The organism is Sulfurospirillum halorespirans DSM 13726 (assembly GCF_001723605.1).
GTDB classification, from domain to species: domain Bacteria; phylum Campylobacterota; class Campylobacteria; order Campylobacterales; family Sulfurospirillaceae; genus Sulfurospirillum; species Sulfurospirillum halorespirans.
The window spans coordinates 2,642,661-2,700,006 of sequence record NZ_CP017111.1; the positions used below are offsets into that span (position 1 = coordinate 2,642,661).

Here is a 57,346-nt window from a genome sequence, read left to right on the forward strand (position 1 = left end):
CATCAAAGATACAGGTTTTGGATATACGTTATCTTTAATTAGTGGTAAATACAAAATGATCATCATGTATTATTTATCGGAGCATAAAATCATGCGCCACAATGCACTCAAGCGTAGCATTGGAACGATTTCATTTAAAACGCTTAGTATGATGCTAAAAGACTTGGAAGAAAATGGACTTATTTTACGTAAAGAATATCCTCAAATTCCACCTAAAGTTGAATATTCGTTAACGCCAAGAGGACTTTCATTAATTCCAATATTAGACGCAATGTGTCAATGGGGAAATGCCAATAAAGAACCTAACTAGAAAATAAACTATGTTTTTGAAAGAGAGAAAGGGATTCTCCCTCTTTAGAGTTCTTACAAAACTCTTGACACGCTTTTAAAGCAAAGCTTTAAAAACTACGTTAACACTAGGTTTTCTTCGGCAGAAAGCCCACGCACTTTTGGTGCTTTTACTTCTTGCAAAACCAGTTTTGCAAGAAGTCTTTTCAATTAAAAAAGGTAAAGCTCAAATCGTGTTTAAAAATGCAATATATTCTTGCGCATTTTTTTCGACTACTGCTGCGGGTGTCTCATCTTCTGCCCCATAAAAAGCAAAAAATGATTTATAATCTGCATTAATATAAAAAAATGTAACTTCAAAAGGCGATAGCAACTGTTTTAGCGTTATGTGATATTTACCGTTATCCGTATAATCGTCTTCTTTGATTCCAGCAGTAACTGCCAAAGCCACTTTTTTATTTTTTAATTTATCGCCACTTTTTCCATAGGCCCATCCATAGGTCAATACATCATCCAACCATTTTTTTAACAATGGCGGGCAATTAAACCAATACAATGGAAATTGGAAAACAAGATTTTCATGAGACTCGACTAATGTTTGCTCCTTCGCAACATCAATAGTGCCATCTGGATAAACCAAATGTAAATTATGAATGGTAAAACGTTCTGGATATTTTTCCAACTCTTCAACCCAACGTTTATTGATGACAGACTTTTCAATATCTGGATGTGTGAGTATCACCAGTGTCTTTTTCATATATATCCTCCTATTTTTTTATAAAACTTACATTTCGGAGTATATGAAAATTGCTATTTTTAATCAAGTATTATCATTTATGTATCATACTTACCTAAAAGATAGTGTAACTATGAAAAAGTCTCATTGGCTTAGTTTTAGCCATTTTCCTGCTTCTCCGCCCCGCTTCGGATGATATCTGCGCCGTATTTATCGCGTAGTTTGGTGAGCTTTTCAGATAAGCGTTTTGACTTTTCATCCGCCTGTGCATACAAAAGCGAAAAGGTTTTGGTTTGTGTGGGCGTGATGAAGTTTGAAAGCGCAAGCCCTAGATGAAGCACGCCATAATGCGGATGGGTGTCGAGCGATGAGAGCATCTGCACAACCCATTCGCGGTACATTCCCTCACTAAACGAGCGATCAAGCGTTTGAGAGCTTTTCGATGAAATGCCATTTTCATAGCGCAAATACAAATAATAGGTCGTTGGATGCAGATCAAGTTTAGCAATCGTATAGGAGAGATGACGCGAGAGGATGATCGCACGGCGCAACACCTCTTCTCGGTTATGAATCACATGAAAATTGCGCGAAATGCCGATGGAGCGACGATCTCTCTTGGTCACGACAGGTTCGTTATCGACTCCGCTAATGCGCGCAATAAGATCTTTGCCGATGGTTCCCCATGTTAAGACGAGTTTAGCGTGCTCCAACACCTCGCCCAAGGTTGCGATGCCGTAACTTTCAAACTTCTTTTGAAGCACACGCCCGATGCCAGGAAACGTGGCAATGGGCATCAAAGAGACAAACGAAGCGATCTCGTTTTTAGGAACCAACGTCAAACCGTAGGGTTTTCTAAAATCCGTCGCAAGCTTTGCGATCCACTTAGAACTCGACGCGCCAATCGAGATGGGCAGATTAAATTTCTCTAAAATCTCTTGCTGCAACGATGCCATAAAGGCGTGTGTCTCCTCCTCTTTGACCCAACCTTTGAGATCACCCCAAAACTCATCGATGCTGTACTGCTCCAAAATGGGAATTTTTGTCTCTAAAAAAGCGCGAAGCTTCGTGGAGAGCAGTTGGTAAAAGAGATGATCGCTGGGGATGATGAGGAGCTTCGGGCACATGGCAAGGGCGTCATGAAGCGATGTGCCTGTTTTGATACCGTATTTTTTCGCCTCGTAACTTTTGGCAATCACGATACCATGCACCCTGCCTTTTTCATCCAAAAACTCGCTTTTCCATGCGTTTTTATCAAATCCATTGAACGCTTTTTTGTGCTGCATCAGCCCATTAAAACCGCCCACCGATTCGGTCATGACGCTTTCGCTGTCTTGCGTGCTGAAGATTTTGGTATCGCCGCTTTTGCACACCACGACGGGTTTTCCCTTTAGTTCTGGCGTTCTCGTGCGCTCAGCAGAGACAAAAAAACAGTCCAAATCCAGATGAATAATCACACAAAACCCTTTTACATGTAAAGATAAAAAGAGTATAGCGCCATTTCAAAAAAAGGGTTCAAAGTATTGCATTATGAAATTATTTTGCCATTGTTTTTCTATTTACTTTAGGTTAACACCGCGTTTAATCTATTCGCCTATACTTTCTTTACCAAGACAATTACCTCCTTTTTGTGTATCACTCAATCACTTTAAAAGATGCACTCAGATTGCCCGGTCTGAGTGCAATTCTTTGCCCTTCCCCCTTTTTTTCAACGCTTCAACCTTTGTAATCAAAAAAAGTCTTACTTTTAAGTAGAATACGATACTTTAAATCAACGAAACGGCACTTATGGAAGAATTTTTACTATCAAGCATGCGAGAGTATGGGTACATCATCCTTTTTTTCTGGAGTATTTTAGAGGGCGAAAGCGGTTTGGTGATGGCAGGACTTTTAAGCCACACAGGCGATATGAACCTCTTTTTAGCGATTTTTATTGCAGGATTGGGTGGTTTTGCGGGCGATCAGCTCTATTTTTACATCGGACGGTTTAACAAAAGTTATGTGCATCGCACACTTAAACAGCAACGACGCAAATTTGCCTTAGCGCATCTGTTGCTGAAAAAACATGGCTGGCCCATCATTTTTGTGCAGCGTTACCTCTACGGACTTCGCACCATCATTCCCATCGCCATCGGACTTACAGGCTATAGCGCTCAAAAATATGCCTTCATTAACCTTATCGCAGCGTGGTGTTGGGCAGCGTTGATCATCCTTCCTGTGTGGTTTTTTGGCGATGTCATTTTGGGTGCCATTACGTGGGCGAAAACGCACTGGTACTTTGCACTTCCTTTTGTTTTTATCGTTGTTGGAATACTTTTTTTCTACTTTAAAAACATCTCACACAAAACGCTTCGGGCTTAAACCACTTTTTTCAAAAAGGCACTTCCACATTTTGGGCAGTTGCCATCCCACTCAAGCAGATGCGCACTATGGCACTTGTGACAGGAAGGTTTTTGCAACATTTTGGGCAAAAGAGCAGAGGCGTTGTGTTTACGTCCTTTTGAGACAAAATGCTTTACATGTAACCATAACACTTTAACCGTTTGAAAAAAAAGGCGTTTGGGGTGAGGCTTCTCTTGGAGATGACGACAGTCAAGACAGACCATCCATTTTTTTTGTAGTCGCATGTGACGGGATATTCGAGCCAGAGAGATGTGTTCTGTTTCATAACTGCAAAGCGGGCATAAGAGATAATATTTTGCTTCCATAAAGTCTCCTTCACAAGCCATCCCTGCTTCTACTAAGAAGTGTAGCACAAAAAGGTTAAAGGATTTTAAATTTTCAAAGAGGGCATTGACTCAAGATGAGGCACCCATATAAGGTACCTCATCTCTTTACATGTAACGCTTAAAACGTGTAGCGAAGGTTCGCATAGAGGTAACGACCTGGCTCATTGATCAGCATAACCGTATCATCCGAACCAGAATAGCTCAGAAGCGTCAGATCTTTATAGGTATTGGATGTGGCATAGGTTTTATCGAAGAGATTGTCAACGCCTAGGGTGACATCAAAGTGTTTGGTCACTTTGTAGTTGTATTTGACATTAAAGACAGCGTAACCGCTTAGGGCTTGCTCGCCGTTTTCGCTATCAACATCGCTCCAACGTTTCGCCGCTACCATCTCTGTTTTTAAAGCATGATCCCCCGTATGATAGGTCACAGACGTAACCGCGCGAAGCGGTACAATATCGGCTAAATCTTTGTCACTTTGTCCCGCCAAAGGCTCATCTTTTTGACCTTTGAGGTAACTCATTCCATAATTAAGCGTTAACGTATCGCTTATATCATAGTACGCATCAAGTTCTGCACCGTAAATGGTCGCATCAATATTGACATATTTTTTCGCATCTGCATTATAGTAGATGTAATCCTCCAAAGAGGAGTAGAACACTTTTCCTTTCACGCCAAAACCATCATAATGCGTTTTAAACCCAAGATCCGCTTCATAGTTTGTGACTTGATCTAAAATAGCGGTTGAATTTGCAGGATGGTACAGCTCTCTCGCATCTGGCACACGAGACGCTTTACCAAGTCCGATGAAATAATCCACATTATCGGTCGCTTTGTAGGTCAAAATGGCATTGGCAGAGAGCGCATCATAGTCGTTTTCATAGCGTTGAACCAGCGATTGCCCTGCACGATGTGCTTTGATGGTCGTGTCATCGTAACGCGTACCCATCTGAATATTGAAACGGTCAATATTTTTCTCATAATGGGCAAAAAAGGCTTTATTGGTTGTATCAACATCGGGAATAGTGTTGGAAAGTGTTGGCGTTGTACTAGCTCCTGTTGCAACAGTGGTCATGTAACTTTCGCCATCCCAATTTCGCTTACTTACATCAATACCGTATGTAAGTTCACCGCCACCTAAATTGACAACATTTTTAAGTTTTGCACCTTCCATCTCCGTGTCCATTTTAGCCGTCATGTACATCATCGCACCCGCAACTCGGTTTTTTGTAGACATTGGATGTTCAACTTTGGATTTGTACGTTTCAAGACTCAGCTCTTTAGAGTAAGTGCCTAAATCATAAAAACTATAGCCCAATGTATAAATATCGCTATCATCACGATCTGCATCCATCGTACGCGAAGGATAGAGCACATTATCGCTACGATTGAGTGTGTAGCCTAGGCGAATCTCTTGATTCTCAACAGGATTGATAAAGATTTTGCCCATAAAAGTTTTTTTCTCATACGCCTCTAGATCACTTTTGCTGTAACGGTTCCCAGCAACACCCATGCCCTGCGCAATTGCATTGTTGATCTGGTCGGAGAAATTATCGCCATTGCCATCTTTGTACTGATCACTCTCTTCGGTAGAAGCGCTAAAAAGGGCGCGAATGTACTCGTTGCCACCGCTTGCACTCGCACTGGCTTTTTTATAGCCATAACTGCCAATGCCTAGATTGACTTCGCCACTGGGCTCTTTGGAAGGTGTTTTGGTCTCAGCCACCACTAAACCGCTCAATGTTCCAAAATGTTCAACATCGTAAGGACCTTCAACGATTTTCACGTTTTCAATGTTATCGGCGTTGATGTGCGTAATGGCAGGATCCATCCTGTTCGGACAACCACCATACACTTTAGATTCATCGATTAAGATGTTGATATTATCTCTTTTTTGCCCACGCAAAATAATATCATTGGCAATGCCACTGCCTCGAATCAATGTAATCGATGAACTTTGACGCGAAAGCGCTTCTGCAAGATCGGCCGATTTTAACTCTTCACCGCTAATGTCTTTCACCTCTTTTGAGAAGGTTTCACCTTCAACGGTAATGGTTTCTAAAATACCCGTTTCTGCCATTAAAAACGTCGATACGACCAACGAAATACCCAAAGCTCTTTTCATATTACCTCCCGTGATTTTACGAATTTTGGAGTATAAAAAGTCTTTGTTAAATCACTGTTAAATTAGTGTCAAATTTGTGTTAAAAATTATTTTAGGCGGTAAACAATTGGCACTTTAATCGTCACATTTTCCAAAGGAATCGGAAAATAACCTTTGGCTTTGTGCACACTCTCGATGGCAGCGCTGCTTAAAAGCTGACTTTGAGAGGTAGCTTCCACTTCTTCGACTTCGCCCGTGGGTTTGATGGTAAAACTCACTTCCACCACACCTTCAATGGAGCGTCTTCGCGCAAGTTCGGGGTAGGATTTGGCACGTTGAAGCGCTTGGGCAATTTCATTTTTATGCAGGTCTAAATACGTTGGTGTCTCTATGGAAGATGCGCTTATTTGCGGTGTTGTAGGTGGAAGCGGTGAGGCGTCCGCTACAGGCGATGAGGCGTTATTTTCGAGAACCGTGCTTGCCATGTGATGTGAAACGGGCTTTATGGGTTTCTCTTTTTGAGGAAGTTTTTTTAAAGATGCTGATTCGTGCGGTGGCAGTGTCTCTTCTTGCGGACTTACCTCGTGTTTTGGTGCTTCACTTTGTGATATGACCGTACTGATTCGCAAGGAAACAGGCGCACTTTGAGCGAAAGTTTTTGGCTTTTCAAACGTAAATATCGTTAAGAACAGAAGCAATGCAAGATGCAAACCCAAAGAGAGCAGTAAGGCAAAACTCAGGCGTCTCATTTTTCAATTACAATATCAATCGATTTAAAATGATGCGCATTGAGCATATCCAAAAGAGCTACAAAAAACTCAAACGGAGCTTGTTTAGCACAGTTGATCGAAAAGCGTGTTTCGCTGGCGAGCGTTTCAAGATGGCTTTGGAGTGCTTCATGAGAAATAGGAGATTTTTCTAAAAAGAGCGCACCCTGCTCATCGATGCTTAAAACCACACTGGAAGGCTCTAGCGTCTGGGTTGAAGCCGATTTTGGCACATCGATGGGCAAAATCCCTTTGGCGATAAACGTCGATGTCATCAGCACAATTGTCAATAAAACGAGCAAAATATCGACAAAAGGAATGACGTTGATGCTATCAAATTTCTTCATCGAACACTGCTAAAAATCGCTCAGAGTAACGCACTAAAATGTTATTAAACACCATCGATAAAATGGCGACAACAAGCCCAACCGCCGTCGTTTTAAGCGCTAAAGCAAGAGAGCTCATAATTTTGGAAGTCTCAATGCTCTGTTCTGACATATTCGTAAAAGTGAGCATAATCGCAAGAACCGTGCCTAAAAGCCCGATGTAAGGCGCATTGGAGGTAATGGTGGCGATGGTGGTGAGGTGATTGCTCAGCGCAATTTCAAGTGATTTTTTAGTTTTATACGACGTTACATTCAAGGCTTTATAGAAAACAATACGCTCGACAAAAAGCCCACACGAGATGATACTCATCGCAAAAAGCAGTCCCATAACGCCATAATCAATCGCAAATTTAAGATACTCCACACGTGCTCCTCACCCCTATTTTCCTAAGGGGTGAGTTTATAAAGCAAGTGTTAAATTAGTGTTAAATTGTTTACATGTAAAGCAGTGTTTTTTCGCCAAGAGGCAGAATTTCTGCAATAATCGAACTATACGTTAGCCCTTCATCAAGCAAATGTTTCAAGAGTTTAGGCGCATCATCTTGCGATACCGCGATCAAAAGTCCGCCCGAAGTTTGGGCATCATACAAGATGATCTCATCTTTGTGAGGCACTTTGGCATGTACTTTGGAGCTTAAATAACTTTTGTTATTGTACGCACCTGCGGGAATAATGCCCATATCGGCTAGTGCTCTGGCTTCGTCTAAAATGGGAATATTTCGCATCTCAAACGCGATGGTCACTTGATTGAAACTCATCTCTGAAGCATGTCCAAAAAGTCCAAAACCCGTCACATCGGTACATGCACTTACATCGTACTTTCTCATTATTTGTGAGGCTTTGTGATTCAGAGTTGCCAAGATAGCCGCTACTTTTTCAATCACAGAATTTTCCAGCATATCTGCTTTAATCGCCGTCGTTAAAATGCCCATTCCAAGAGGCTTGGTCAAAATCAGCACATCACCAATACGCGGTGTGTTGTTGCGGTAAATTTTCTTAGGATGCACAAAGCCTGTCACACTCATGCCATAGGTCATCTCAGGGGCTTCGATGGTATGCCCACCGATGATGATGCCACCGCACTCTACAACCTTGCTTTGTCCACCGGCTAGGATCTCTCTGAGAACAAAGCGCGGTTGATGACAACCATCAAATCCTACGATGTTCATAGCCGTAGCGACTTCGCCACCCATCGCAAACACATCGCTGAGCGAGTTCGCCGCCGCAATCTGTCCGTACACAAACGGGTCATCCACCACAGGCGTGATGATGTCTACCGTTTGCACGAGGGCGCGTTCTTCATCCAGATAATAAACACTCGCGTCATCACTCGTATCCATGCCGACCAAAACATTTTCATGTGCGCAAGAGAGCCCTCCCAATGCTTCTGTGAGGTCTCCCGGACCCAGCTTGGCAGCGCAACCCGCAGCTTTGACGTATTTGGTCAATTTTGCTTCGTTGTTCATTGTGTTCCTATAGACTAATTGTACCCTCTCCACCAAAAAGCATTTCAATTGTGCCAAAAGCGTTGCCGATTTTACCCACTTTGAGCTTGTCGCTCACGCCAAAAAACTCTAAGCAAACACCGCATGAGTAGATCTCAACACCTTTGGCTTCAAGCGCTTTAAGCACTTCCATAATAGGCGCACTTTCATCTGCTGTAGTCAGTAAAACGGCTTGATTGACACACACAATACGACGAGGTAATTTTGGAAGCTCTAACGTGGATTTCAAAAAGCCGACGATCAGCTTGGCACCGAGTTCGCCCTCGCCTACTTTGTCGCTTTTGAGAAACAAGGTTTTGTCTAAAAACTCATCTTTGGCATCGATAACGGTTTTACATGTAAAGCCTTTGACGATGGTGATGAGGCTTTTGCCTTCCTCTAAATCTTGTGCACGCGCGTCAAATCCACCATTTTGTGCAAAACGCATCACATTTTCTCTGGATGCCAATGAACTAACGGTTACTTCAAGAACAGAGTCATTGGGGAGTTCTTCTAACGCTTTTTTGGTTTGTAAAACGGGCTCGGGGCATGCCAAACCACTGCAATCTAATTTCATGATTTTTTCTCCGTATGGTAAATGTGTTGTGTCTACGCCGTAGACCTAAAAAGGGGAAGAGAGGATTGCTCCTCGTCTTATTTTTGGTTCATGGTTTTTTCAACCCACGCACTTGCTTTTTCAACGCTATCAAACTTATGGCTTTTTGCCACTTGATTTTGTCCTTCGTAAAAACGCACGCGAATCCCATCTTGCACTTCATCAATCTTGATACGTGTAATACGGTCTGCATTGAGGTAAACTCTATCATTTAACTTAACAAACATTGTAAACTCCTTTCGCTTTGTTGGCTTTATTCTAGCACGATTTAAGTAAATTATGAATTTAGAGAATCATTTTGTGTTATACTACGAATCCTAATATTTGCGTTTATGAAAGGTTTTCGCACATGGCACATCTCCTTTTAATCGTTACGATGCTCACCACCTTGAGCGTTTCCCTATCTGCTGATGTGCTCTCTTCTATCTTGGAAACTCGAAAAATTCGCGTCTGCATCTGGCCTGAATATTATGGTATTTCGTATGTCAATCCTAGGACGCAAGAGCTTGTGGGCATCGATGTGGATCTTGCCAAAGAGTTTGCCAAGGAACTGGGCGTAACCCTTGCCTTTAAAGAGAGCTCCTTTGCGACGCTGATTCAAGACATTACGACTCAAAAATGCGATATTGCGATGTTTGCCATCGGACACACATCCGAACGCAAAGAGCATCTTTATCTTACCTCCCCACATCTTGCAAGCGATGTTTACGCCGTCACATCCAAAAGCAACAAACGCATTCAAACATGGAATGACATCGACCAAGAAGGCGTCGTGGTTGCCGTGGCAAAAGGAACGTACCATGTAGCGCTGATGCAAAAAAATCTGCAAAAAGCCCAACTGCTCATTGTGGATTCTCTGCATGCAAGAGAACAAGAGGTCGAAGCGGGACGGGCGGATGTGTTTATGACCGATTATCCTTTTGGGATTCGTATGGTCGAAGAGCGTGAGTGGGCAAAACTGATTACACCAACGCAAGCATTTCATGTGGTTCCGTATGGTTGGGCAATGGCTCAAAATGAACCTGCATTGAAAGAAAAAGTTGAAGCATTTATCGTGGCAATCAAACACGATGGAAGGCTTTTAGAAGCGGCTAAACGTCACCATTTAGAGCCGATTGTTCTTTCCAAGTAGGAGAACCTTATGCAGACGTTCCTAAGAAGAGAGAAAAAAATCGTACGCTATTTGATAGCAGGGTTTATCATCGTTGCTCTTCTGATCGGACTCATTTTTATAGCGCTTTCCAACTTACGACAAGAGGCGATTCAAACCCACCGCCACATTGCCAATCTTCATGCCTATACGCTTGAAGAGCACTTTTCACAAACGCTTCAACACATCAGCCTCACGATGGATCGTCTAGCCCCTCTTAGCCATGAAGAACCTTCGCAAGAGGGGCTCTCTTCCATTTTTAGCGAGCTTTTGCATAATGCACCTTATCTCAGATCACTTTCACTTTTAGATGAAAAAGGGGTGATTATCGCTAGTTCTCACGAGCCAAATATCGGGGGGAAAATTTCTTTAGAGCATTTTTTACCCATTCCTTTTGGAGAGACACCGCTACTGCGCATTGGTCTGCCGTGGGAAGGAAGGGATTTTGATGCGGCGCGTGAGAGTAGCATCCAAAACCCCGTTCGAGCAGATGCCATTAGCTTTTTGCCTTGACTGAAAAAAGTCTCTTTTGAAAAACGCCCTTATTTTGTCATCGCCAACCTCAACATGGATTACCTCAGTAACCGCTACACCTATACCCTTCCTCTTGAGCAAGGCTCCCTCACGTTATGGCGCATTGATGGGATTTTACTTTTCAGCAGTGACCCAAACACCCTGCTTGGAAGTTCGCATTACAGCAAAGAGCATCCCAAAGATAATGACGATTTTTTCACCCATATAGGCATGTACGAGCAACCAGCGCTCAATGTTTTTCGTTTGGCAAAGTTTCTCCCTTTCGTGGTTGAGATACACACCAATGAAGCCAATGCACTGGATTACTGGGATAAAGAGCGCCAAAAAGTGCTTGGGATCACCACGCTACTGATCGTCTTCTCAGGTGCTCTTGCGCTGGCATTGATTGTGCGCTACTACAAAGAGAACGAGCGCCAAAGAGCTCAACTCTCGTATGAAAAACAGTTCCGTGTGGCGATGGAAGCAACCCAAACAGGACTTTGGACATGGGATTTTAAAATCAATCGTATCGCGTGGGATCCACAATGCTTTCTTCTTCTAGGATTAGAACCGGGCGTATTTGAGCCTTCATGGGATAAAATTGTTGCCCTAACGCATCCTGAAGATGCCCTCAACATGCGTTCCTCCATCCAAGAGCAGATCAGGGCGCACTCAAGTTTTTTGATTGAGCGGCGCATGAAGACAGCGAATGAACTGTGGGTATGGATTCAGGTGCGCGGTAAAGTCATCGAATGGTCAAAAGAGCATGAACCTTCGCTTTTTACAGGTGTTTACATCAATATCGATGCACAAAAAAGAGCCGAGCAGCTTCACCTCTCCGCCGTTGCATTTGAGACCCAAGAGGCGATTTTGATCACCGATGCTAAAGAGAGAGTCGTGAAAGTCAATGAAGCGTTTACGCGCATTACGGGCTACCGTGAACAGGAGATGATTGGCAAAACGCCACGCATTCTCAAATCAGATAAACACGACAACACTTTTTACGAGTCGATGTGGAAAGGGCTGTTGGAACATGGTTATTGGCAAGGGGAACTGTGGAATAAGCGCAAAAATGGCGAAATCTACGCTGAATCCATCACAATCACCGCGATTCGCGATGCGAAAGGCAAAACAACGCATTATATCGCCAATTTTAACGACATAACAACCCACAAAGCAGCGCAACAACAGATACAAGCGCTCGCCTACTACGATCCGCTCACCCATCTTGCCAACCGACGCTTACTCGATGAAACCCTTGAGCAGACCATTCGCCACAGCATTGAAGAGAGACATTTTGGAGCACTTCTGTTTATCGATTTGGATCATTTTAAAGAGCTCAACGACACCTACGGACATGACGCTGGCGATATGCTCTTGGTTCAAACCGCTTCAAGACTCAAAGAGAGTATTCGCGAAAGCGATATGGTCGCACGCCTTGGAGGCGATGAGTTTATCGTTTTACTTAAAAATTTGGGCACGCAAAAAGGCATTGCGGAGCATCTCACCCAAAGCATTGCCAAAAAGATTCTAGCCCTCTTATACGAACCCTACGCCCTCGCCCACGGTAATTATCTCCTTGGTGCTAGCATCGGCTGTACCATTTTTGGAACGCATGCAAACATCGATGGTGCAATGCTCATCAAAGAAGCCGACATCGCGATGTACCAAGTCAAAGAGAGTGGACGCGGCCAAGTCTATTTTTACGATCAAAAGAATCCAATGGAGTAATTTTTGCTTTTTTTTGACGTAATGACTCTCACTACGTACACTTTACATGTAAACGAAATACTTGCTTAAATCAATAAACAGACTACTTCAATCTTTTTAAATCTCTATAAGCTTGTATACGCAATAATTGCATATGCAAATATTTGGAGTTCTCATGAAAGAAGCGGTTCACAACAGTGTCGGTTTTCGAATAGCTCGCACCGCCAATCGAATCAATCAAGCCATTACTACCCTTCTCAATGAAGAAGGCATTGCCCCCGAACAGCGCATTTTGCTTGAAATCTTAAGCTCTTGCGAAAAAGCGAACCAAACCACACTCGCTGCCATGCTCAACAAAAGTCCAACAACAGTCAGTCGCACGCTTGATTCATTGGAAAAAAAGGCGTTGATCATCAAAAAAGAGGTTTTAGGCGATAAACGTGCCAACCTCATCGAAGTCACAGCTGAGGGAAAAGCGATGTTAGAGCGCACCGAAGCCATCGTCAATGCTTTTCGCCAAAACTTATCAAACCTTTTTACCCCCGAAGAGAAACAAACCCTCTTTGCTCTTTTAGAAAAAATATCCTAAGGTCTCCCATGTTTTCACAGCACAAAAATGCGCTCGCGCAAAAGATAACCGCTTTTGCAACCTTTCTCGCGTTTATGGGAATGGGCGTCGTTGACCCCATTTTGCCTGATATTGCCAAACAACTCGGTGCTACGAATTGGCAAGTTGAACTTCTCTTTACCGCCTACATCATGATGATGGCGGTGATTATGATTCCTGCTGGTATGTTAGCCAGTCGTTTTGGCGATAAAAACGTTATGGCATTTGGACTCTTGGTTGTGGCGATTTCTGCCATGTTATGCTCCACGTCTGAGACTATTACTTCTTTAGCGCTCTTTCGCGCCGCATGGGGATACGGCAATGCGCACTTTTTTGCTACCGCACTCATTTTGCTGATTGCACTCTCGCCTGATTACCACAAAGCCATTGGTCTGTTTGAAGGCGCGATCGGATTTGGCATCGCTTCAGGGCCACTTTTAGGCGGATTTGTCGGGCAATTTTCATGGCGTTATCCTTTCTTAATCACAGGTTTTTTAAGCATTTTTGCTTTTGTATTAGTCCTCTTTTTTGTCAAAGAGCCTGCGGAGAAAAAAGCACATACACCAGCAGGTCTGGGTGCACTCAAAGCCCTCTTTTGCGATGCTAAATTTTTAAAAATCGCCATTGGAGCGATGTTTTACTACTACGCTTTTTTCGTTGTTTTAGCCTATTCGCCACTTGTGGTGCATATGACTCCGATTGAAATTGGACTGCTTTTTTTTGGGTGGGGATTGGCACTGGCATTGGGTTCCATTGTGCTCAGTACCCGTTTGGAGCGCCATTGGCGTGCGCAGAAAATTATTCCTGTCGTGCTTTTGTGTTTCAGTGCTGTTTTGATAGGACTTATGAGCGTTCATGCCCTCTGGATGATGGTTGTTCTCATCGTGCTGAGTGGTCTGCTCTCAGGCATCAATAACTCCTTGTTTACGACCTACGTGATGCAAAGTCGTTTTGAGCGAAACATTGTCTCGGGTGGATACAACTTTCTGCGTTGGGGAGGAGCGGCGATTGCGCCTATTGCTTCGGGATTGATTGGGGAGCATTTGGGAATGAGCGTACCTTATCTCGTTGCCGCACTGTGTACGCTCATTGCTTGTGCGCTCATTACCCATACAGGGGGAAAATACGTCTAATTGTGGATTGAAAATTGCTTAGCTTTAAAATAAAACGTGAATGGAACACACCATTGTCCGTTTTGCAGTGTCAATCAACCAAAGTCTCCACATCTTTACATGTAAGGAAAATAGATGCGTATTTATGGGATTTTAGTCATGTTTTTTGCTCTGTATTTGAACGCTGATATGAGCTATTTTGAGCGCGATGTCAATACCACACAACTGGAACAATGCAAAGCCTTTTTCACGCAAAAAAATGATCTCACGATCGTTCACCTTCAGAACGGGCAAACCCTAGCGCTTCAAGACGAATACGTGAACAGCGATCCCAAATTCAAAACGCTCCTCTACACACTCAAAGGCTGTTTTGCGAAAGAAAAATACCTTATTTACAGTGATTTTATGCCTGACATGGAGTCTTATTATGCGATTGATTTACGCGATGGCAAAGAGACACCGCTGAGTGGCATGCCCTATCTCTCTCCTTCGCGAACCTTCTTTGTCACCGAAGCCGAAGCCTCCCATCGCATCAGCGTTTATACGTTTGGCGATGAGCGAATTCTCAAAGTTTTTTCACACCGCTACCCCGATCAATGCGTGACACAAAACACGGTGTGGCTGGATGATCAAACCATCCGTTTTGAGCTGGAATGCGACGAAATGTTCGACACCGACACCAATACCACTAAAGCAGGTGCCAAAGAGAGTCTCAAGCTGATTTACAAAGACGGAAAATGGGAGATAACACAGCCTTAAGGCTTAAATTCTAAAACCAAGCTGTAACGTTCATAAAGAAGAGTATAATGGATACGAAAGGCTCTTAAATGAATGATCAGCAGCTTCTCACCCTTTTTATAGGGATTATCATGGTGTGCATGGTTATTATCGTCGCCGCTATTGTTTTTCTTACACTTAAACATATCACTGCCATGCACAAAGCAACCGCGTTTATCGCTCTAGGTCAAAATGAATTAAGCGGACTTTGCCAAAAAGCCACATTCATGCTAGACGATGTCAGCGACCTCACAGCGACGCTCGAAGAAAAAAGTCGTTTTTTAGCACAGAAAGCATCGGGAAGTATCGCTCAATTTTCCCATGTCACAACTGCCATCACACTCTTTTCACAGCTGTTTAGCAAAAATAAAAACTCAAAAGAGGACACAATGAATCAAAATCACTTACTCAGTTTCGCACTCGGTGCGACCATTACAGGAATTAGCGCGTATTATGTTTATAAAAACAAAGATGAGATCAGCAGTAAACTCAGTGATCTCGAAGAGACATTAGCGGATGATTACGAAATCTTGGTCGAGAAAGCAAAAGCAAAATTTGAAGCACTCAGCCAAGCCTTTAAAGAGACAACCCAAAACGTTATTAACACCGATATGGACGATGTCATGAAAGGGAGCGAAATCAAACACCTGATGAAAAAACTTGAAAAACTTCAAAAAGAGATCCAAGTACTCACCAAAAACTAAGCTTTTAATGCAGTCCTACGCATGACCAAGATGTGAGCGGTTGGCTTTGCGTAAGGCTCTTAGCGTCGTAATGGCGAGTGCGATAATCGCAGGTCCTAAGATAAATCCCCAAAATCCAAATGTAGCAAGTCCACCCACAATCGCAAAAAAAATGATAAATTCATTGACCCGTTTTTTACCGTTACTGAGTGTTTTATTCACAAAATTAAGCAGCACCAGTTTGACAATATTGTCAATAAAAAATGCCAACATCGCCCACGAATACGCCGCTATAATGATGGCATTGATCGTATTGCCTTGAAAGTATTCATTCGCCGCAATCGGTATCCACACCAGCGCTGTTCCTGCAATCGGAATAATCGACGCAATCCCTGCAAGAAACCCTAACAACAGAGCATTGTAGCCATCAAAAAAGGCAATAAAAACACCAAAAGCAATCCCTTGCGCAACCATCACGCCCGTAAGAGAGTAAAACACCACCGCCATCGTCGTTGTCATCTCCTCTAAAAAATCGCGCTTGGTAGAGCGACCCAAGGGAATAATCGGAAAGAGAAACAGAATGATTTTGCGCCCGTAGAGGGTAAGAAAAAAGAAAAATACAATGACTATCGCCATATCCACCAGCATCGCCATAAACGTTTTCAGTCCATTACCCAGCCAACTGGCTAACGTAGCGGTAATCTCGTCTTTGTGCAGTTTCGACATCTCGATCAGACTCTCGATGGGGGAGACAATCCATGTCAAATAACTCGGCAGATGCTTACTTTGCGCCTCAATTTGATCGCCAATGGAGCGAATCATATCGAGCGTATCGGAAGGGTGACTGAGCAGGTTGAATAAAAAAAGTGTGATCGGCACAAAAATAATCAACGAAAACGCCAAAGTCACAATGCTCGCCGAAAGTATCGGCGCACTCTTTTGAAGCAGAGGTTGTTTGATAAGAAAACGCTGCAAAAAATGATGCAAAGGCGAAACGGCCAATGCCATCAAAAGTGCGACAAAAAAACTTTTCAAAAACGGAAAAAAAAGCCAAATAATCAGTGCTAAAATGCCAAGCCCAAGCCAGCGTAAAAAAGAGTTTTGTATCATGGAATCTACCTTTGAAGTACTGAATAACATCCGTTAGGTCACAGTATACCCAAATACCCTCTCCTTCAAGATTTGACTTTTAAGCAGACGTTTTCACGCCTCTTTCGAAGGCACTTTTATCGCTGATTTGGCAAAGCTTACATACACATTTTGCGATGGATAGAAGTGGTAGCGCTCGAAATATTCAAAGCTTTCGATGCACTCTAGGACGTGATTGCCGATGACGATTTTAAGGGAAATCTCATTGGTTTTGGTTACATGTAAAACGTCGCGAATGATACCTGTTAGACAGACAGTATCGTCTTTACATGTAAACGGTTCGATGGCGATAGAGATGTCGCGTGGGTTGATCGCCACGCCTCGTTTTTCGCCGATGCGATAGCTTTTTGGAAGCGACATGCTTTGGGTTTCATCGAAGTCGAAAAAGCGCTCATCCCCACTTTCGCGCCATTTGCCGACGATGAGATTGGTCGTTGAGAAGTCCATCAAACGTCCAAAGTGAAGCCCGACTTTGCGCGTGGCTATTTCACTCAGCCATAAAAGATCATGACTGGCGATGACGATGGTCGTTCCCCATTCACGGTTGGCGTGTAAAATGGCGTCGGTAAATTGCGGAACACCGCTGTAATCAAGGCTGTTCGTTGGCTCATCAAGTAGAAGCATTTTAGGGCGAAGCACGAGTCTGGACGCCAGAGCCACGCGTTGGGTTTCGCCACTGGAGAGCTCATGCCACGCGCGGTGCAGAAACTTTTTGGGCAACAGACCGACCAATTCTAACGCTTCGTTCATGCGACTTTGGGCATCTTCGAGCGTGCCCCGAATCTTCAGTCCAAAGAGAAGATTTTCCCGCACGGTACGTTTGAGCAAGTACGGCTCAGGCAATAAAATGCCAATTTCACGCCTTACATGTAAAGGGATGGAGTCTGCATCAAACCCACGGTACTTTAGCGTTCCGCTTTGTGCTGCTTCTAAAAATGCAAGGTGACGCAAAAGGGTACTTTTACCACTGCCATTGGAGCCCACAAGTCCTAAGATTTCGCCCTCTTCAACGTTGAGGGAAGCAATGTCTAACACAGGTTTTTCGCCATACAAGGTGCGTATGCGGTTAAGTTCATACATCATACGATGATTCTCGCGCGTTTTTTGAGGAAAAAGAGTAGAAAATTGAGTAAAAAAGCGATGCTAATGAGCACCAATCCCAGCGAAATGCCCATCGCAAATTCGCCTTTGTTGGTCTCCAACGAGATCGCCGTGGTAATGGTGCGCGTAAACCACTTAATGTTTCCACCAATCATCATCGCGATGCCCACTTCCGCCACCACCCGACCATACGCTGCAACGCCCACCGCAATGAGCGCATGACGAAGCTCCCACACCACACTTTGAATCATCTGCAAAGATGTGAGACCAAAGGAAGCGAGCGTGAGGTAAAGCTTCTTCTCCATCCCCTCAACTGCCGTGGCCGTTAAAGAGACGATAATGGGCAATGCCAAAAGCGTTTGCCCAATCACAATACCTGATAATGTGTAGAGTAATTCATAACTTCCAAAAGGTCCGCGGTTGGAGATAAACGCGTAAACAATGAGTCCGACGACCACAGTGGGAATCGCTAAAAGCGTGTCGGAAAGAAGTTTTAAAAATTTTCGTCCAGGGAATTGAAAAAAGCCCAAGCAAAAGCCTAAAGGAAGCCCGATAATTATGCTAAAAATTATCGATAATGTCGAGCTTTTTAACGTTATATTGACCGCTGACATCGTCTCAGGGTCAAGGTTGATCAGCAACCAAATCGCCTCTTTTAAACCCGATAAAATAAAATCCAAAAATCATTCCCTCTTTTACATGTAATTTAAAAAAGATACGCTAAACTACAAACATGCTAAATCAACATATTTGGAGGATTATTCAATGTTTTCAGTAAAGAACCGCTTAAAAGGTAAAGTACTCTTTTCCCTTCTTGCCCTCAGTTCACTGCTTTGCGCGGCTGATCTTAAAATGGCAACCACCACCAGTACTGGCGATACAGGTCTTTTAGATGTCCTTGTACCCAAATACAAAGCCGATACAGGCGTTGATCTTAAATGGGTCGCCGTTGGTACGGGCAATGCCCTAAAACTCGGCGAAAACTGCGATGTCAGTGTCCTTTTTGTTCACTCTCCATCGTCTGAGAAAACCTACATGGAAAAAGGCTTTGGCGTTGAGCGAACCCCTGTTATGTTCAATGACTTTGTCGTTGTCGGAACACCCGACATGAAAGCTAAATTTGCGGGTAAAAGCATCTCAGAAGTTTTCAAAATCATCGAAACAGAGCAAATTAAATTCGTCAGCCGTGGCGACAAATCAGGTACCCATGACAAAGAAAAAGGGGTATGGAATGCTGCTTTAGGGCATGTGCCTGAAAAACAACCATGGTACCTCGAAGCGGGACAAGGCATGATCGCGACGATTAACATCGCAGCAGAGCAAAAAGGTGTTACCTTGACGGATCGTGGAACCTACATCAAATACGAAGCGAACCACAAAGGTAACCCGCCACTCGTGATTGTCTATGAAGGTGCAGACGCGCTTAAAAACTTCTACTCTGTCATCGCGGTCAACCCACAAAGATGTGCAAACACCAACTATAAAGGTGCTTTACAATTCATCGAATGGATCACCACCGATAAAATCCAAACTGAAATCGCTAACTTCAAACTCTTGGATAAACAACTCTTCTATCCAGACTTTAAAACACGCGCTAGAAACTAATAATAGCAAGGTTGCCCTTTTCAGGGCAACCTCTATGAACTGAAAAGAACGCTAAGACTTAAATCTTAATACATAAGACATCTTACATAATTTTCATAGCACCAAAATAGCCTACCGCACTTTAGTCTTCAAACTCTTTTTTATTTCGTGGTTTTAGAAACAACTCTTTAAAGCGCTCATTGGCATAATTCTCGATGTCGGCTTGCAGTTTACGGTAATGGTCCATAAATTCACGCGCTACTGGGGTGAGTGTTGTACCCGCATCTTCCCCACCACCTTGTTTGGTTTGCACCATCGTGTCGTTGATGTTTCGTTGCAAAATCTTGATGTGCGTCCATGCTTTTTTATAGTTCATGCCGATTTTTTCAGACGCCTTAGAGATAGATCCCTCTTGCTCAATCAGCTCCAATATCTCGGTTTTCCCTTTTCCAAAAAGAAGCTCACCTTCAGCATTTTCAATCCACGTTTTCGTCTTAACATACAGACGTGGGCGTAGTTTTTCTTTAAAACAGCCTAGTTCACAAAAGGTTACATCGTAGTTTTTCTCTTTGAGTGTACCACGAATCTTTTTAAGTCCAATTCCTGCAGCTTGGGCACGAGCCGCTTTACATGTAACGCGGTTTTTTTCATCTAAAAGAGGTTTGAGACGGTTTTCGGCTTCTATGTCGTAGATGCCACCCTCAAGTTTGCCAAACTGTCCTAGTTCACACGAGTCGATGCGTATATCCATCGCTTTAGCACAGGCACCTACTTCGAGCGTTGAGCACTTAAGTTTTGCTGCGATTTTAAAGCCATCGGAACAATCTAGTTTGCCTTTTTCATTCAAATATTTTTTAATCAGTTCTTCCATCTCAGACATGGATTCTCCTTGGATGGCGGTAAACATTCATCGTATCACCTCGTACAAAACCGATCAGTGTAAGTCCAAATTTCTCAGCGATCATCAAACCCAAACAGGTTGATGCCGTGCGTGAAGCAAGGATGGGAATCTGGTGCATCACCGCTTTAGCAACCATTTCTGAAGAGAGACGACCGCTCACCATCAAAAAAGCACTTCGCACATCAATACCTGCCATCTGCGCTTTTCCAACGACTTTATCAATCGTATTGTGTTGGGCAATGTCTTCACCAATGAAGTAAGTGTTTTCATCGGTAAACAGTTTTGCCGTATGAACACACCCTGTTTGTTCATACAAAGGACACTCAGTGTAAAACTGGCTCATTGCAGTACTAAGGCGCTCCGCACTAATGCTAAAATCACTCTTGATGACTTTCGCCTCAATCGCTTCAGGGTCGATGTTTGCCGTCATACTTTTACCACAACCGCTAATCACAACACCCTCGGCATTCAATTTTTTAATATTATCTTCGTTCACTTTGGCTTCGATTTCAACACGCATGCCATCATTGAGGAGTTTGAGAGAAGTGACATCACTAAATTTTTCGATGATATTTTCACTCATTAAGTAACCAATCGCCAGTGCTTCTTGATCCACAGGTGTTGCCATAACAGCACCCACTTTAGCGCCATTGACGTAGAGTTCTAACTTGATCTCACGAACAAGTGTATCTTCTCGCTCAAACTTCTCTTTGCCTTTAATCTTGGTGATCGTTGTTTTAAAAACTGCTTCCATACCTTCCCCTTAAACGTGCTTATTACGCATATTGTACCACTAAAAAATAAAGAAAGAGCAAGAGATTTTACGCCCTTGCTCTTTACATGTAAAAGAATTCTGCTTTGATCGAGTCAAACTTTAATGACCTCTTTCATAGCTTCTCAATCTTACATGTAAAAACATTCTGCCTCGCAAGAGGCAAGCTTCAGTGCGAAGTCGCAACGTAGCTTTTCAAGCTTGGCTTGGAAAGCGTGTAAAAATCAAAACTTCCCCTGATCCTTAAGCTTTTTATACCACGTACTGTGAAGGATCTTGACTTCTTCTTCTTCAACATACCCTGTGATAATACTATGAACCGCTCCTTTAATAGCAAACATGGACATATAGACATGGGTAATGAAAAGAGCTAAGACTACAAAGCCCATCACATTATGAAGAATCGCTGCAGCTCTTAGCAGGTCTATTTGACTCATGCCTGTTAAGTTATGCAACATCTCCATTTTAAAGTCTAGGAAGTACATAAAGGCACCACTTAAGATCATCGTGATTCCGCCGAGTATTGCTACCCAGTACCACATCTTTTGACCGCAGTTAAACTTCCCTGCTAAGATGGGTTTTTTCTCTTTGGAGAGGTATCCACCTACGATCATCAACCATTTCACATCATCCCAGTTAAAGATCGCTTCTTTAAGCCACATGAGTGCCATAGGAATGACCACAATGGTGAAGGGAATGGTAAAGATGCCATGAAGGTTTTTTGCCATTCTTACAAAGGTTCCACCACCAAAGAAGTCACCAAAGACGATGATAAATCCTGTGGGTATAATCACCAAGAAGCTGACCGCTGCTATTTGGTGGATAATACGGTTATAGAGATTAAAGGCGTAGTATTTCTTTTCACTGTGTGGAAACACTTTAGGCCCTATAATCTTATAATGGATAAAGAAGGCTGCTGATACTCCGATTAACACTCCTAGGAAGATCCATGCGAAGTATTTATGCTGAAGCATGGTGAACAAGGGTCCTAATTTCCATGACTCTTCTTGTCCGTATCCTAGGATATTTTGGATGCGCATCTCACCCCAGATTTGGCTATCAGCGGCGTACGCCACTGATGCCAAGCCAAGGAGTGCAATGAACAGGATAATAGACTTTTTCATTGCTGCTCCTTTCATTGGTTTTTATATGCCTTATCCCATCCATAAGGAGAGTTTGCGCCTTTTCCACCACGAGCCATCACGCGTGCTCTGTAAACGTTTGATACCGATTCTGCGTCACCAACAAGAAGTGCTTTGGTTGAACACATCGCTGCACATACAGGTACTTTTCCCTCAGCGATACGGTTTTGACCATAGAGATGTCGCTCTTTTTCTGAGTTCGTCTCTAATGGACCTCCTGCACACATCGTACATTTATCCATTGCTCCCTTAGCGCCGAATGCGCCATCTCTTGGGAACTGTGGAGCTCCAAACGGACATGCGTACAAGCAGTAACCACAACCGATACATTTATCTTTATCATGAAGAACGATGCCGTCCTCTCTGATGTAAAAACAATCCACTGGGCATACTTGCTCACACGGAGCGTCGGTACAATGCATACATGCTATAGACGTACTCATCTCCTTACCTGGAATGCCCTCATTGATCGTCACAACTTTTCGTCTGCTGATACCTGTTGGAAGTTCATGCGCCTCAGCACATGCTATCGAACAGCCATCGCACTCTATACACCTGCTCTCATCGCAGTAAAATTTCATTCTTGCGTAATCCATCTGCTCCCCCTACGCTTTTTCGATGCGACACAAGCCGCCCTTAGTTTCAGGAATCTGAGTAATGATGTCATACCCGTAGTTCGTGACGGTGTTGACACTCTCGCCGCTTGCATACGGTTTCGTTCCTGCTGGGAAATTACCCGTTCTATCTGTTCCTTGAAAATATCCTGCAAAGTGGAATGGCATAAAGACCATATCGGGAAGGACACTACGAGAATACTTCGCTTTCACTTTGATTTTGGTACCTTCTGGTGAGTGTACCCACATCATCGCACCGTTTTTAATATCATGTTTAAGCGCTAAATCGGGGTGAATATCACAAAACATCTCAGGTGTTAAGGCTGCAATGTACTTCGACGCTCTATTTTCGATACCCGCACCGTTCATCGTGACCAAACGACCTGTCACCATGTTGATTGGGAAATCTTTCGCATAATCTTGCGCACTTTGAACAGAAATATACTTCGTCATAACACGGAAGTGATTTGCTTTATCCGGATACGCTGGGTATTTGAGCGTCAAATCCGTTCGTGGTGAGTGGAGTGGTTCACGGTGCATTGGGATATGGTCTGGGAAGTTCCAAACAATCGCTCTTGCTTTCGCGTTACCATAAGGACAAACGCCCGCTTCCATACACTTTTGAACTAAAATGTTGCTGTTATCAACTTTCCAGTTTGCGCCACATGCCGCTTTTTCTGCATCCGTTAATGTAATCCCAAGCACTTTTTCGATGTTCTCTTTGCTGATCTCAGGGTAACCCGTCTCAATTTTTGAGCCTTTAGGGAAAGAGCCTTGTTCTGCCAAGAGGTTCACACCGTCTTTTTCCAAACCGAAGTTATTTCTAAAGCCCATACCGCCTGCACTAACAGGAATGCTGGTATCGTAAAGGTTTGGTGAACCACCGTGCGTTTTCGTCCAACACGGCCATGGAAGTCCATAATATTCGCCCTTCATTGGTCCCATTCCCGCACCCGTTACTTCATCAAACATATGCCAGTTGTCAGTATGTTTTTTAACGCGCTCAGCCGTCCAACCGGTTAATCCGATGGTTTTGATGATACGCGCAATTTCATTGGTCGCATCTTCTGGCCATTGGAATGCTTTTTTCTCAGGAATCATCTCTAACTTACCGTCTGCTGTCTCTTGCATCAACATACCTTTGGTATATTGCTCATAGAAACCTAAACGCTTTGCAAGTTCAAACATGATGTCTTGATCCGCTTTACTCTCATACAATGGTTCAACGACTTTGTAACGCCACTGCGCACTTCTATTGGTTGCAACCACAAGACCACTGGTCTCAAATTGCGTAGCCGCTGGAAGGATAAAGACGTTGTCTTTTTTATCGGTCAAGATCGCCGCTTCGTTGACGAATGGATCAGCCAAAACGATCATCTCTAAATTATCAAGACCCTCTTTGATTTTTGCTTGTTGAGCAACAGAGGTGATACCATTTCCCATAACAATGAGGGCTTTTAGGGTTGTGCCTGCATTTTCGATTTTATCATCACTTTTAACACCGGCAACACCTGCCCACCAACGTGCCAAAGTAAAGCCATTTTTTTCCATCCATGAAGGATCTTTAAACTGAGAAGCGATGTAGTCATACTCTACGCCCCACTGTTTTGCAAAGTATTTCCATGAACCCGCTGCTAGACCATAGTAACCTGGAAGTGAGTCTGCAAGACATCCCATATCAGTCGCACCTTGAACGTTGTCGTGACCTCTTAGAATGTTTGTACCGCCACCCGCTTTACCCATGTTTCCAAGTGCAAGCTGAAGAATCGGAGCCATACGTGTATTACTCGTACCAATAGTGTGTTGTGTTAGACCCATAGCCCAGATTAATGTACCAGGGCGATTTTTTGCATAAATCGTTGTAATTTGAATGAGTTTATCTGCTGCAATTCCAGTGACATCCGCAACAAGTTCTGGTGTCCACTTGGCAGCTTCTTCTCTAATTTTTTCCATACCAAAAACTCGGTCATGAATATACTCTTTATCTTCCCAACCATTTTTGAAGATGATATTAAGCATTCCATACATAAATGGAATGTCAGTACCAGGGCGAATTTGCGCAAAAATATCTGCTTTAGCCGCTGTTTTGGTAAAACGTGGATCAATAACGATTAATTGAGAGTTATTTCTCTCTTTTGCTTTTAAGAAATGTTGGAAACCAACAGGGTGGTTTACCGCTGGATTTGCGCCAAAAATAATAATTGCTTTAGACTTCTGAATATCTCCAAGGGAGTTTGTCATAGCACCATATCCAAATGTGTTCGCCACACCGGCGACTGTGGAAGAGTGTCAGATTCTTGCTTGATGATCTGTGTTATTGGTTCCGTAAAATGCAGCGAATTTTCTAAAATAATACGCTTGCTCATTACCCATTTTTGCGGAGCCTAAAAATTGAACAGAATCTGCTCCATCTTTTTTCTTAAGATCTGCCAATTTGGTTGCAATGCGGTTAAGTGCATCATCCCAACTGAGACGTTTCCATTGACCATTTTCTTTAACCATTGGGTATTTGAGGCGTACTTCTGATCTGACCATATCGATCATATCAGCACCTTTACAGCAGTGTCCGCCAAGGCTGATTGGGTGGTCTTGAGCAACTTCTTGACGAACCCATACGCCGTTTTGAACTTCTGCGATCACACCACATCCAACGGAGCATGATGTACAGATAGTTTTAACTTTCTTAGATCCTGGGAATGGGTTTTTAACCTCTTCCTCTGTTGCGGCGCGTGTCACATTCTCACCAGCAAAACCCGAAGTTGCGCCAAAGACGCTCGCAACGGCTGCCATTTTGAGGAATGATCTACGACCGACAGTCGTACTTAAAGCACGTTCTGTTGTTTTTTCCATAACGTTATGCCTCCTCGTTTATAGGGCAGATTTGTAATAATCTTCCCATGCTTGTGTTTTCTTGTACGTAATCTCTTTTTTATTCGATTTACCTACAACAACGCCATTTGAACCTTTTGTTCCAGAAGAACTTGCTTGTGCACCAACGACGCCAACGGCAGCGACAGCACCGACAAGAGCCGCTTTTGCAACAAAGCCACGTCTACTTTCGTTCATATTAGCCTCCTAAAAGGGTTAAATCTCTTTTACAAGAGATTGCTCAAAAAAACCAAAATTTTCTTGAGCAACCTCTTAAGTTGCTAGCGAATGGCACGCTCCACTTTTGCTTCAAGCCCTGCCATCTTTTTAGCTTTATTTTCCGCACGTCTTTTTGCCTCTGCCCCTGAGATAACTTCCACAGGTTTTTGAACTCTAATTTTTTCTTTGAAAGGTGGTTTTGCCTCCTCAAAGTACATGCGCTCAAACGCCATAAACGCGTTTAAAACAATTGCGACAGACTGATACGCTTTAGACATCGGGTGTTCGTAAACGTTGATGACAAACTCATCCATGAACGGATTAATCACTTCGACAAAAAGGCAATGTTGGATAGTTTCATACTCTTTCCCTCCTTGCATAATGAGCTCGATCAGTTCGTGCATAAAGGTAAAGATAAATCCAACGCTGTCTTCATTCTCTTTGAAATTCGCTTCATCGCGTCTGATTTTGGTTTTGGCTAAGAAATTTTTAACAGCCAGTCGTTGGTGACCGCTCTCAACGCCTTCGTCATAGTACGAAGCGGTATTGCGAACGACTTTGTAGGCAGGGTTGTGGAAGATGTCATCGTACTCTTGAATCAAGGCAGTTTGCCCACAGGTGTTTAAAAAAGCTTGAATTTCTTTGAGCGCTTCGCCTGAATTTTCATCAATAGGATTTTGGATCATCACACGAAGTGCTTCATTAATTCCTAAATAGCGATCCGCATGTGTTGTAAAAACAAACATTTTGCTCAAAAAGCCATAGTAGAGTGAGCGAGCTTTATTAACCGATTCTTTATTTATCATTTCTTTGTTCCTCATTTCTTAAAGTCAACTAAACTAGACCAAAAGAGTCTTGTTCAGCATAAATGACTTAAAAAGCTTGAAAACAAGGGATAAACACGGGATCTTGGTGGAAACATTGCCCTTTTTTTACGCTTCGTTGTCTCATATCAGTAAACAGTTGTTGACCGATTTTTAGAAAATTTACCACAGATTTGCTTAGGTGAGAATGGGTTAAAAAGAGTAGTGTAAAAACTTAAAAGTAACTTAAATATGCAAATTAAGCATATTACTCGGAGAGTTAAAGCGGATGTCAAAGTATAGTTCAGAGAACATTAAAGCTCTCTGAACTGCTTTACATGTAAAGCGTTTTAGAAGCTATAACGCACATTCGCGTAATAGTTTCGACCCTCTTGAACATAGCCATTATTGTAGTAATATAGCTCATCAAAGAGATTTTTAATACCAACAGCAAGCTCAAGTGCTTTTACAGGCCTATACGCAACTCGTATGTCTGCCACTGTATAGGAGCTGCTCTTTTCACTCCCTGTTACATTAGAATAACGCTCACCTTCATGTCGAAGGATAGGGGTAATATCAATCGAATGAATCGGCGAATAGGTCATACTTGCATAATAGCTGTGTTTGGGTGTATCGGTCGTGTACTGTGCATTTGCCGTTTTACTGTCTTCAATTTCTGCGTCAATATAGGTGTAAGAGAGTGTACTTTTAAGCTGACTGCTCCACAGCGAATCAAAGGTAACTTCAACACCTTTATGCTCTTCTTGATCGAAATTTTGCATCTGTTTACAGTTTGTACCGGTACAACCCAGTGTTGCATCCGTATTGGTTAAACCACTCACTGAAGCAATATAATCTTTTGTTTTCGTGTAAAAAAGCGCTACTTTAGCATGATGATCGTCCACAAATGCCCAGTCAGTGCCGACTTCATACGTCGTAGAACGTTCTGCATCCAAGCTAGGATTGAGAATATAATCTCCAAATTTTGAGGAGTAACGATCTTTCAGTGTTGGCATATTGCTCTTTTGAGAGACACTTCCATAAAACATCAGATCTGTCGTCGCATGAAACGTCAGAATGGTTTGAGGATTGAACGCATCGGAGTCATATTTGGGGAACTCTCCAGCGATGAGTGTTCCTGCACTGTTACGATACTCCGCTTTGGTAATCTCATTTTTATCGTAACTACCACCTAATGTCCACGTCAATGCGTCAGTGAGTTGCCATGAATATTCAGCGCCTAACGACAACGTTTTACTCTCATCTTTAAGATCTGCATTAGGAGATTTTGAGCTGATGTCTTTATGGTTATCATATTTTTGGGAAACAGAAAGTTTTAAAAGATGGTTATCAGCGATTTTAATATCCCCTTCGACAATGCCACCAAAGGTATTATCATCGTATTCTGAAATCTCGCTCACAACATCTTGCGCCCCAGATTGTGGTGTTCCTTTAAAAAGAATTTTGTTGTAAAACTCATCGTAATACAAACGCGTTTTAAGATAATGTTCCCCAATAGCCGTTTTGGTAATCAAATAATAACTTGTCTTATCCCAGTCTTTCCAATCCCAGTTGCGATTATAGGCAGTGTTATTCGTAGTACCTTGCGCCATCGCAAACCACGGTTGCTCTTTTTCACCACGTTGAGCGATATAATTGAGTGAATATTCATCTGTCAAATTGGGCGTATAGCCGACTTTGATGTTTATTTTTTTATCGCCGTACTCTGAATTGGAACGTTTGCGCCCTTCTTGATGCCCCGCTGAATCGTAATCGCTTGGAAGTTTATAATAGTCTCTTTGCATATTTGAAACGGAGAGTAAGCCGTAGTAAAGCTCTTGCTTTGTTCCGATGGTTGCATACTCTTCATAGCCATTGCCACTAAATACGCCAGCTCCAACTTCGCCCTCAAGCTCTTTGGTCGGTTTTTTAGTAATAAGGTTAATTGCCCCACCCATTGTATTCGCCCCGTACATCGGAGAAACATACCCTTTGGAAACGTCTATTTCGCCAATATCATAGGTTTTGAACCGCGCCAAATCGATATTGTGATCATACGGAACGTAAATGGGAATACCGTCGATATAAATAGGCACGCGTGTACTCGAAAAGCCACGCACACGCACTTTTGACTCACCTCGAGCCCCTGTATAATCCGCATAAACACTCGGTACACTTTGAAGCGCTTCAACAACGGTTTTTGCTTCGCTCTCTTTAATTGTTTCCGTTGACACCACCTCAACGCTCGGATTTTGACTGATATCTTTCTCCGACGTTACCTCGATTTTTCCTAATTCATACGTCTCACCCATCAACACGGATGCTGTGATCAACGAGAGCGCCACGCCAATTTTAAATTTCATTTTTTCTCCTTTTGTATGTTTACCAAGACATAATATTTTATTTTATACAACGCTATCTCTAACTTTTCAAAAAATCCGACCGACCTCCTACACTTTAGTGGAATGAACAAAAGAAGGAATGCAGACAGGATAGCCGCAAACCGTCTGTTTAAGCTCGATGTTTGTGTGGTAAAGCTCGTTAATAAGCTCCTGCGTAATCGTTTTACATGTAAGCCCATGAGCCAAGATATGCCCGTTTTTCAGCGCATAAGTGTAACCGCCTAGCATCAGCGCATGTTCAGGAAAATGGGTTGATTTTAAAAAGGTGTAGCCCTCTTTGGAGAGCTTCATAATTGTCTCCAAAAGGCGCAGTTGATTGCCATAATCGAGCCCCGAAACGGGCTCATCCATGACCAAGATTTTTGCCCCTTGCGCCAAGGAACGAGCGATTAAAACCAGCTGTTTTTCACCGCCACTCAGCGTTTGAAAAGTGCGCTTTTCCAGATGCCCAATGCCCAGTCGCTCCATCGCCACACGCGCTAAATCCCTGTCTGTTTTACTTGGTTTTTGAAACCATGACTCAAAAGCGATGCGCCCCATAACGACAATGTCGAGTGCGCAAAACGCAAACGCAACTTGCGTACTTTGCGGAACATAGCTTACATGTAAAGCGCGTTCTTTAATGGAATAGCTCTGTAATGTTTTGCCTTTTAAAAACACTTCGCCACTTTTGGGGCTTAAAAGTCCTAAAAAAAGCTTCATCAGCGTACTTTTTCCCGTGCCATTGGGTCCTAGAAGTGAGACGATGGAACCCTCATCAATGTGAAGATCCACCCCTTGCAAAATCGGCGTGCTGTTGTAGGAAAAATAAAGATTTTCAGCGCTGTAAAAACTCATGCAAACCCTTTTTTCGCATTTTTCAACGCAAAAACAAAGATAGGAATACCAATAAGCGAAGTCGCAATACCGATGGGAATCTCCACGCTCATCGACGTACGGCACAAGGTATCGACGATGATGAGAAAGGTCGCTCCCAAAAGTGCGCACATCGGAAGCAGAACGCGGTTATCTGCTCCCACTAAAAAGCGCGCAATATGCGGTATGATAAGCCCCACCCAGCCGATCATTCCAGCAACGACAACGGTGAGCGTACTCAGCAAAGTAGCGAGTAAAATTGCACTGTTGCGCACCCACACCACACGCACTCCCAGCGCCTTCGCATCTTCATCGCCCAGACTTAAAACATTGAGGTATTTGCCCATTAAAGAGAGCGCAATGGTGCTAAAAATCAGAGGAATGGCAACGCCAGAGAGTGTTTTCATATCGACCGCGCTGAAAGAGCCCATCAACCAATAAACAATCGTCGGAAGTTTGTTGTACGGGTCGGCGACATACTTCACCGTTGAAAGCAGTGCAGAGAAAAGCGAGCTGGAGATGACGCCACCAAGGACTAAAAGAATCGTCTGCGAGCCGCTTCTGCCATAAATCTTCGCCACACCAAGGGCGACTAAAACGGCTACAAACCCAAAAGCAAAGGAAAAAAGTTGCACCCCAAACCAACTCTCAGAGATCATAATGCCAAGTGCTGCGCCAAACGAAGCACCGGCAAGCACGCCCAAAATACCAGGCGAAACTAGAGGGTTGACAAACATCGCTTGAAACGCACCACCCGAAACCGAGAGTGCTGCGCCGACTAAAATGACCGCTAAAATGCGTGGTAAGCGAATGTCAAAGACAATGTTGGAAAGCAGCATTACCTCATTGGGAGCCGTGCCAATGTTCAGCAGTTTCCATAACAGCAGTTGCGTAAGCGTGCTAAGGTCGATCTCATAGCGACCAAGGGCTAGGGAAATGAGCAAACTTAACCCAAGCAATACAGCCATCATGCCAAAAAGAAACGAGTTTTTCATAGCACGCCCGAGATGTGATGGATATGCTCATCGGTTAGATCAATGTTCAAAAAGAGTTTGTAAAACTCACGCATCTCTTGCGCAAATTGCTCCGAATTGGGCGTATTGTAAAAGATATGCGTCAGCCATCGCACGCCCAAAAGCCGCATAAACGAAGGCGGTCGATCGATCCAGTTAAACGGCACTTTAGGTACGAGAAAGATTTTGCCCTCATGAACCGCTTTGATGGAATTCCACCTCGCATCGCTTTTGACTTTCTCAAAAAATTCTCTCTCTTGCGCGATGATGACATCGGGATTGTATAAAATAACTTGTTCTAAAGAGACCTTTTCAAGCCCAAGTCCGCTTTTGGTCGGGCAGAGATGCGGATTAATCCCCCCTGTAAATTTGATCGCTTCGTAGTGAAATGACTGGTCACACTCGGTTGCAAGCCCATCTGCACCCTCAGCATAATAGACAACAGGGCGTTTTGTCGCGTTTTGTTGCACAACCCTTTTGGTTTTTTCCAGTACGGCACTGGCATAGTCTGAAAGCACTTTCGCACGAGCTTGCCTGTTTAAAACTTCGCCAAAGAAAAGGTAGGCTTTGGACAGACTCTCAACACTCTCTAAATCCACATTTATACTAGGTATCTTGCTGCTCTCAAACAGGTACTGCGCTAACTGACTCGAAGCATCGTTATTCCATAAAAAGACCACATCGGGATGCAACGAGAGCAAGGTTTCCCTGTTCATACTGTTCCCTCCTCCTTGAAGACCTCCCACAACGGGAAGTGCCATAAAACGAGGATCGAGCATATTGGAGGATTCGTTATTGCCACGCGCATGGTTAAAGTTCAGCCCTACGATCAAAGAAGCATCAATCGTATAGATCATATACGTTGATGGTGGTGAAGTCCCAAATACTTTGGTGATGACATCAGGGATTTCAACTTTTTTACCGCCCATATCGACGATCTCACGAGCACTCAAACTTACGAGTAACCCCAAAAGTACTAAAATGATTTTTTTCATACCAATTCCTTTGTTACTTCGCAATACGGTCGCACTTTTTCATTAAAGGTTCGCAATAAACTCACATTTTCAAGCAGATCAACCCCAAGCGGTTTGAGCGTTATCGTGACGTGGCTCAAACGTGCTTGAATGGCTTTGATTTTTTCAATACACGTTTTAGCATCGCCAATGATGCCACAGTCAAAAAACTTCTGCCCATCAAAAAAGGTGTTGCGCTCCACGATCAGTTTTTCATAATGGGTTTTATTGAAATGAGGTGATTTGTGAAACGAAGAAGCGGCACGCATCGACTTGGCAAAATGGTCAATCGCAGGACGTGCTTTATACACTGCCTCTTCGATGCTAGGGGCAACATAAAACGTACGTAACAGCACGATCTGTGGCTTAAACCCAGCGATCGTTTCGTACGCGTGGCTCACCCGTTCGCACTCGTCTAAATCAACCCCTTGCGAGAGCATCAGTCCAAACCCTTTTTGGGCAGCAAACGCAATGGTTTCATCCGAGGCAAAGGTTGCGATGTACGTTGGTATAGCGGTTTGAAATGGTTTGGGCTCGATATCTACTTCTGCAAAATTGATGTATTCACCCTTAAAACCCACGGGATTTTCGTTTACATGTAAAAGCTGCGTTACCGCGTCCACACACTCAAACATCATTGGACGAAGATTTTCAACAGTGACATTGAAATGCTTAGAATCGGGCGCAAACGCGCCTTTGGCAAAGCCTAAATTCATCCGTCCTTTGGTGAGATGATCCAGCGTCGCAACCTCTTCTGCTAAACGAATTGCATCGTAAAAAGGGGCTAAAAACCCTGCACAGCCAAGCCTTGCGTACTTTGTTCTTGCCGCGACATACGCTAAGAGTAACGTGGGTGATGGGCAGATGCTAAAGTCGTTAAAGTGATGTTCACCCACCCAGATTTCATCAAAACGCATCGCATCGGCAAGCTCGATCAACTTGAGCTGATTTTCAATCGCTTGGTTGGCATTGACATTAAAGCGCTCAAAAAGGCAAAAAATTCCCCATTTCATAGAATGCCAAACTCCTCTTTCATGTCTTCATACAAAAAACGTTTCATCGGTACGCTTGTGCTTCGGCGGTTGACCATTCGCATCGAAAAAGGCTCGATCCAGTTCCAAAACTCCCCGATCAACTCTTTGGGAAAATCAAGATCGTGCAGGGTCTGTTTATACGCCATCAACCACACAACCCTTGCCTCATCATCGATGGCAAAAGGGGCATGCGTGCGACACAAAGAAGGTGGACCGTAACTAAACGTATAGGTTTTTTCACCACCCAACGCTTGAATAAGAAAATGGCTCGCTTTGGTCACGCCTTCCATAAAATGAGCCTCATCACTCGGGTACATCTGCGCAACAGCGCTTTTTTGAAGCAAGCGGTGATGATGCAACACAATTTTATGAATCGTTTCTGCACCTATTTTTGCTAAAAAGTCAGGTTTTGGCAAAATAATCGAAGGCAGCGGCGCTTTTAAGTTGATAGGGCTCCATTGAAGGCTTTCGCTCTTTTTAGCGACTGAAGGTTTATGAAGAAAATGATGACCATTGCACATGAAATTTCCTTAAGATTTGAGCTTAAAAACAACGGGAATTGCGATCTCTAACGCCTCTTTGGGTGGAAACTCAAACGGAGTCGCATCCAAAACGGCATCGATGGCATTACGATCTAAAACCACTTTGCCACTGGACTTTGCAATCTTAATAGACGAGGCATCAACCGTTCCATTGGCATGAATCAAAAATTGTACGACCGCCTCGCCCTCCACGCCCATCTTTTTAGCCATGGAAGGGTAACGAAGACTCTCTTGGATTTTTTGCCTCACTTTGGCAAGATAGATGGAGAGCAGATCGTCGCTTTGGCGCGCAGCAGGTGCGCTAATCGCTTGTTCTTGTGCTTTTGCAGGTGCTACTGCTTCGACACGTTGTTCGACAAAAGGCTCAGGCGAAGGAGTAGATGTGACAACCTGTTTTGGCGTTGGCACGGTTTTAACGATCTCTTTTGGTACTTTTTTTTCAGGCTTTTTCGCTACGATTGGCTCTGGTGGTGGCGTTACATCGTGTTTGATTTCTTCCGTTACAGGCATAGGTTTTGGCTCATCCAAAAAACTCACTTGCGTGACGATAAACTCGCGCATAGCAGGCTTTGGTATCATCATACTTCCCATAAAAAGCGCATACGCAATCATTACATGTAAAAAGAGTGTTCCAAATGAAGCGGCGAAAAAATGCGATGCTTTCACGCGCCACCCTTTGTTGTCTGAATCGCAAAGGTGCTGATGCGGTGTTTTTTGCACAGATCGATCACTTTGACCACATATTCAAACGGTGTTTTCGCGTCACTTCGCAGTAAAATATGAGGCTCAGACGCACTGATCTGGGCGATTTTGGCATCCAAATCTTCGAGCGAAACCGCTACATCATCATAATAAAGCTCACCTGATTCGCTCAATGAAAGTGTAATCGGTTTTTGCTCATCTTTGCGGTTTTCAGCATTGGAGGCTTGGGGAAGAGTGAGCGGAATTTTACCTTGGGTCACAAAGGTAGCCGTGACCATAAAAATGACCAAGATGACCAGTACAATGTCCACAAAAGGGGTCATATTGATCTCGGCAATATCGCTCTCATACACAAATTTACGCTTCATCGAGCTGCGCTTCTTTGTATGTTAAAATGACTTTGACCCGTCTGATGAAATAGTTGTACGCGATAACGCAAGGAATCGCGACAAAAAGCCCCGTCGCAGTGGCGATCAACGCTTCAGAGATACCTTGCATAATAGGTTGCACATCAAACGCATTAGAAGCACCAATCGTATGAAACGCTTGGATAATGCCCAAAACGGTTCCAAAAAGTCCTATAAAAGGGGCATTATTGCCAAAGGTAGCTAAAATGCCCAAACGCGCCTCAAGGCTAAGACGCAACGTATAATAATCCATATTTTGATACTTTTTTTCAATCACACTAAACGCTAAAAGACGCTCTATCATCACCCCAACCGCTATCACACTCATGGTGACCAACACCCACAGTACAGGGTCGATCCCTAACAGGGCAAACGATAAAAGTTTTTCACTCAACATCTCTTCTCCTTAAAATAGCCATTTCCAAAACCCTTTAGGCTCAACCGATATGTACTGCACATAAATAACGGTTGAGCGAAAAAGAGCTGACAACAAGAAACGAGACCATTATAACGTAATATATATGACAATACAACGGTAAAGTATACACCCACCACCTACTTAAGTGTTTAAAAAATAAGCAATCCCTTTTCTAAAAGGCTTTCCAAAAGCGCTTCACACGACTTTTGTGCTATACTTATTTTTAAATTACTCCTTCCTAGGATACAGAGGACACCCATGTTAGAAGCACGACTTTGGATGAAAAAAAGCGATAAAAATTTTCTTGGCAAAGGGCGCATTGAGCTTTTAGAGAACATTCGAGAGTTTGGCTCAATCCACGCAGCCGCCAAAGCCATGAAGATGAGTTACAAAGCCGCATGGGATTCGGTAGATGCCATGAACAATCTCTCAGAGATTCCTTTGGTGCTAAAAACAAGTGGCGGCAAAGGTGGTGGTGGGACGATTATCACCCCAAAAGGCGAAGAGGTTATCGCGGCATTTCATAACTTGCAAGCTAAACATCAGCAATTTTTAGATCTTTTTGCCAACAGTGACGACCTGCTTACCATCGTTCAAACCCTAAGCCGACTCTCATTGAAACTGAGTGCGCGCAACCAACTTATCGGAACTATCAGCGCGATTAGCGAAGATGCCGTCAATGTTGCGATTGAGCTGACTATCAAAGCTGCTGATAAAATTTATTCCAGTATTACCAAAAACAGTTACCAAGAGCTTGGTCTTCATCTTGGAGAGAGTGCCATTGCGATCATCAAAGCAAGCTCTGTGCTTCTTTCAAAAACAAAACCGACTATTGCGTGTGAAAACCTCCTCAAAGGCACAATCATCCAAATCCTCAGTGACACATCCAACACCGAAGTGACGCTGGAATTGGAGAGTAAAAGCACCATCACAGCGACCATTACCAACGATGCATTTGAGCCACTTAATCTCAAAATAAACGAAGAAGCGTATGCTTTTTTCAAAGCTTCCAATGTTATTTTAGGCGTTTGATACTATCTTGAACGCCTTTCCCCTCTCTTTTAAAATGCTTAAATAGTAACCATTTTGGTGCATATAAAATAACACCTCAGCTATTTTTACTCTTGCCATACACTTTTTTTCCTGCTACCATTATATTTTAATTTATATAACGTATTAGCGTAAAAATTATTACGTATTCTAATGCACTAAGGAGACACTATGCCTGTCATGATCGATGGAATTAAAGTTCAGTTATTCAGTGAGTGCGATACAAACGCCCCTTTCCCCACTGCCGATGAGACGCCAAGGCGTGCACACCCCAAGATCGATATGATCTTCCCCGAAGTCTTTTTCCCTTCCAATAGAACCTATTTAGCTCTTGGTGAAGCCAAAATTCGTGAAGTGGTCAAAGTCCACCATGAGCTTGTGCGTCACAGTAAGATCGGGCATCTCTATCCGCAAGAGGAAGCTGATTTTATCGCAGCTACAAGTAAAATCGAAGACTTTTTTGTGCAGATGCTAGGCGGCAAAGACCTCTACACGAGCGTGCAAGGGCATCCCAAACTTCGCGATCGCCATTTTCCCTTTGAAGTGACCGAAACAGGGCGCGATATTTGGCTGATGAGTTTTCGAAAAGCCCTCAAACAATGCGCCGTTCCTAAAGAATTTTTGCCTGAAATTTGGAATTGGGTTGAGTCCATCTCGATTCGTATGATTAACAGGCGGACGAGTATGGAGATGGTCAAGCGCTACCCATATGAGAGTATCCGCTCCTATTTTGATGCTGAATAATCTTTACATGTAAACCAAAATCTCAAGGAAATTAGAATGAAGAAAACCTCGCTTTCATGGATCGTTGCTATGAGTTTGTGTTCTGCGTGTGCGGCACAAAGTGTTACCTTAGAGCCCGTTGCTGTTGAAGGAGAACAAGAGGCTTCCACACCCATTCGTTTAAGTGACGCAAAGACCGCTCTTCTTTTAGAAGATCAAACTTCTCAGCCGTCCACGCTTAATGAAGCACTGAGCGATACCTTTTTTGTCAACTACAAAAAAGCGGGTGAATACAACTCGGAGCCTTACATCAGAGGGCGTTCGGTTGCAGGTGTTCCCATTTATATCGAAGGAATGCGTCTTAATGCAGCCCATAATGACGCCACCAATCTCTTTAATATGAGTGATGTGGCAGAAGTGGACGTTTACAGAGGTGCGAATGGTGCGACGCTTGGTATGGGCGCTATGAGCGGTGGCGTGGTCGTGAAATTTAAAGAACCACAGTTTAGCACGAGTGATGAATTTCAAACATCAAGTTTTATCAATGCCAAAACCTCTCTGTTCTCAACCACAGGCTATGCGACAACGCTTGGTACGACGCTGTATAATCAATGGCTCAATGTCTCCTTTAGCGGCGGGGTGAATGAGTATAATGCTTACGAAAATGGCAGTGGCGATGAAGTGCCTCATTCGGACTCGGAAGCCTCACATTACAACCTTTCCGCAGCCATTAAAACGGGTGATGACAGCTATATTTACGGTCGTTTTATGAAAGATAAAAGCAGCTCTGCCGATCCACTTTCACGCTACCAACAAAGTGGCATTTGGTACTATACCGATCATCCCGATGACGATGCCAAAACCTACTTTTTTGGCTTTAAAAAAGGCGAATGGAATGGGTTCAGTGACATTGACCTCCAATTCTTTGGCAATGACCTTCACTATGATGTCAATACCAAAAAAGAGTCTTCGGTGCCTTACGCCACAGAACTTTTCAGGGAGAGTGAGACCAGAGGTGTTAAACTCTCTGCTAAAAAAGAGCTAGACGCACACCAAACACTTTCATTGGCGATGACTTATTCTAAGATGGAGATCACCAATGGTGTGAGACAATGGAGCACCAGTACGAATTCATGGGGTGATTGGAGCAGTGCCTTTGGAATTAAAGGAGGCGATATTACTACGATGGGGGTTCAAATTGCCGATGATATTAAATTCGATAAGGCATTTTACACGCTTGCGCTTGGCTATGAAAACGTCAAACGCAACGTCACTTCCAATGTCAATACAACCAAACTAGACTCCCTAATCCCCGAAGCGCTTGATACACTGATTCAAAAAACCAACACCGATGAACGCGACAATCTTCTCTCCATGAGTGCCAAAGCAGGCTATGAATTTTCACCCGCTTTTGTACCCTATATCAAACTCTCTAATGCAGAGCGAACCCCTTATTTTAACGAAGCGTATGGCAATAATCCAAGTAATGGAAGTCAAATTCCCAATCAAACGCTTGAAAATGAAAAAGTATGGGACATCGATGTAGGCATGGATGGTAAATACGAGCGTTTTTACTACACCTCAGCGCTTTACTACCAACGCTACTCGGATTACATCGAGCTTGTTAAAACAGGCTACCTGACCACGGGTGGACTTCCTATCAAACGTTACATCAACCTAGATGAAGCGATCATTTACGGTGCTGAAGCGATGGCAGGCTATGGACTAGGGAATGATCTTTTTGTGGAAGCGGCGTATCTGTACACACACGGTCAAAATGAAGATGATGACACACCTTTAGCCTTTATCGCCCCTCAAAAACTCACTCTCTCTTTGGCACAAAAACGCTCAAAAGGGCTCAGTTGGAAACTCGAAGAAGTCTTTGTTGACAATCAAGACCGTATCTCCAGCGTCAATGGCGAAATCGCAACACCGGGGTATTCTTTGACAAACGCTTCGATGAGTTATGGATTTTCAAAACTAGGCATTCTTAAAAATGCTGTGGTCAGTTTTGAACTCAATAATATCTTTGATAAATCGTATCGTGAACACCTCGATAAAATCTCTTCAACAGCATGGTATTTACCTGACAACGCTGGTATCAACGGTGTTTTATCGCTTAAAGCGGCATTTTAAAAGGAGTTCTGATGCGTTTTACTCTTGCTTTTTTACTGATGTTTGTTTCGCTTTTTGCCAATGAAGCGCGCACCTTTGTCGATATTTCAGGCAAATCGATCACGTTGCCTGAACCTATCACGCGTATTTATGGCTCGGCGCCACCGATTAGTTTTATGATTTACGTCATTGATGATGCACCTCTCATTGGTGTGAATTTTCCACAAACCAACCAAGATAACGCCAATGGCGACACATTTTTGTCCAAACATTTTATGAGCCTTCCGATTTTAGGCGGTTGGCATGGCAATAACACACCCAACCTTGAAGCCATTATCGCCGCAAAACCCGACGTGATCATCACATGGGATACGCCGCTTCTGAATGAAAAAACGGCGAAAGATATAGCGCGCATCAACATTCCTGCACTGAAAGTGAACATCGATGATTCGCGTAACTATCCTGAAGTGTTTCGCTATCTTGGTAAAGTCATGCACAAAGAGGAGCGCGCCAATGCGCTTGCATCCATGGCTCAAACCTATTTGGATGAGCTGAAAACCTTTGTGGCAAGCGTTCCTCTAAGTGAGCGTACCAAAGTCTATTATGCCGAAGGTTCTTTTGGCTTGCAAACCGAGTGCGATGTCTCGTTTCACTCCGAACCTTTGATGCTTGCAGGGGGAAATTTAGTCCATAAATGCGTTCAAAACAGCGTCATCGGCATGCAAGAGGTTAGTTTTGAGCAGGTTTTGAGTTATGAGCCTGAGGTGATTATCGTTCAAAGTCCTGCCTTTTACAAAACAATCTTTGAAGATAAGAAATGGGCGTTGCTTAAAGCGGTACAAGCCAAACATGTTTATCTTATTCCAAAATCGCCTTTCAACTGGACAGATCGTCCGCCTTCTTTTATGCGCATCATTGGCGCACACTGGATCGCAAGCAAGCTCTATCCTACCCGTTATCCGTACAAAATTCAAGAAAAAGTCAGAGCGTTTTACCAACTCTTTTTTGGTGTCTCGCTCAGTGATAAAGAGCTTAAAACCTATTTTGATCTTTAACAGCGATTGCTTCCTAAAGAAGCTTTTTAAGAGAAGGAAATGCCTTATGATTTGCCCAATTTGCGAACGAAGATGCCGTGTGGAAGACAACGGCATAGGTGCATGTGGACGTTACCAATGCCAAAATGAGACGATGATAGAACGCTTTGCTAATTCGTATCTTGTCGTAGCACCCATCTCTGCTGAGACGATGCCCGTGCTTCATTTTCATCCCCGTGCCAAATTTTTGCAAATTAGCACCACAGGGTGTAATTTTGACTGTTTGGGGTGCATCTCAACCGTTGTTGCCAAAGAGATGAATGTACAAAGCCCAGCGCTTAAACAGTTATCGCCGATGCAAATTATCAACAAAGCATTAGAGCAAAAATGCGATGGAATCGCCTTTTTAATGAATGATCCCCTCGCCTCGTTTTACACGTTTCTTGAAATTTGCACCCTTGCCAAAGAGTATGGTCTGTTGACAGGGTGTTCCACCAATGGCTATTTCACACCCGAATCTCTTGATCTACTCGCCCCTCATTTAGATTTTGTCAACATTGGGCTTAAAGGTTTGTGCAATGACGTCTACAAAAGTTGTGGCGCAAACAGCTACAAACCCGTTTTGCGCAATATTGAACTTTTTTACCGAAAAGGCGTTCATGTCGAAGTAGCATATATTCATAAAAAAGATAACGAAGAAGAGGTCTTAGCGATAGCGGAGACTTTATCACACATCTCTAAAGAGATTCCCCTTCAAATCATGCGGTTTATCCCTATTGATGATGCGAGCATTAGCCTTGAGCCTTCCATATTAGCCTCTGAGATGCTTTATAAAAAACTCATATCACATCTTGATTATGTCTATCTTTTCAACTCCCCAGGATCGGAATGCCTCAATACCTACTGTCCTGAATGTGGTGCACTGATTTTTGAGAGAGATTTTTACGGTCCAATGGGTTCAAAATTAAGAACGATTAGCCTTAACTATCAGAATAACACCTGCGCACACTGCCATCATCTTCTTCCCATCATAGGAGAACCGTGTCAAAAAGTATTTGATGAAGATGGTTTTGAAGGCGGCTATCCACTCACCAGAGCCTTAGAAATTGTCGAAGGAACACTCGTAACTTTGGGTGTTACAGAGCAAAAAGATGTCACAACGTGTTGGGAAGAACTTTTACGAGGTGACGGGCTGAAACGTTTACATGTAAACATTCAAAACTTTGACGATTATGCCAAAACGATTGAATATCTTGCCACACTGACCCATAGAGAAGATACTGCCAAAAAGCTTTTAACCTATATGCGAGAGAAGATTGCTGTCATTGCGCAAGAACTCCCCAACATACAAACCAAACCACGCGTCTATTACGTGATGGGGAAGCCCCTGTTTGCACTTGAAGAGGAGCGTCTTGAAAATCAATTGGTAGAGATGGCAGGAGGTATTAGTGTCAACAAAACGCTCAGTTTAAAAGGAAGACCCGGACGAAAAATATCAGCTCAAAAACTCAACGAGCTCAATCCTGATGTTATTTTTATTTCGTCATTTTTGGATTGTCCGCTAGATGAGTTTTACGCGTATTGTGAAAAACAAGGCATTGTTGTCAATGCAACGAAACACAAACGCATCTATACGCACCTTGCCCCTTGCTTTGATTTTGGTAGTCCTCGTTGGATTTTAGGCTTGATGCACATTGCCAATATGCTGCATCCCGAACGGTATCATTTCGATGTTTTAAAAGAAGCAACCCTCTTTTATCGGGAGTTTTACGAAAGTGACTTTACGATTGCTTCGGTTAATCGCTCCTTTGCAAAACCAAGCAAATACCACACAATGATGCAAATTTAAGCACTGCCCTCTTGTACTTAGAGGTAAATTTCGTTATAGTTGCATGTATATAACGTTGCAAAGGACAGAGCATGGAACCCAATTTCAATTTTTGGGATAATATGGCAAAGCGCTACCCGCGTTTTAATGATATTTCAATGAGTAAAGATGTCAATCACATCATCAACTGGTGTCAAAACAGAAATGTCTCATTTGAAGGTGCTTCTATTTTAGATATTGGTGCAGGTACGGGAACCATTGCCATTCCTTTAGCCCAAAAAGGTGCACACGTCACGGCTATGGACATTTCTGAGGGTATGTTAGCCGCACTCAATGAAGATGCCAAAGAGCAAGGCGTTAGCTTACAAATGCACACGCACCAAAGCGATTGGGATTCGTTTCCTCTGAGTCAACAGTACGACATCGTGATCGCGTCCATGACACCTGCGATTAGCGATCTTCAAAAAATTGACAAAATGCTAGGTGCGACCAAAGGACTTGGCATTTACGTAGGCTGGGGAAAATATCGCATCAATAAACTGGTCGAAGCCTTGGTCAAGGCGCATATCATCGAAGAAGAGGAAGATTGCGCATCGGCAGGTTGCATTAAAGCGGCGCAATTTATTGACATCTTAGATGAGCGAAACATTCCTTATGAGAGCAGTTTTTTTGAAACCTCTTGGAGTGAAACGTATAGTTTTGAAGAGGCAAAAGAGTACGCCTACGATCAACTCAAACGCAAAGAAATCGTACCCAACGAAGCAATCGTTGAATCCATTTTGTCCGAAAATCTTGATGGCGATAAAGTCCAAGTAACCACGGAAGCTGAAAAAGGGATTATTTTATGGAGAGTTGCGTAAGAAGATGAAGATGCCAAAAGGCATCTTCTCGTAATTTTATTCTTTAATCAATAAAACGCTAACTGCTTTAACCACGACTTTAACTTTGTCACCCTCTTTAAGACCCATCTCTTCAATCGATTCCATCGTCATCACTGAGCTCATTTTATTGGCAATAATGTCGCCTACATCGACTTGGCACATCACTTCGCCTTTTTTAATCTTTGTAACCGTTGCAGTGATCTCATTTCTAGCGCCGTATTTCATCTCAGACTCCTTGGGTTAATGTAGGAAAATCCTACTCCAAAGCCTTATAACCTGTCAATTCCAAACGCTTTACATGTAAAGATGTTTAGAGCCATTCCAAGCGCTTATTTTCAAGAGGCAAAGCTCCTTTATGTTATACTTGCATCAAATTCTACTAAAGGTTTTGGGGATGTTCTACACCGTTTTGGCTATTTTCTCAGGTGCTGGTTTTGGTGCACTTTTACGCTGGTTTTTAGGTACTAAACTCAACAGCTACACCCCTTCTATTCCCTTAGGAACACTCAGTGCCAATTTAATTGGCGGATATTTGATTGGATTATTTATCGCTTTCTTCGCCTCCAACACAGCCATTGCACCCGAATGGCGGCTTTTCATCATTACAGGATTTTTAGGTGGACTCACCACCTTTAGCACCTTTAGCGCCGAGATCGTCGCCCTCATTCAAGAAGGACGTTTTAGTATGAGCGTTGTCGCAGTTTTTTTACATGTCATGGGTTCAATTACGATGACGCTGCTGGGCATTGCCAGTTACACCCTACTTCACAAAGGAAGCTTATGAAAGGTTTTCAACTCGTTTTTTTAACCCTACAAAGTCGCAAACACCCCAATGGTGAGCACATCAGCCAGTGGCTTATGGATGTTTCTGAAAAAATTGGCATCAAAGGCGTAACGATTTTAAAGGCATCCCAAGGTATTGGAAGAGATGGAAAACTGCACTCTTCAAACTTTTTTGAACTGGCGGATGAGCCCCTTGAGATTATGATGAATGTGAATGAAGCAGAGTGTGAAAAACTCTTTACACTTCTAAGTGAAGAGAAGCTGGGACTTTTTTACACCAAAACTGCGATCGAATTTGGGACAATTTAGTTCAGGAGCGTTCGTGCCCAGTCAGTTTTAAGAACGCTCATCTTTTTTTTCAAAAACTCCACTCTCTTGCACCTTTTTTTATGACACAACGATACATGACTCTAAAAATAAGTCACGCAAAAATAGACGAATTAATTTTACAAAATTTAATGATATTTGTATACAACTTTACTAAGGTATCAAAATTTATTTTATTTTTAAAATTTTATCACATATCACTTATCAAATAATCATCATTTATGAGTCTAATTCTCAAAAGTACATTTTTTATTGAAAAACACCATAAAAAGGCATCAAAGTGAATCTTTATGCCACAAAAAAGACACTTTTACTACATAATAGGGCTTAAAAGTACTATCATTTCTCCTAAAAATCCATTTATATACAACTGATCTATCTGATATACTTCATAAAAATATGGAAGTATTAAGGTTAATCTTTCTTCCCACTCATGAAAAGATGACGAAAAAATAATAACCATTTCTTTATAAAGGAGGAAATGATGACACTACCTCATTATAGTATTACAGAAGAGCATTTTAGAATCGATAAAATCGAATATCTAACGCCTGTTCCTCGGCATAAACATGATTGCTATGAGCTTTTTTTTATTCTTGAAGGCGAAGGAACATTTTACGTGGATTGTCAGAGTTATGAAATTCACAAACACTCCTTTTTTCTCGTCTCTCCCAATCAAATCCATGGCTGGGAACACACGCGCAATCTTCATGGGTATCTTTTGAAATTCGATGCCTCTTTCTTCTCTGAGCGATCGTTCATCGAATACATCTCTCTTTTTCATTTTGATACGGTGAATGTCAGCGAGTCTGAATTTTTATCCTTTGAGTCTGTTCTGAAAAGCTTACATGTAGAATACCGCACATCCAAATCATTTAAAGATTGCACGATTACCAATCTACTTCAAATTTTGCTCATTTATGTCAAACGTGCGTTACCTGCAAAACCTGCATCGTTTATGACCAATGCGCTTTTTACAAAACTCAATGATCTTATGCATGAGAACAACTACCAAATCACACCTGTCACCTACTACGCTAAAAAATTAAAAACCAGTGTCAAGCTTCTCAATCAAGCTATTAAAGAGAGTTCAGGCTTTAACTGCGGTGAATTTATTCGCACGAAGACGATGCAAGAAGCCAAAAGACTTCTCAAATACGACACCATGTCTTGCAATGAAATTGCTGATCGTTTAGGCTTTATAGACCCCTCGTACTTCAGTCGATTCTTTAAACGTGAAGTGGGTGTTTCTCCCAAAAATTTTCGTAACGCATTGGAACAAAAGTACAATTTTTAATAATGAAAATCCATTTTAAAAAGAAAAGTTAATCGTTATAATTTATCTGAAATTTAACTTTCGGAGGAATTACAATGAAAAAAATCGCTATCGTACTTTTAAGTACTGTTGTCTGTGGCACTTTGGCGAGTGCTAAGATTGTTCAACAATTTGAACCAGAAAAAGATACTTCTGCTTTCAGTGGAAAACCAGAAGTCAGTTTTGCCGTTGACTTGTCTTTTTACTATCAAGGATTAAGTCAAGACTGGCAAGGTACTACGACAAATGGCACAACCTATACCACCAACAGTGGTATTGAAGAAGCGCTTATTTTGCCAACGGCAAACTTTGATATTTACGGAAAAATCATGAGTGGTTTTAATGTTAAGTTACAAACCATGCTAGCAAGTCACCACCACAATGAAACCTATGTTAAAGGTGGTTATGCAACCATCGATAACTTGGATTTTATAGCGCCTGGTTTTCTCTCAAACATTATGCACGATACAACGATTAAAATCGGTGTCAATGACATTAACTATGGTGATGATCAGTACAGAAGAACGGATAACGCGAATGTGATGCGAAACCCCTTTATCAATAACTTAGCCGTTGATGGTTACACACAAGGTACGCATATTGAAGTGCTTTACCGTATTCCGGCTATCAGTTCATTTGCGATGGTGGGTATCACGAACGGTCAAGCTAACCCTCAAGATACAACCATTGTTGAGACATCAAGTACAAGCAGTAACCGTTATGCGCTTTATGGTAAACTTGGATTCGATCACGAATTCAGTGATGATTTACGCTTTAGAATTAGCGAATCTGTCTATTATATCGAAGGTGTCAACAGAGTTGATTTATACAATGGCGATAAAGCAGGTAATGTTATTCGAAACGTTTATGGTACAGCAAATACCGATGTTTTCTCTTCAGGATGGCAACCAACATCGGTTTACACTTCTGTGGGTACAGCGACCATAACACCGGATGTTCTTGCCGCTAAAACAAACCTTTTCTTAAAATACAAAGATACCGAATTTTACGCTATGTATGAAGTCATCAATGCAGAAGACATTAACGGTAAATCTGCCGATACAAAACACTACGCAGTCGATCTTGTCCAACGTTTTTACAATGACAAATTCTGGCTAGCAGCACGCTATGAAAATGCTGTTCAAGAATATCAAGATGCCTTCAATGACTTTGGTGATGCAGAATTAACCCAATGGCAATTAGCAGCAGGTTGGTTCCTCTCTAAAAATGCTGTTGCAAAAATCGAATACATCGATCAAGAGCGTGAGAAATTTTCTATCTATAGAAACGGCAACGCAAGCTTCAACGGCTTTATGGTCAACGCAGCGCTTAGCTTCTAATTTTACAAGGATTTAACGTGAAAAAATTGATTTGCAGCCTTTTACTTTTATCTGGTTTGGTTTACGCTGAGAACATTGAGATTCATGGAACATCGACACTCCATGATTGGAAAATGGTCTCAAACAAAACCGATGTTGCTTTTGAAAACGATGGTTCTAAAATCACAAAACTGAACGTTTCCGTTCAAATTAAAACACTGAAAAGTGGTGATGAAGGACTCGATGAGAAAGCTTATGAGACACTCAAAATTGATCGCAACAATGTGATTACCTTTAAGCTTCTTGAAGCTGATTTAGCAGCAGGCACGGTTAAAGGTGTTTTCAAAGTGCTTGATAAAGAGCGAACCGAAACACTGAAGCCTGAAGTTTTAACGCTCGATCATGTTGCGGGTAACTTTAAAGTCAAAATGACAGAGTTTGGTCTTGAAATCCCATCTGTTATGTTTGGTGCAATTAAATCAGGTGATGAAGTAACCGTTAAATACGACATCAAGAAATAAGATCCTTAAACCCATATTCTAAGAAGAGAGGTCATGACCGCCAAGCTTCCTCTCTTCTAAAACTCCTTAAATAGTCTCTTTGCTACAGCTTTTTTATAAGAGCTGTAGCAAAAATTGTGTCCTATTTTAGAGGTGAGTCAGTCCATTAAATTAAGTATTTCATGTTAGAGTACACGCGTATGAACATTGCTATACTTATTGAAGTGTATCGTTTCATTTCACAGCCTCGTTTACATGTAACGATGCGAATACCATACAAATTTTAGCAGGAAATCTAATGCACACGGAAGTCAAGCTTTTTTACGATATTGACCCAAACAGCCCCAATGAGGAGCGAAATTTTTTTATCGGACAAGCTAAGCATGCACCTTTGCCAGAAGGAACGCCTCCTCCACTCCCGCACCGTCACCCTTTTTATGAAATTATTTTTGTTGAAAAAGGCAATGGCATTATGCGCATTGACTTTACCGATAGACCGATGCAAAAAGGCTCTTTGTACCTGATGCTCCCTTCTCAAATCCATTTACCTCTTTACACGGGAGAATTTCAAGGCTTTTTGCTCCGTTTTGACATCTCCATTTTTGCAGACAAGACATTTTTGGAAAATCTCTCTATCTTTAATTTTGATTATCTGCTGGTTGAAGAGCCCGCTTACAGTGCCTTAGAGGGGTTGTTACTCAGTTTACATGAAGAGTTTAAAAGCGAAAAAGCACTGAAACAGTGTACGATCAACAACTTACTCAAACTCTTTTTGATTCAAGTACAAAGGCTTCTGCCCAATGTCGTCAATGAAAACACCCAAACGACTATTTTTGGCTCACTCAACACTCTTTTAGAGAGCAATAATTATAAAATTCAAACGCCCGCTTTTTATGCCAAAAAACTCAAAATTTCACTCAAAGTGCTCAATCAAGCCGTCAAAGAGTACACAAGCATTCCTTGTGGTGAATACATTCGCTCCAAAACGGTCATAGAGGCCAAACGACTGCTCTGTTATACAGGAATGAATTCCAATGAAATTGCTGCGATGCTAGGCTTTGAAGATGCGGCCTATTTTAGCCGCTTTTTTAAACGAGAGACGGGATTTACCCCATTGGTATTTCGAAAGCAATCACTTTAAAAAAAGCCCCATTTCTGGGGCTTTTATCTTTACATGTAAGCCTACATGTAAAACAATTTTTCTGCCTCACAAGAGGCAAGCTTCAGTGACTCCTACGTAGTTTTTCAAGCTTGGCTTGGAAAGCGTGTAAAGTTAAAACTTGCCTTTTTCTTTCAGCTTCTTATACCACGCATTGTGAAGGATCTTCACTTCCTCTTCTTCGACGTAGCCTGTGATAATGCTATGCACAGCGCCTTTAATCGCAAACATAGACATATACACATGGGTAATGAAGAGTGCAACGACGGCAAATCCCATAACGTTATGCAAAATCGCTGCAACGCGCAGTAAATCAATCTGGCTAAGACCTGTGATATTATGTAACATTTCCATCTTGAAGTCCAAGAAAAACATAAAAGCACCACTTAAAATCATCGTGATGCCACCAAGGATTGCGACCCAGTACCACATCTTTTGACCGGCGTTAAATTGGGTTGCATTAATGATCTGTTTCTCTTTAGAAAGGTAGCCTCCGAGAATCATAAACCACTTCACATCTTCCAGATTAAACAGTGCCTCTTTAAGCCACATCAACGCCATTGGAATGACCACAATCGCAAAAGGAATGGTAAAGAGTCCATGAAGGTTCTTTGCCATTCTCACGAGCGTTCCACCCCCAAAGAAGTCACCAAACACGATGATGAATCCTGTGGGAAGCAGCACCAAAAAGCTAACCGCCGCAATTTGATGGACGGTTCGATGAAACAGATTAAAGGCATAATGTTTGTTATGACTGTGTGGGAATACTTTAGGCCCTACGATTTTATAGTGTAAGAAAAACACCAAAGGAACGCCTAACAAGACGCCTAGGAAGATCCATGCAAAGTATTTGCTTTGCAACAGGGTAAACAAGGGTCCTAATTTCCATGACTCTTCTTGTCCGTATCCTAGAATATTTTGGATGCGCATCTCACCCCAGATTTGGCTATCAGTGGCGTATGCCACTGATGCCAAACACAGAGCTGCAATGAACAGTGTCATATACTTTCTCATTGCTGCTCCTTTATGCACCTTTACCTCGACCCGCTACCCTTTTGCGGTAAATGGTTGAGACACTCTCCGCATCGCCAACAAGAAGCGCATTGGTAGAACACACCGCCGCACACATCGGTACACGTCCCTCAGCGATACGGTTTTGACCGTAAAGATGTCGCTCTTTTTCAGAGTTCGTCTCAAGTGGTCCTCCTGCACACATCGTACATTTATCCATCGCTCCCTTAGCACCAAAAGCACCATCTCGTGGGAATTGTGGAGCACCAAACGGACATGCGTACAAGCAGTAACCACAACCGATACACTTCTCTTTATCATGAAGGACGATGCCGTCTTCACGAATGTAGAAACAATCCACTGGGCAAACTTGCTCGCATGGTGCGTCTGTACAGTGCATACATGCAATCGATGTTGAGACTTCTTTACCTTCAATACCATCAAACAGCGTAATGACTTTACGACGACTAATACCCGTTGGAAGTTCATGCGCCTCAGCACATGCGACTGAACACGCAAAACACTCGATACATCTGTTATCATCACAGTAAAATTTCATTCTTGACATTTCATTACTCATTGTCCACCCCCCTATGCTTTCTCGACACGGCATAGACCCGCGTTGAATTCTGAAATTTGTGTGATTACGTCAAAACCATAGTTTGTGATGGTGTTTGAGCTCTCACCGATAGCATACGGTTTCGTACCTTCTGGGTAATTCGCACTCAAATCGATCCCTTGGAAAACACCTGCAAAGTTGTATGGCATACAGATACGGTCCGCGGTAACACTGTGATTATGGTACGCTTTAACCTTGATCTTTGTGCCATGCGGCGCATGAATCCACATCATGTCACGATCTTTAATGCCATGTTTAAGCGCCAAGTCTGGGTGAATGTTACAGAACATCTCTGGCGTAATCGCTGAGAGGTATTTGCTCGTTCGCTCTAACATACCAGCACCTGAAAGGTTAACAACCCTCATGCTGACCAACATGGTTGGGAACTCTTTTGACCAATCTTGCTTTTGTTGCTCAGACTTAAATTTCGTCTCAACACGGAAGTTTTTAGGCTGATCTTCATAGGTTGGGTATTTCGCAACCAAATCCCATCTTGGTGAGTGAATAGGCTCTCTATGCAATGGCACTGGATCTGGGAATTCCCAAACAATCGTACGTGCTCTTGCGTTTCCATAAACACAAACCCCTGCTTCGCGTGCTTTTTGCTGAATGAGTCCACTAAAGTCCATCGCCCAGCTTCCGCCCATTTGCGCTTTTTCTTCCTCGGTCAATGTAATGCCAAGCACTTTTTCGATGTTCTCTTTCGTGAGTTGTGGGTAACCACCCTCGATTTTTGAGCCTTTAACCGTAACAGATTTATCGGCGAGTTGGCTTACACCATTGTGCTCTAAACCAAAACGATTTCTAAAGCCCATACCGCCTTCAGCCACTGGAACATCACGACGATAAAGAATAGGAGAACCCGGATGTTTATCATCCCAACATGGCCATGGAAGCCCATAGTACTGACCTTTCATTGGTCCTTTTCCCTCTAGGGTTACAGGATCAAACATATGCCAGTTCTCTTGATGGCTGCGAAGTCTCTCAGGAGTCCATCCGCTTAAGCCAATGGATTTGATAGTTCTTGCAATTTCCGTGACTGCGTCATCTGGCCATTTGAAGTCATTTTTCACTTGAACGACTTTGCCATCTTTAACGCCCATCTTCATACCCTGAACAAACTGATCGTAGAAGCCAAATTTCTTCGCAAAAAGGAACATAACCTCTTCGTCTGTTTTGCTCTCATAAAGAGGCTCAACGACTTTACTTCTCCACTGATTTGATCTATTGGTAGCCGTTACCGTTCCTTCACACTCAAACTGAGTTGCAACAGGTAAGATATAAATGCCATCTTTGCGACTCGTTAGAACAGCTGCTTCGTTGACAAATGGCTCTGCAATAACCACAAGGTCGAGCTTGTCCAATGCTTCTTTTATTTTCGCTTGTTGAGACATGGAAGTAATACCCGTTCCTTGAATCCAAACGGCACGAACCGGTGCTGAAGAGTATGTTTTCACCTCTTGAAGAACACCTTGCCACCATTGAGAAAGTGAGTAACCTTTTTCATTCATCCATTTTTTCTCAAAGAATCTGCCTTTGAGCCATTCATAATCCACACCCCAAGACTGCGCGAAGTATTTCCAAGCACCATCTTCAAGACCATAATAGCCTGAAAGTGAGTCTGCAAGGTTACCCATATCGGTTGCACCTTGAACGTTGTCATGTCCACGAATGATGTAAAGTCCACCACCTTTTTTACCCATGTTGCCAAGAGCAATTTGAAGGACTGGAAGGATTCTGGTGTTAGATGAGCCCACACTGTGCTGTGTAATACCCAGTGACCATGCAATAGCGCTTGGTGTATTTTTAGCAAAAAGTGTTGTTGCTTGAATGATTTGATCGACTGGGATGCCTGTAACATCAGAAGTGAGTTCTGGTGTCCACTTCGCAGCCTCCGCACGGATTTGATCCATCGCGTAAGAACGTGTGTCGATAAATTCTTTATCTTCCCAACCATTTTTGAAGATGATGTGAAGCATTCCGTAGACAAATGCAATGTCTGTACCTGAACGAATACGTAGGTAAAGATCTGCTTTTGCCGCACTTCTGGTGTAAATTGGATCAACAACGATCAATTTTGTACCATTACGGTCTTTTGCTTGTAAGAAGTGTTTAAATCCAATAGGGTTTGCAACGGCTGAGTTTGCACCAATCATCATAATGACTTTTGCATTAACAGCATCGCCGAATTGTTGTGTCATAGCACCGTATCCAAATGTATTCGCAGCACCTGCGACGGAAGCACTATGTCAGATTCTAGCTACGTGGTCAATATTGTTTGTTCCCCACATTGCAGCAAATTTTCTAAAATAGAAAGATTGTTGCAAGCTGAATTTTGCTGAACCTAAAAACTCGACAATGTCTGGGCCATTTTCGGCACGCATTTTAAGCATTTTCTCTGAAATCTCGTTAACAGCTTGATCCCAACTGATTCGTTGCCATTTTCCGTCTACTTTTTTCAGAGGATATTTAATACGTTGTGTACTCTTCACCAAATCAATCTGGTCAATACCTTTACAACAATGGCTGCCTTCACTGATTGGGTGATCTTGAGCCACATCTTGGCGTACCCACACACCGTTTTGAACTTCAGCAATGATTCCGCAACCCGCAGAACAAATGCTACAAATCGTTTTAACTCTCTTGCTACCTGGGAATGGATTTTTCACTTCTTCTTCAGTGGCTGGTCTGATTGAGTCACTGGATGCAAAGGCTGAACCTGCTCCAAAACTCGCTCCGATCGCTGCCATTTTAAGAAATGATCGTCTTCCCATGTGCAAAGAGGCGTCTTTTAACATCTCTTTACTCATCTAATCTCCTTAGACTGCCGCGTGATAATACGCGTCCCAATTAGCTGTTTTTGTGTAGAGAATCTCTTTTTTCTTCGATTTTCCCTTAACAACGCCGTTACTGTTACTCCCTGCTGTTTTTGCACCTGTGTCGCTCGCAATGGCTCCGACACTCACGGTTGCAGCGACTGCACCCACACTCAGAGTTTTCTTAAGAAAACTCCTTCTTTGATCTTGCATGGTCATTTTCTCCTTGCAGAATTTCTCTTTGACTTCAAAGAGAGAGTTAAAAAAAACAGTGGTTTTTTTAGCTCTCTCTTTTTCATTTTTATCTTTAACACGCCTTTAGAGCAAAGCTCTAAAAGCTACGCTAACGCTGAGTTTGATCACGCAGAGTGCCCACGCACCCTTGGTGCTTTTACTCATATTATCTTTACATGTAAAGCGTTTACACTATGCAAAATTAGCATATTAAAATGCCTTAAAATAGTGTAGATATTTAGAGCACGAACTCTTCAAAATTCTTCTTTGGTCTTGGTGTTAATGGTTTACGTGGTTTCTTATGCTCTTTGGTGTAGACTTTTGGCGCTTGATCTTCTTTTTCGCTAACAGGTTTTTTCACATCCAAATAGAGTCGCTCTAATGCTACAAAAGAGTGCATAATCACAGCTAATTCTTGGTAAAAATGGCTGTCTTCGTGAATGTAAAGGGCACCAATAAAATCATCCACAAACGGATTGAGAATGTTGACAAACACTTCGCGTGAAAGCTGAGCACTTTTCTCATTACCCGCAAGCTCTTCTTCGATCATTTTTTGCATAAACAGCATAATAAACCCAACATGATCTTCCATCTCTTTAAACTTTTCCGTATCGCGTCTGAAGTTAGAACTTAGAACATAATTGACCATCTCTAAACGCTTTTTACCATCATCGCGGTTCTCAAGAAAATATGACGCCGTGACAGGAATAAAGGCAGAATAAGGGCTAAAAAAGACCGTATCACTCTCCTCTTTTAACAGAGTATAGCCTCCGCTAATAAGCAAATTTTGCATATTACTAAACGCGAGTTTACTCTCATCATCGAGAGGGTTTTGCGCTAAAATATCGATCGTTTTTTGAATCACCTCAAGATCATTCTTGTTTTCAAAAAACATTAAAAGTGAAGCAAAGAGTCCGTAATAAACGGCTCTTGCTTTATTGATTGCCTCTTTATTCATAGATTGAGTCCTTTGTTTTCATTGTCCATGTGCGCTTGAAACATCACTTTGGGTTTACAGGCGGCACAACAGTAGAGTGTTCTAAGCTTCACAGCATCATTGCCAAAAAGCGGCGTCATAATCGCTGCGATTTTCTCAACCGCTTTAACGGTGGCAAAAGGCGTCCCACACTCAATACAGGTAAAAAGCTCATCTTTCGCCATAATGCGTTGCGAAAACCAACTTGGTTTTAAGCGCATCTCATCTTTAATGACGCTCAGACAATCCTTCTCAGGACAGGTCACTTCACAATAGCCACAATTCGTACAAATCGATGCGTTAAAACGAAGGGAATTATCTTCAGGATGCGCAGTCAAGGCGCGTACATTACAGGCTCCCACACAACTCAAACACAGCGTACATTTACTCTCATCGATAATGATGTCGCCATAATGCACATGTTCCCCAGTCTTCACCACACCCAAATCTTCACCATCCACTAAATGCGAAAGGCGTGCTGAGAAGATCTCGCGTTTGCGAAGACCGTCTTCATTGATACCGTACATACACTCAGGAAAGCTTTCCATACTTTCAAAAATACGCGCCAAATCAGCGCTATCTTCACAAACGTAAATCGCTTTTTTATGGTACTTTTTCTCAAAAATTTCGTTGATGATGCGAATCACATCCCCCGTACCTTTGGAGATAAAATCGGTGTAGAAGATGATCGGATTGCCACTGGTTTGAAGCAGATTTAACAAATGCGCCTCATGCAAATACTTCTCACCCTCAATCATCAAAGGTAAAACACCCTCACGTAAGGGAATATCAATCAAACCTAAATCCATTTTATTCGGAATAATCAGTGCCGTTGCACCTTTAAAAGACTCACTCAAATGGGCAAAAGCAATACGTGGCATCTGCGTATAATCAAGTGCTCCACTCGGACATACGCTCACACAACCACCACAGCCATGACAGTCAATGTGTGAAAAGGCTAAGTGCTTGGTTTCATCCTCTTTCAAAATCGCAACCGTTGGGCAGACCTCAGCACATTTACCGCAAATCTCTGTGCGTCTTTCATGGTACTGACAGATGGATGGATCGTAGTTGATAAAATTTTTATAGTGGTACTCACCTTTATTGTCACGAAGCTTTTTAAGCGCGCCTTCCAGTCCAAGAAGGGCTGGATCATACACGCCACTTTGCTTCATCGCAAAAAGGGGAGCATTCCACCAGATGATCTGATCGCACTCTAATTCGAGGAGTTCATCCTCTTTTTTGAGCGTTACATGTAAAGAACCAATGTGACCGTTCACATCTAAAATCGTTGAGGGAGAAAGAAGCATCACGGTAAAATCTTCATCTCTTAGTTCTGCTTTAAGGGCTTCAAGACTTTCATCGTCGGTAACGATAAGCACTTTGTTGCCGACCTCTTGCGCGTAGTCCATATCTTGCGCAAAATCAAAGCCAAGGGCACGTATGGCATAGAGTTTAGTGATCGTGGAAATTTTATTTGCAATGCTATCGCGTGAGTGTTGGAGGTAAAAATTGATCTCTGGTGCGTAAATAATTGCCTCTGCCTCAGGGTCGTTCGAGACTAAAAAATCACCATGACAAGGGCTTTTAACCAGTTCTATCGCTTCGTCAAGAGGGAAATCAATACCAACGGTATCGTAGAAAACGTACTCTTTTTGCATTTTACATCCATTAAGTGGTAAATAAGAATTTACCGAATTGTAAAATGAATTGGATTAAATCGTTCTTAACAAGAGTATATTTATCCGCTTAGTAAGCATTATATATTTAATTATATAACGTAGTAGTGGTGTTTTTTCACTATTATCTTGCGTTAATCTTCTTCCGTTATAATAATAGGTATGAAATGACAAAGGTGTTACAATTTTGGTAAACAAAAACTTTCTAATCACAAGCTTTTTAGCCTTAATCGTGCTGGTACTCCTCTTTTCTTTCGCCACTTCGTATAAAAGTGTGGAAAAAAACACCATTGTCCTAGGTGCCTCGCTACCGCTCACTGGCATTAACAGCCATTTGGGTCGCGATGTCGTTGTGGGGGCAAATGCCTACTTCAGCCACACCAATGCCAGAGGTGGCGTGCAAGGTAAAAAGATTGAATTTATCCAATATGACGACAAATACGAACCTGAAAACACCTACAGCAATACCATCAAACTCATCACCAAAGATGACGTTTTTGCCCTTTTTGGCTTTGTAGGAACACCTACGGTCAAACGTGTGTTACCGCTCATCACGGAAAGCCAGATCCCTTTTATCGCTCCTTACACTGGCGCTTCGTTTCTTCGCACCAAAGAGACACCGAACATCATCAACTTTCGAAGTGCTTACACCGAAGAGCTTGATGCGTTAGTAGAGTACCTCACGAAGCAAAAAAACATTACGCGCTTTGCAATTTTCTACCAAAACGATGACTACGGCGAAGAGGGGTATATCGCGCTCTCAACCGCCCTTGGTAAACGCAACCTGCAACTAATGGCAGAGGGAACCTATAAACGCAACACGCTCTCCATTCGCCATGCGATTCATGAGATTGAGGCGGCAAAACCTGAAGCCATCATCTTGGTGGGCTCGTATAAACCTACGGCTCGTTTTATCGAAAAAGTGAAAGAGTGTTGCCCACAACAGATCATCTTTTGTCCCATCTCTTTTGTCAATGCAGACGCCCTTATGGGGGAACTGCACGGTAACGGTGAGAACATTCTCTTTTCTCAAACCGTTCCCTCTTACGATGATTTTTACTCCAAAGAGGCGGTGGAGTACATCAAAAATCTTGCCTTTTACTACCCAGAGGAGAAACCCTCATTGGTCTCTTACGAATCGTATTTGGCAGCCAAAGCTGTGGTCACGGCGCTTAAGGCGATCAATGGAGCGATCACACCGGGTAAGTTTTTGGATCACCTCAAACATGTTCCCACCCAAACGCTTGATAACATTCCTTTAAAATACCACAATGCCCAACTGCTCAATCAAGTCTACCTCTCAAACTATGCTAACGGCAAATTTGAGATTATTCAAAAGTACGAGTACTAAGATGACGTTTGTAGAGTTTATTAACCAAAAACTAGAGACCATCAAGTTTTCCAATAAAACCAAAATTCTCATTTTTATCATCTTAAGTGGAACGATGACCATTGGTTTTTTGATGTTTGTCTCCATTTTTGCGCTTAAATACGACTACGAAACTCTGTTTCAAAAGCACACCCAACCCCAAGTCGATCTTGAAGAGATCAAAGACAATTACCGTGTCAATATCGCCGAAACGCTTCGAGACATCAAAGAGCGTCAAATCAGCAATGACGACGCCATCGAAGTGATCTATCTAGCACAACAGATCATCCACAAACAGTGGAACAGCTACCAATTTGCAACCAACCGCCAAATCGGAGGACTTCCTTATCTTGCGAGTCGTTGGTTGAGCCTCTTTTTAGTCATGCCTGACATTCCTGAAAAGACCATTT

The 57,346-nt window shown here is 42.7% G+C and carries 60 protein-coding genes (2 of these 60 only partly in view); 24 read left to right on the forward strand and 36 right to left on the reverse strand.

Going from position 1 to position 57,346, the window contains the following annotated elements; translation table 11 throughout:
- Positions 1 to 310: the 3' portion of a winged helix-turn-helix transcriptional regulator gene (locus tag SHALO_RS13185; protein ID WP_069478926.1), read on the forward strand. 41 nt of this gene lie to the left of the window's left edge; 310 of the gene's 351 nt are visible here — the last part of the coding sequence; its start codon lies beyond the left edge, outside the window; the stop codon is at positions 308 to 310.
- A gap of 204 nt (positions 311 to 514) precedes the next feature.
- Here SHALO_RS13185 and SHALO_RS13190 read toward each other — a convergent pair whose 3' ends face one another.
- Complete coding sequence (locus tag SHALO_RS13190) at positions 515 to 1,045, reverse strand: NAD(P)H-dependent oxidoreductase (RefSeq protein WP_069478927.1); 531 nt, start codon at positions 1,043 to 1,045, stop codon at positions 515 to 517.
- A 137-nt stretch (positions 1,046 to 1,182) separates the two neighbouring features.
- On the reverse strand, positions 1,183 to 2,478 hold the full coding sequence (locus tag SHALO_RS13195; protein ID WP_069478928.1) for a DNA polymerase Y family protein: 1,296 nt from the start codon (positions 2,476 to 2,478) through the stop codon (positions 1,183 to 1,185).
- Positions 2,479 to 2,809: 331 nt separating this feature from the next.
- Here SHALO_RS13195 and SHALO_RS13200 point away from each other — a divergent pair, with 331 nt between their 5' ends.
- Positions 2,810 to 3,382, forward strand: a complete 573-nt coding sequence (locus SHALO_RS13200; protein WP_069478929.1) for a DedA family protein — start codon at positions 2,810 to 2,812, stop codon at positions 3,380 to 3,382.
- Here the strand turns inward: SHALO_RS13200 and SHALO_RS13205 are convergent.
- The 8 genes from SHALO_RS13205 to SHALO_RS13240 all read right to left on the reverse strand — a co-directional run bounded on the left by SHALO_RS13205 (position 3,379) and on the right by SHALO_RS13240 (position 9,334).
- The gene (locus SHALO_RS13205; RefSeq protein WP_069478930.1) at positions 3,379 to 3,729 is read right to left on the reverse strand and encodes a hypothetical protein; all 351 of its coding nucleotides are present in this window, start codon (positions 3,727 to 3,729) and stop codon (positions 3,379 to 3,381) included. The two genes, SHALO_RS13200 and SHALO_RS13205, sit on opposite strands and share 4 nt — an antisense overlap.
- A gap of 139 nt (positions 3,730 to 3,868) precedes the next feature.
- On the reverse strand, positions 3,869 to 5,875 hold the full coding sequence (locus SHALO_RS13210; RefSeq protein ID WP_069478931.1) for a TonB-dependent receptor: 2,007 nt from the start codon (positions 5,873 to 5,875) through the stop codon (positions 3,869 to 3,871).
- Between the two features lie 86 nt (positions 5,876 to 5,961).
- Positions 5,962 to 6,603: an energy transducer TonB gene (locus tag SHALO_RS13215; RefSeq protein ID WP_069478932.1), complete on the reverse strand. Its 642-nt coding sequence runs from the start codon at positions 6,601 to 6,603 to the stop codon at positions 5,962 to 5,964.
- Positions 6,600 to 6,968, reverse strand: coding sequence for a biopolymer transporter ExbD (locus SHALO_RS13220; protein ID WP_069478933.1), 369 nt, complete (start codon positions 6,966 to 6,968; stop codon positions 6,600 to 6,602). The genes SHALO_RS13215 and SHALO_RS13220 overlap by 4 nt, the downstream gene beginning before the upstream one ends.
- On the reverse strand, positions 6,955 to 7,371 hold the full coding sequence (locus SHALO_RS13225; protein WP_338011905.1) for a MotA/TolQ/ExbB proton channel family protein: 417 nt from the start codon (positions 7,369 to 7,371) through the stop codon (positions 6,955 to 6,957). The genes SHALO_RS13220 and SHALO_RS13225 overlap by 14 nt, the downstream gene beginning before the upstream one ends.
- 70 nt (positions 7,372 to 7,441) lie before the next feature.
- Entirely contained in the window at positions 7,442 to 8,473 is a 1,032-nt protein-coding gene (gene selD, locus SHALO_RS13230; RefSeq protein WP_069478934.1) for a selenide, water dikinase SelD, read from the reverse strand.
- A gap of 7 nt (positions 8,474 to 8,480) precedes the next feature.
- The gene (gene yedF, locus SHALO_RS13235) at positions 8,481 to 9,068 is read right to left on the reverse strand and encodes a sulfurtransferase-like selenium metabolism protein YedF (RefSeq protein ID WP_069478935.1); all 588 of its coding nucleotides are present in this window, start codon (positions 9,066 to 9,068) and stop codon (positions 8,481 to 8,483) included.
- A gap of 77 nt (positions 9,069 to 9,145) precedes the next feature.
- Positions 9,146 to 9,334: a hypothetical protein gene (locus SHALO_RS13240; protein WP_025345924.1), complete on the reverse strand. Its 189-nt coding sequence runs from the start codon at positions 9,332 to 9,334 to the stop codon at positions 9,146 to 9,148.
- Positions 9,335 to 9,456: 122 nt separating this feature from the next.
- Between SHALO_RS13240 and SHALO_RS13245 the strand changes: the two genes are divergently transcribed.
- From SHALO_RS13245 to SHALO_RS13275, 7 genes are all read left to right on the forward strand, one after another.
- Positions 9,457 to 10,239 (forward strand): substrate-binding periplasmic protein, encoded by a 783-nt coding sequence (locus tag SHALO_RS13245; protein ID WP_069478936.1) that lies wholly within the window; start codon positions 9,457 to 9,459, stop codon positions 10,237 to 10,239.
- Positions 10,240 to 10,248: 9 nt separating this feature from the next.
- Entirely contained in the window at positions 10,249 to 10,770 is a 522-nt protein-coding gene (locus SHALO_RS13250) for a PDC sensor domain-containing protein (RefSeq protein ID WP_069478937.1), read from the forward strand.
- Positions 10,771 to 10,824: 54 nt separating this feature from the next.
- On the forward strand, positions 10,825 to 12,501 hold the full coding sequence (locus SHALO_RS13255; RefSeq protein WP_069478938.1) for a sensor domain-containing diguanylate cyclase: 1,677 nt from the start codon (positions 10,825 to 10,827) through the stop codon (positions 12,499 to 12,501).
- A 154-nt stretch (positions 12,502 to 12,655) separates the two neighbouring features.
- A complete protein-coding gene (locus tag SHALO_RS13260; RefSeq protein ID WP_069478939.1) occupies positions 12,656 to 13,069 on the forward strand; it encodes a MarR family winged helix-turn-helix transcriptional regulator in 414 nt (137 codons plus the stop codon).
- An 8-nt stretch (positions 13,070 to 13,077) separates the two neighbouring features.
- Complete coding sequence (locus SHALO_RS13265) at positions 13,078 to 14,220, forward strand: MFS transporter (RefSeq protein WP_069478940.1); 1,143 nt, start codon at positions 13,078 to 13,080, stop codon at positions 14,218 to 14,220.
- Positions 14,221 to 14,334: 114 nt separating this feature from the next.
- Positions 14,335 to 14,958, forward strand: a complete 624-nt coding sequence (locus tag SHALO_RS13270; protein ID WP_069478941.1) for a hypothetical protein — start codon at positions 14,335 to 14,337, stop codon at positions 14,956 to 14,958.
- A 68-nt stretch (positions 14,959 to 15,026) separates the two neighbouring features.
- The gene (locus tag SHALO_RS13275) at positions 15,027 to 15,680 is read left to right on the forward strand and encodes a hypothetical protein (protein ID WP_069478942.1); all 654 of its coding nucleotides are present in this window, start codon (positions 15,027 to 15,029) and stop codon (positions 15,678 to 15,680) included.
- 15 nt (positions 15,681 to 15,695) lie between these two features.
- Here the strand turns inward: SHALO_RS13275 and SHALO_RS13280 are convergent, their stop codons facing one another.
- From SHALO_RS13280 to tupB, 3 genes are all read right to left on the reverse strand, one after another.
- The gene (locus SHALO_RS13280; RefSeq protein WP_069478943.1) at positions 15,696 to 16,769 is read right to left on the reverse strand and encodes an AI-2E family transporter; all 1,074 of its coding nucleotides are present in this window, start codon (positions 16,767 to 16,769) and stop codon (positions 15,696 to 15,698) included.
- Between the two features lie 93 nt (positions 16,770 to 16,862).
- Positions 16,863 to 17,891 (reverse strand): energy-coupling factor ABC transporter ATP-binding protein, encoded by a 1,029-nt coding sequence (locus SHALO_RS13285; protein ID WP_069478944.1) that lies wholly within the window; start codon positions 17,889 to 17,891, stop codon positions 16,863 to 16,865.
- Positions 17,888 to 18,589, reverse strand: coding sequence for a tungstate ABC transporter permease TupB (gene tupB / locus SHALO_RS13290; protein ID WP_069478945.1), 702 nt, complete (start codon positions 18,587 to 18,589; stop codon positions 17,888 to 17,890). The genes SHALO_RS13285 and tupB overlap by 4 nt, the downstream gene beginning before the upstream one ends.
- Before the next feature lie 85 nt (positions 18,590 to 18,674).
- Here tupB and tupA point away from each other — a divergent pair, with 85 nt between their 5' ends.
- Entirely contained in the window at positions 18,675 to 19,514 is an 840-nt protein-coding gene (gene tupA / locus SHALO_RS13295) for a tungstate ABC transporter substrate-binding protein TupA (protein WP_069478946.1), read from the forward strand.
- Positions 19,515 to 19,635: 121 nt separating this feature from the next.
- Here the strand turns inward: tupA and SHALO_RS13300 are convergent, their stop codons facing one another.
- The 16 genes from SHALO_RS13300 to SHALO_RS13380 all read right to left on the reverse strand — a co-directional run bounded on the left by SHALO_RS13300 (position 19,636) and on the right by SHALO_RS13380 (position 35,177).
- Positions 19,636 to 20,373, reverse strand: a complete 738-nt coding sequence (locus SHALO_RS13300; RefSeq protein ID WP_069478947.1) for a winged helix-turn-helix domain-containing protein — start codon at positions 20,371 to 20,373, stop codon at positions 19,636 to 19,638.
- Complete coding sequence (fdhD, locus tag SHALO_RS13305; RefSeq protein WP_069478948.1) at positions 20,366 to 21,148, reverse strand: formate dehydrogenase accessory sulfurtransferase FdhD; 783 nt, start codon at positions 21,146 to 21,148, stop codon at positions 20,366 to 20,368. The genes SHALO_RS13300 and fdhD overlap by 8 nt, the downstream gene beginning before the upstream one ends.
- A 242-nt stretch (positions 21,149 to 21,390) precedes the next feature.
- Positions 21,391 to 22,290, reverse strand: coding sequence for a formate dehydrogenase subunit gamma (locus tag SHALO_RS13310; protein ID WP_069478949.1), 900 nt, complete (start codon positions 22,288 to 22,290; stop codon positions 21,391 to 21,393).
- Positions 22,291 to 22,301: 11 nt separating this feature from the next.
- Positions 22,302 to 22,904: a formate dehydrogenase FDH3 subunit beta gene (gene fdh3B, locus SHALO_RS13315; protein ID WP_069478950.1), complete on the reverse strand. Its 603-nt coding sequence runs from the start codon at positions 22,902 to 22,904 to the stop codon at positions 22,302 to 22,304.
- A 9-nt stretch (positions 22,905 to 22,913) separates the two neighbouring features.
- Positions 22,914 to 25,772, reverse strand: a complete 2,859-nt coding sequence (locus SHALO_RS13320; protein WP_084010955.1) for a formate dehydrogenase subunit alpha — start codon at positions 25,770 to 25,772, stop codon at positions 22,914 to 22,916.
- Between the two features lie 18 nt (positions 25,773 to 25,790).
- Positions 25,791 to 25,988: a twin-arginine translocation signal domain-containing protein gene (locus tag SHALO_RS13330; protein WP_025345941.1), complete on the reverse strand. Its 198-nt coding sequence runs from the start codon at positions 25,986 to 25,988 to the stop codon at positions 25,791 to 25,793.
- An 83-nt stretch (positions 25,989 to 26,071) separates the two neighbouring features.
- The gene (locus SHALO_RS13335; RefSeq protein WP_069478952.1) at positions 26,072 to 26,815 is read right to left on the reverse strand and encodes a TorD/DmsD family molecular chaperone; all 744 of its coding nucleotides are present in this window, start codon (positions 26,813 to 26,815) and stop codon (positions 26,072 to 26,074) included.
- 347 nt (positions 26,816 to 27,162) lie between these two features.
- On the reverse strand, positions 27,163 to 29,175 hold the full coding sequence (locus tag SHALO_RS13340) for a TonB-dependent receptor plug domain-containing protein (protein ID WP_069478953.1): 2,013 nt from the start codon (positions 29,173 to 29,175) through the stop codon (positions 27,163 to 27,165).
- Between the two features lie 87 nt (positions 29,176 to 29,262).
- On the reverse strand, positions 29,263 to 30,051 hold the full coding sequence (locus SHALO_RS13345; RefSeq protein WP_069478954.1) for an ABC transporter ATP-binding protein: 789 nt from the start codon (positions 30,049 to 30,051) through the stop codon (positions 29,263 to 29,265).
- Positions 30,048 to 31,064 (reverse strand): FecCD family ABC transporter permease, encoded by a 1,017-nt coding sequence (locus SHALO_RS13350; protein WP_069478955.1) that lies wholly within the window; start codon positions 31,062 to 31,064, stop codon positions 30,048 to 30,050. The genes SHALO_RS13345 and SHALO_RS13350 overlap by 4 nt, the downstream gene beginning before the upstream one ends.
- Entirely contained in the window at positions 31,061 to 32,077 is a 1,017-nt protein-coding gene (locus tag SHALO_RS13355; protein WP_069478956.1) for an ABC transporter substrate-binding protein, read from the reverse strand. The genes SHALO_RS13350 and SHALO_RS13355 overlap by 4 nt, the downstream gene beginning before the upstream one ends.
- Entirely contained in the window at positions 32,074 to 33,108 is a 1,035-nt protein-coding gene (locus tag SHALO_RS13360) for an LLM class flavin-dependent oxidoreductase (protein WP_069478957.1), read from the reverse strand. The genes SHALO_RS13355 and SHALO_RS13360 overlap by 4 nt, the downstream gene beginning before the upstream one ends.
- Positions 33,105 to 33,650, reverse strand: coding sequence for a globin domain-containing protein (locus tag SHALO_RS13365; RefSeq protein WP_069478958.1), 546 nt, complete (start codon positions 33,648 to 33,650; stop codon positions 33,105 to 33,107). Before SHALO_RS13365 ends, SHALO_RS13360 begins: the two co-directional genes overlap by 4 nt.
- 9 nt (positions 33,651 to 33,659) lie before the next feature.
- Positions 33,660 to 34,337 (reverse strand): energy transducer TonB, encoded by a 678-nt coding sequence (locus SHALO_RS13370; protein WP_069478959.1) that lies wholly within the window; start codon positions 34,335 to 34,337, stop codon positions 33,660 to 33,662.
- A complete protein-coding gene (locus tag SHALO_RS13375; RefSeq protein ID WP_069478960.1) occupies positions 34,334 to 34,741 on the reverse strand; it encodes an ExbD/TolR family protein in 408 nt (135 codons plus the stop codon). The genes SHALO_RS13370 and SHALO_RS13375 overlap by 4 nt, the downstream gene beginning before the upstream one ends.
- Positions 34,731 to 35,177: a MotA/TolQ/ExbB proton channel family protein gene (locus tag SHALO_RS13380; protein ID WP_069478961.1), complete on the reverse strand. Its 447-nt coding sequence runs from the start codon at positions 35,175 to 35,177 to the stop codon at positions 34,731 to 34,733. The genes SHALO_RS13375 and SHALO_RS13380 overlap by 11 nt, the downstream gene beginning before the upstream one ends.
- 279 nt (positions 35,178 to 35,456) lie before the next feature.
- On the opposite strand from SHALO_RS13380, the gene SHALO_RS13385 reads away from it, so the two are divergent.
- The 6 genes from SHALO_RS13385 to SHALO_RS13410 all read left to right on the forward strand — a co-directional run bounded on the left by SHALO_RS13385 (position 35,457) and on the right by SHALO_RS13410 (position 42,808).
- Positions 35,457 to 36,230: a TOBE domain-containing protein gene (locus SHALO_RS13385; protein WP_069478962.1), complete on the forward strand. Its 774-nt coding sequence runs from the start codon at positions 35,457 to 35,459 to the stop codon at positions 36,228 to 36,230.
- A gap of 189 nt (positions 36,231 to 36,419) precedes the next feature.
- Entirely contained in the window at positions 36,420 to 36,992 is a 573-nt protein-coding gene (locus SHALO_RS13390; RefSeq protein ID WP_069478963.1) for a globin domain-containing protein, read from the forward strand.
- 36 nt (positions 36,993 to 37,028) lie between these two features.
- On the forward strand, positions 37,029 to 39,107 hold the full coding sequence (locus SHALO_RS13395; protein WP_069478964.1) for a TonB-dependent receptor: 2,079 nt from the start codon (positions 37,029 to 37,031) through the stop codon (positions 39,105 to 39,107).
- A gap of 11 nt (positions 39,108 to 39,118) precedes the next feature.
- Complete coding sequence (locus tag SHALO_RS13400) at positions 39,119 to 40,141, forward strand: ABC transporter substrate-binding protein (protein ID WP_069478965.1); 1,023 nt, start codon at positions 39,119 to 39,121, stop codon at positions 40,139 to 40,141.
- A gap of 46 nt (positions 40,142 to 40,187) precedes the next feature.
- Positions 40,188 to 41,969: a radical SAM protein gene (locus SHALO_RS13405; RefSeq protein WP_069478966.1), complete on the forward strand. Its 1,782-nt coding sequence runs from the start codon at positions 40,188 to 40,190 to the stop codon at positions 41,967 to 41,969.
- A gap of 71 nt (positions 41,970 to 42,040) precedes the next feature.
- Positions 42,041 to 42,808 (forward strand): class I SAM-dependent methyltransferase, encoded by a 768-nt coding sequence (locus tag SHALO_RS13410; RefSeq protein ID WP_069478967.1) that lies wholly within the window; start codon positions 42,041 to 42,043, stop codon positions 42,806 to 42,808.
- A gap of 36 nt (positions 42,809 to 42,844) precedes the next feature.
- On the opposite strand, the gene SHALO_RS13415 is transcribed toward SHALO_RS13410, so the two are convergent.
- A complete protein-coding gene (locus tag SHALO_RS13415) occupies positions 42,845 to 43,054 on the reverse strand; it encodes a TOBE domain-containing protein (protein WP_025345956.1) in 210 nt (69 codons plus the stop codon).
- Positions 43,055 to 43,223: 169 nt separating this feature from the next.
- Between SHALO_RS13415 and crcB the strand changes: the two genes are divergently transcribed.
- The 6 genes from crcB to SHALO_RS13445 all read left to right on the forward strand — a co-directional run bounded on the left by crcB (position 43,224) and on the right by SHALO_RS13445 (position 48,214).
- The gene (gene crcB / locus SHALO_RS13420; RefSeq protein ID WP_069478968.1) at positions 43,224 to 43,613 is read left to right on the forward strand and encodes a fluoride efflux transporter CrcB; all 390 of its coding nucleotides are present in this window, start codon (positions 43,224 to 43,226) and stop codon (positions 43,611 to 43,613) included.
- Positions 43,610 to 43,921, forward strand: coding sequence for a DUF190 domain-containing protein (locus SHALO_RS13425; protein ID WP_069478969.1), 312 nt, complete (start codon positions 43,610 to 43,612; stop codon positions 43,919 to 43,921). The genes crcB and SHALO_RS13425 overlap by 4 nt, the downstream gene beginning before the upstream one ends.
- 499 nt (positions 43,922 to 44,420) lie before the next feature.
- Positions 44,421 to 45,236, forward strand: a complete 816-nt coding sequence (locus SHALO_RS13430; protein WP_084010957.1) for a helix-turn-helix domain-containing protein — start codon at positions 44,421 to 44,423, stop codon at positions 45,234 to 45,236.
- A 74-nt stretch (positions 45,237 to 45,310) separates the two neighbouring features.
- Entirely contained in the window at positions 45,311 to 46,594 is a 1,284-nt protein-coding gene (locus tag SHALO_RS13435) for a hypothetical protein (protein ID WP_069478971.1), read from the forward strand.
- A gap of 17 nt (positions 46,595 to 46,611) precedes the next feature.
- Positions 46,612 to 47,094: a YceI family protein gene (locus SHALO_RS13440; protein ID WP_069478972.1), complete on the forward strand. Its 483-nt coding sequence runs from the start codon at positions 46,612 to 46,614 to the stop codon at positions 47,092 to 47,094.
- Positions 47,095 to 47,371: 277 nt separating this feature from the next.
- Complete coding sequence (locus SHALO_RS13445) at positions 47,372 to 48,214, forward strand: helix-turn-helix domain-containing protein (protein WP_069478973.1); 843 nt, start codon at positions 47,372 to 47,374, stop codon at positions 48,212 to 48,214.
- Positions 48,215 to 48,346: 132 nt separating this feature from the next.
- On the opposite strand, the gene SHALO_RS13450 is transcribed toward SHALO_RS13445, so the two are convergent.
- The 6 genes from SHALO_RS13450 to SHALO_RS13485 form a co-directional block, all read right to left on the reverse strand.
- Positions 48,347 to 49,246 carry a formate dehydrogenase subunit gamma gene (locus tag SHALO_RS13450; protein ID WP_069478974.1) on the reverse strand — a complete coding sequence of 300 codons (900 nt, stop codon included), beginning with the start codon at positions 49,244 to 49,246 and terminating at the stop codon, positions 48,347 to 48,349.
- A 10-nt stretch (positions 49,247 to 49,256) separates the two neighbouring features.
- Positions 49,257 to 49,811, reverse strand: coding sequence for a formate dehydrogenase FDH3 subunit beta (fdh3B, locus tag SHALO_RS13455; RefSeq protein WP_069479433.1), 555 nt, complete (start codon positions 49,809 to 49,811; stop codon positions 49,257 to 49,259).
- A gap of 23 nt (positions 49,812 to 49,834) precedes the next feature.
- Entirely contained in the window at positions 49,835 to 52,660 is a 2,826-nt protein-coding gene (locus SHALO_RS13460; RefSeq protein ID WP_420801902.1) for a formate dehydrogenase subunit alpha, read from the reverse strand.
- A 21-nt stretch (positions 52,661 to 52,681) separates the two neighbouring features.
- Complete coding sequence (locus SHALO_RS13470) at positions 52,682 to 52,891, reverse strand: twin-arginine translocation signal domain-containing protein (protein ID WP_069478977.1); 210 nt, start codon at positions 52,889 to 52,891, stop codon at positions 52,682 to 52,684.
- A 259-nt stretch (positions 52,892 to 53,150) separates the two neighbouring features.
- Complete coding sequence (locus SHALO_RS13480) at positions 53,151 to 53,870, reverse strand: TorD/DmsD family molecular chaperone (RefSeq protein WP_069478979.1); 720 nt, start codon at positions 53,868 to 53,870, stop codon at positions 53,151 to 53,153.
- A complete protein-coding gene (locus SHALO_RS13485; protein ID WP_069478980.1) occupies positions 53,867 to 55,549 on the reverse strand; it encodes a 4Fe-4S binding protein in 1,683 nt (560 codons plus the stop codon). The genes SHALO_RS13480 and SHALO_RS13485 overlap by 4 nt, the downstream gene beginning before the upstream one ends.
- 205 nt (positions 55,550 to 55,754) lie before the next feature.
- On the opposite strand from SHALO_RS13485, the gene SHALO_RS13490 reads away from it, so the two are divergent.
- Entirely contained in the window at positions 55,755 to 56,918 is a 1,164-nt protein-coding gene (locus SHALO_RS13490; protein WP_084010961.1) for an ABC transporter substrate-binding protein, read from the forward strand.
- 1 nt (position 56,919) lies between these two features.
- Positions 56,920 to 57,346 carry the 5' end (the start) of a sensor histidine kinase gene (locus SHALO_RS13495; protein ID WP_069478981.1) on the forward strand. Its footprint extends 1,205 nt past the window's final position, so only the first 427 of its 1,632 coding nucleotides appear in the window; the start codon lies at positions 56,920 to 56,922; its stop codon lies beyond the right edge, outside the window.

What these genes read in the sequence shown, in the direction of transcription:
- crcB (WP_069478968.1), top strand. Translation starts at nt 43,224, where the DNA reads ATGTTCTACACCGTTTTGGCTATTTTCTCAGGTGCTGGTTTTGGTGCA.
- SHALO_RS13400 (WP_069478965.1), top strand. Translation starts at nt 39,119, where the DNA reads ATGCGTTTTACTCTTGCTTTTTTACTGATGTTTGTTTCGCTTTTTGCC.
- SHALO_RS13395 (WP_069478964.1), top strand. Translation starts at nt 37,029, where the DNA reads ATGAAGAAAACCTCGCTTTCATGGATCGTTGCTATGAGTTTGTGTTCT.
- SHALO_RS13390 (WP_069478963.1), top strand. Translation starts at nt 36,420, where the DNA reads ATGCCTGTCATGATCGATGGAATTAAAGTTCAGTTATTCAGTGAGTGC.
- SHALO_RS13350 (WP_069478955.1), bottom strand. Translation starts at nt 31,064, where the DNA reads ATGAAAAACTCGTTTCTTTTTGGCATGATGGCTGTATTGCTTGGGTTA.
- SHALO_RS13445 (WP_069478973.1), top strand. Translation starts at nt 47,372, where the DNA reads ATGCACACGGAAGTCAAGCTTTTTTACGATATTGACCCAAACAGCCCC.
- SHALO_RS13260 (WP_069478939.1), top strand. Translation starts at nt 12,656, where the DNA reads ATGAAAGAAGCGGTTCACAACAGTGTCGGTTTTCGAATAGCTCGCACC.
- SHALO_RS13330 (WP_025345941.1), bottom strand. Translation starts at nt 25,988, where the DNA reads ATGAACGAAAGTAGACGTGGCTTTGTTGCAAAAGCGGCTCTTGTCGGT.
- SHALO_RS13415 (WP_025345956.1), bottom strand. Translation starts at nt 43,054, where the DNA reads ATGAAATACGGCGCTAGAAATGAGATCACTGCAACGGTTACAAAGATT.
- SHALO_RS13335 (WP_069478952.1), bottom strand. Translation starts at nt 26,815, where the DNA reads ATGATAAATAAAGAATCGGTTAATAAAGCTCGCTCACTCTACTATGGC.
- SHALO_RS13190 (WP_069478927.1), bottom strand. Translation starts at nt 1,045, where the DNA reads ATGAAAAAGACACTGGTGATACTCACACATCCAGATATTGAAAAGTCT.
- SHALO_RS13375 (WP_069478960.1), bottom strand. Translation starts at nt 34,741, where the DNA reads ATGAAGCGTAAATTTGTGTATGAGAGCGATATTGCCGAGATCAATATG.
- yedF (WP_069478935.1), bottom strand. Translation starts at nt 9,068, where the DNA reads ATGAAATTAGATTGCAGTGGTTTGGCATGCCCCGAGCCCGTTTTACAA.
- SHALO_RS13200 (WP_069478929.1), top strand. Translation starts at nt 2,810, where the DNA reads ATGGAAGAATTTTTACTATCAAGCATGCGAGAGTATGGGTACATCATC.
- SHALO_RS13385 (WP_069478962.1), top strand. Translation starts at nt 35,457, where the DNA reads ATGTTAGAAGCACGACTTTGGATGAAAAAAAGCGATAAAAATTTTCTT.
- SHALO_RS13480 (WP_069478979.1), bottom strand. Translation starts at nt 53,870, where the DNA reads ATGAATAAAGAGGCAATCAATAAAGCAAGAGCCGTTTATTACGGACTC.
- SHALO_RS13265 (WP_069478940.1), top strand. Translation starts at nt 13,078, where the DNA reads ATGTTTTCACAGCACAAAAATGCGCTCGCGCAAAAGATAACCGCTTTT.
- SHALO_RS13215 (WP_069478932.1), bottom strand. Translation starts at nt 6,603, where the DNA reads ATGAGACGCCTGAGTTTTGCCTTACTGCTCTCTTTGGGTTTGCATCTT.
- fdh3B (WP_069479433.1), bottom strand. Translation starts at nt 49,811, where the DNA reads ATGTCAAGAATGAAATTTTACTGTGATGATAACAGATGTATCGAGTGT.
- SHALO_RS13220 (WP_069478933.1), bottom strand. Translation starts at nt 6,968, where the DNA reads ATGAAGAAATTTGATAGCATCAACGTCATTCCTTTTGTCGATATTTTG.
- SHALO_RS13355 (WP_069478956.1), bottom strand. Translation starts at nt 32,077, where the DNA reads ATGAAAAAAATCATTTTAGTACTTTTGGGGTTACTCGTAAGTTTGAGT.
- SHALO_RS13425 (WP_069478969.1), top strand. Translation starts at nt 43,610, where the DNA reads ATGAAAGGTTTTCAACTCGTTTTTTTAACCCTACAAAGTCGCAAACAC.
- SHALO_RS13430 (WP_084010957.1), top strand. Translation starts at nt 44,421, where the DNA reads ATGATGACACTACCTCATTATAGTATTACAGAAGAGCATTTTAGAATC.
- SHALO_RS13450 (WP_069478974.1), bottom strand. Translation starts at nt 49,246, where the DNA reads ATGAGAAAGTATATGACACTGTTCATTGCAGCTCTGTGTTTGGCATCA.
- SHALO_RS13250 (WP_069478937.1), top strand. Translation starts at nt 10,249, where the DNA reads ATGCAGACGTTCCTAAGAAGAGAGAAAAAAATCGTACGCTATTTGATA.
- SHALO_RS13380 (WP_069478961.1), bottom strand. Translation starts at nt 35,177, where the DNA reads ATGTTGAGTGAAAAACTTTTATCGTTTGCCCTGTTAGGGATCGACCCT.
- SHALO_RS13310 (WP_069478949.1), bottom strand. Translation starts at nt 22,290, where the DNA reads ATGAAAAAGTCTATTATCCTGTTCATTGCACTCCTTGGCTTGGCATCA.
- SHALO_RS13300 (WP_069478947.1), bottom strand. Translation starts at nt 20,373, where the DNA reads ATGTCTGAGATGGAAGAACTGATTAAAAAATATTTGAATGAAAAAGGC.
- SHALO_RS13275 (WP_069478942.1), top strand. Translation starts at nt 15,027, where the DNA reads ATGAATGATCAGCAGCTTCTCACCCTTTTTATAGGGATTATCATGGTG.
- SHALO_RS13365 (WP_069478958.1), bottom strand. Translation starts at nt 33,650, where the DNA reads ATGTGCAATGGTCATCATTTTCTTCATAAACCTTCAGTCGCTAAAAAG.
- SHALO_RS13470 (WP_069478977.1), bottom strand. Translation starts at nt 52,891, where the DNA reads ATGCAAGATCAAAGAAGGAGTTTTCTTAAGAAAACTCTGAGTGTGGGT.
- SHALO_RS13435 (WP_069478971.1), top strand. Translation starts at nt 45,311, where the DNA reads ATGAAAAAAATCGCTATCGTACTTTTAAGTACTGTTGTCTGTGGCACT.
- SHALO_RS13285 (WP_069478944.1), bottom strand. Translation starts at nt 17,891, where the DNA reads ATGATGTATGAACTTAACCGCATACGCACCTTGTATGGCGAAAAACCT.
- SHALO_RS13340 (WP_069478953.1), bottom strand. Translation starts at nt 29,175, where the DNA reads ATGAAATTTAAAATTGGCGTGGCGCTCTCGTTGATCACAGCATCCGTG.
- SHALO_RS13245 (WP_069478936.1), top strand. Translation starts at nt 9,457, where the DNA reads ATGGCACATCTCCTTTTAATCGTTACGATGCTCACCACCTTGAGCGTT.
- SHALO_RS13280 (WP_069478943.1), bottom strand. Translation starts at nt 16,769, where the DNA reads ATGATACAAAACTCTTTTTTACGCTGGCTTGGGCTTGGCATTTTAGCA.
- SHALO_RS13405 (WP_069478966.1), top strand. Translation starts at nt 40,188, where the DNA reads ATGATTTGCCCAATTTGCGAACGAAGATGCCGTGTGGAAGACAACGGC.
- SHALO_RS13270 (WP_069478941.1), top strand. Translation starts at nt 14,335, where the DNA reads ATGCGTATTTATGGGATTTTAGTCATGTTTTTTGCTCTGTATTTGAAC.
- SHALO_RS13410 (WP_069478967.1), top strand. Translation starts at nt 42,041, where the DNA reads ATGGAACCCAATTTCAATTTTTGGGATAATATGGCAAAGCGCTACCCG.
- fdh3B (WP_069478950.1), bottom strand. Translation starts at nt 22,904, where the DNA reads ATGGATTACGCAAGAATGAAATTTTACTGCGATGAGAGCAGGTGTATA.
- SHALO_RS13360 (WP_069478957.1), bottom strand. Translation starts at nt 33,108, where the DNA reads ATGAAATGGGGAATTTTTTGCCTTTTTGAGCGCTTTAATGTCAATGCC.
- SHALO_RS13255 (WP_069478938.1), top strand. Translation starts at nt 10,825, where the DNA reads ATGGATTACCTCAGTAACCGCTACACCTATACCCTTCCTCTTGAGCAA.
- SHALO_RS13240 (WP_025345924.1), bottom strand. Translation starts at nt 9,334, where the DNA reads ATGTTTGTTAAGTTAAATGATAGAGTTTACCTCAATGCAGACCGTATT.
- SHALO_RS13210 (WP_069478931.1), bottom strand. Translation starts at nt 5,875, where the DNA reads ATGAAAAGAGCTTTGGGTATTTCGTTGGTCGTATCGACGTTTTTAATG.
- SHALO_RS13345 (WP_069478954.1), bottom strand. Translation starts at nt 30,051, where the DNA reads ATGAGTTTTTACAGCGCTGAAAATCTTTATTTTTCCTACAACAGCACG.
- SHALO_RS13485 (WP_069478980.1), bottom strand. Translation starts at nt 55,549, where the DNA reads ATGCAAAAAGAGTACGTTTTCTACGATACCGTTGGTATTGATTTCCCT.
- SHALO_RS13205 (WP_069478930.1), bottom strand. Translation starts at nt 3,729, where the DNA reads ATGGAAGCAAAATATTATCTCTTATGCCCGCTTTGCAGTTATGAAACA.
- selD (WP_069478934.1), bottom strand. Translation starts at nt 8,473, where the DNA reads ATGAACAACGAAGCAAAATTGACCAAATACGTCAAAGCTGCGGGTTGC.
- tupA (WP_069478946.1), top strand. Translation starts at nt 18,675, where the DNA reads ATGTTTTCAGTAAAGAACCGCTTAAAAGGTAAAGTACTCTTTTCCCTT.
- fdhD (WP_069478948.1), bottom strand. Translation starts at nt 21,148, where the DNA reads ATGGAAGCAGTTTTTAAAACAACGATCACCAAGATTAAAGGCAAAGAG.